Raw genomic sequence first — 57,671 nt, forward strand, 5'->3', positions numbered from 1 at the left:
CATATTTCATTATTATCGAAAATATTTTCTGTGGTAAAGCTCATGAATGAAAGTCAGTACACTTTAGATAGGATTGATCGCAAAATTTTATCGGCACTTCGAAAAGATGGACGTTTAACAGTCGCTCAGCTTTCTGATCTGGTTGGACTCTCCTCTTCACCATGTTGGACACGCGTTAAACGTCTAGAATCTTTAAATGTCATTGAAGGCTATACTGCAACCATTAATGCCAAAGCCATCGGGATTAATGAGCTATTTTTTATTGAGATCACTTTAGAACGTCATGACGACGAGATCTTAGAACAATTTAGTGATGCGCTTAGTCAAATGCCTGAAGTTATAGAAGCGCATTTGGTAACAGGTGATTATGATTATTTGGTCAAAGTTGCGGTGAAAAATGCTGAACATTATGAACGCTTTTTACGTAAAAACTTATATTCAATGAAAGGTATTCGTCATACCCGCTCTATTTTTGCTTTACGTCCTTTAAAGCTTGAAAATAAATCAGACCTAATGATGATTGAATGAGCAAAAAAACTGAGAAGAGTTTTCATATTTAGACTGAAAACTCTTGTTTTTAGCATATTTTTCAGCCAATTTAAAGATACAAAAAGCTTAACACCTACAAAAAATAGTACTTTAGTCTAAGACTTTTTTGAATATTTATTACACAAATATACTAATCAAATTTTAATCTGGTTGTTTTTCGTACACATCTTTACAAATTTAAAAACAAATTATTTCATATATTTAAATCATTTACGAAAAAAATCATTACACAAACTAAGATTTATGTAACTTTTCTACATTACAATATTATTAAAACTTGATGAAACAGGAAATATATGAAGAGATTTTTTAAATACCTACTGATTGTCATCGGGGTTATATTTGTTATTGGATTGATCTTTTTATTTAGACCAATTGCTTCTAAAAAAGTCAACACAACAGCAGATGAACCAGTTGTAGATGTGGTACTTGTTGGTGGCGGTATTATGAGTGCAACCTTGGGGACTTACCTCAATGAAGTTGAACCAGACTGGACTATCAATATGTATGAGCGTTTGGATCAAGTAGGTCAAGAAAGTTCTGCGGGATTCAACAACGCAGGAACGGGACACTCTGGCTTTATGGAAATGAACTATACCCCTGAGAAAGACGGTAAAGTTGATATTAAAAAAGCCATTGATACTGCTTCACAGTTTGAAGTAAGTAAACAATTCTGGGCTTATCAAGTCAAAAATGGCGTGCTGGGTCAACCAAACAGCTTTATTAATCCTGTACCACATATTGCCTTTGTTTGGGGCGATAGCGTGAACTACATGAAAAAACGTTATGAAGCGATGAGCCAAAGCCCAATGTTCGAAGGATTAAAATATACTGAAAATCCTGCTGAAATTAAGCAATGGGCGCCTTTAGTTATGCAGGGCCGTGATGCAAACCAAAAAGTTGCTGCAACACGTATGGACGTAGGTTCTGATGTAAATTATGGTTCAATTACGACTCAATTAATTGATCATTTGAAAAAACAGCCTAAATTCAAACTTGAAACTTCATCTGAAGTAACAGGTATTAGTCAAAATGCAGACAAAACTTGGACTGTATCGTTTAAAAATCTAAAAACCAACACAACCAGTCATGTTAAAACTCGCCATGTGTTTATTGGTGCGGGCGGTGCTGCAATTAGATTATTACAAATGACAGGTCTGGAAGAAACTAAGCAATATGCTGGCTTCCCGATCGGTGGTATTTTCTTGATGACAGACAATCCAGCTGTTACATCACAACATACTGCAAAAGTCTATGGTAAGCCTGAATTAGGTGCACCTCCGATGTCTGTACCACACATTGATACTCGTTACGTTGATGGTAAAAAGTATGTATTGTTTGGCCCATTCGCAACCTATTCAAACAAGTTCCTAAAAAATGGCTCTCAGTTTGATTTAATTGATGCGACCAACAAAAACAATGTGATTCCGATGGCAACCATTGGAATAGAAAATCTGGACTTGGTGAAATATTTAGTCAGCCAAGTGGCGATGTCTAAGCAAGATCAGTTCAATGAATTGAAAAAGTATTATCCAGATGCAAAAATTGAAGACTGGACTTTAAGCCAAGCTGGCCAACGTGTTCAAATCATCAAAAAAGCACCGGGTAAACCAGCAACACTTCAATTCGGTACTGAGATTTTCACCTCTAAAGATGGTTCAATCACGGGCCTTCTTGGTGCTTCACCAGGTGCATCAACCTCTCCATACATTATGTTGAGCTTGATGGAAAAAGCGTTCCCAGAGCAAGTGAAAGGTAAATGGAATCCAAAATTGCATGAGATTGTGAAGTCTTATCAACAGGATTTAAATACCAACCCTGCTCTGCTTGATCAAGTGCGTACATATACCAGCTCGACTTTAGGTTTAAACTATACACCTACTCGTAAAGCTGCAAATGATGCGACAGCCGCTGCTGCACCTGCTGTAGCAAATGCACATTAATTTTCTTGTGTAAAAAAGATGAGCTACAGCTCATCTTTTTTATGGCTGAATATCTCATTTTGTGTTTTAATAGACTCAGTATGAGATGAGCCTTATATAAGTATAGAGTGATCTATACGACTAGCCCCTGAATAAGGGGCTTTTTAATGCCTACTCAAAAACTTTCTGATTAAGCAAATGGTTATTAAAGAAAATTAAGCTTTACCCAATTGATTAATTTATAAAAAATGATCAAAAAATTTATTTATTTTCACTGAATCTAATTGATTTAAAACAGATCATTAAAATTTTAGAATAATAAAAATTTGAATGTAATAATTTACTTATAAAAATAGATTACGAGGATTTATTTTGAATCAAACTATATATCAGTTGTTTTAAGTTATCTTGAATATCTTTGGGTAATTGTATAAATAAAGCATCGATAGGCATCTTATCCCAATTTTCTGAGACATTCTCTTGCTCATCTAAACTCTCAGCCAATAAGAATAGCTGTGCGACAGAACAATTAAAAGCTTCCGCAAGGTATCGGAGTATTGCAGGACTGTACCCTTGATTACCATTCTCAAGATTGGAAATATTACTTTTTGAAATATTGGAAAAAATCGGCTAATTGCTGTTGAGTCCAGCCCTTCCGTTTTCTCAAATAACATATTGGATGACCTAGAGATCAACTCATTAACAAATGCATTATTTGATTTCGTGAACACTGATTTTGATCTATCGAGCATTAATCATTATGTCGTTATTTTAGATTTTAAAGATATGATGGCTGACATTTTAAAAATGTATAGTTAACAAATTATTATTTTTATCAAAAAATATCTGTACTAAATTCCTAAATGAAAAATATACAATTGCCGATTTGAATCAATGATTTGTTTAATACACTCTTTCATTTGGTCAAACTGATCCACCACTTTATATTTCTGAAATATTAATTTTTCTTGCTCTTCAACAAATTTATAAGTTTATCCTTTACTAAATTTTAGAAATTTCAGAAATAATTTTATAACATTTATAATACTGCTGATTATGTTATATGCAGCTAAAGCCCCTTTCGAATCAATAATCGTTTGAACATAGTAATTTAAACCAGTATGTCTAACCTTTTTAGATGGATTATAAGTTGGTATCTGTTGTAAGAAACCATAAAAAACATAATTTGATTATCATGTATAGATACATCATAAGGTACTTGATTAACCAGTTGCATATGATCTTCATATGCATATGTTTCTTTATCTAGGACAACAAAATCGTGTACTTGAGCCATTTCTCACCAGTTTATATAACATTGATGTAATTCCTTTACTCTATTGTATAAACCATTCGAATATCATTTTAACCATTATATTTAAGTAAATAGCACATATAAGCATTTTTATACATAAAACTAAGGGCTGAATAATCAGCCCTTAGTTTCAACTCAATTTAATATATTTTTCAATAGATTAGCTTAATTGAGCAGCAGCAATTTTCTTAGTATCGATACCTTTAGCAGCATCTGTATACTCGCCCATCTTGTCGAAGTTCAAGTATTGATAGATGTCAGCAGACATGCTGTCAATTTGAGCAGCATATTGTTGATACTCTTCAGGAGAAGGTAATTTGCCAAGTACCGCAGCAACAGATGCAAGCTCAGCAGAAGCTAGGTATACATTTGCGCCTTGACCTAAACGGTTCGGGAAGTTACGCGTAGAAGTCGATACACAAGTAGTGTTCGGAGCTACACGTGCTTGGTTACCCATACATAATGAACAACCTGGCATTTCAGTACGCGCGCCAGCTTTACCATAAATGTTATAGAAACCTTCTTCCATCAATTGATGCTCGTCCATACGTGTTGGTGGAGCCAACCATAATCGAGTAGACAATGAACCACCTGGTACTTTATCAAGTAATTTACCAGCTGCACGGAAGTGACCAATGTTCGTCATACAAGAACCAACGAATACTTCATCAATCTTAACGCCTTGAACATCAGAAAGAAGTTTAGCGTCATCTGGATCGTTCGGGCAGCAAAGAACTGGTTCTTTAATGTCAGCAAGATCAATTTCATACACTTTAGTGTATTCAGCATCAGCATCAGCTTTAAGAAGTGATGGATTCGCTAACCATTTTTCCATGTTCTCAACACGGCGAGCCATAGTACGTGCATCGCCATAACCTTGAGAAATCATCCACTTCAACATGGTGATGTTAGAGTTCAGGTATTCAGCAACTTTCGTTTCAGAAAGTGTGATTGAACAACCAGCAGCAGAACGTTCAGCAGAAGCATCAGAAAGTTCGAATGCTTGCTCTACAGTTAGGTCAGTTTCCATTTCTGTTAAGTCGATTTCTAAGATACGACCAGAGAAAATGTTTTTCTTACCTTTTTTCTCTACAGTTAAGTCACCCGCTTGAATCGCGTAGTAAGGAATTGCATGTACAAGGTCACGTAGCGTGATACCAGGTTGCATTTTACCTTTGAACTTAACAAGTACAGACTCAGGCATATCTAATGGCATAACACCAGTTGCAGCAGCAAACGCGACTAGACCAGAACCCGCTGGGAATGAAATACCGATTGGGAAACGTGTATGTGAGTCACCACCAGTACCAACTGTATCTGGAAGAAGCATACGGTTTAACCAAGAGTGAATAATACCGTCACCTGGACGTAATGAAACACCACCACGGTTCATGATGAAATCAGGAAGCGTATGTTGCATTTGAACGTCAACTGGTTTTGGATATGCAGCTGTGTGACAGAAAGATTGCATCACAAGATCAGCAGAGAAACCTAAGCAAGCTAAGTCTTTCAATTCATCACGTGTCATCGGACCAGTCGTATCTTGCGAACCAACAGTCGTCATTTTCGGTTCACAGTAAGTACCTGGACGAACGCCTTGACCTTCTGGAAGACCACAAGCACGGCCAACCATTTTTTGAGCTTGAGTAAAGCCTTTACCAGTGTTTTCAGGTTGAACTGGAACACGGAATAAAGTAGATGCTGGCAGACCTAAAGCTTCACGCGCTTTAGTTGTCAAACCACGACCAACGATTAAGTTGATACGACCACCCGCACGAACTTCGTCAAGAAGAACAGGCGTCTTCAACTCAGATTCAGCGATTTGCTCGCCTGCTTTAAATGCAGTTACTTTCGCTGCAGCATGATCAATTTTAAGAACGATTTCATCGCCCATGTTCATGTTAGCAACATCAATTTCAACAGGTAACGCACCAGCATCTTCCATTGTGTTGAAGAAAATTGGAGCGATTTTAGAACCTAAGCAGTAACCACCGTCTTTTTTGTTCGGGATGTGAGCAATGTCATCACCAAAGAACCAAAGCACTGAGTTAGTCGCTGATTTACGAGAAGAACCCGTACCAACAACGTCACCAACATAAGCAACTTGGTTGCCTTTTGCGATGAGTTCTTTGATTTGGTTTAATGGACCAACTTCACCAGGAACTTCTGGGTTGATACCATCACGTACGTTTTTAAGCATTGCGTTTGCATGCAATGGGATATCTGGACGGCTCCAAGCATCTTGTGCAGGAGACAAATCATCAGTATTTGTTTCGCCAGTTACTTTGAAAACAGTAAGTTTGATTTCTTCTGGAACGTCTTTACGGCTAGTAAACCATTCAGCATCAGCCCAAGATTGCATAACGGCTTGTGCATTTGCATTACCCGCTTTGGCTTTTTCAGCAACGTCATGGAACGCATCAAATACAAGAAGCGTTTTTTTCAATGCTTCAGCAGCTAAGCTTGAAAGTGCAGCATCATCAAGTAATTCAACCAAAGGTGCTACGTTATAACCACCAAGCATAGTACCTAATAAGTAAACCGCACGCTCTTTAGAAACCAATGGAGAAGTCGCTTCACCTTTAGCAACAGCAGTCAAGAAAGCAGCTTTTACATATGCAGCTTGGTCAACACCTGCTGGAACACGGTTTTCAAGCAAATCTACTAAAAATGCTTCTTCACCCGCTGGTGGATTTTTTAGTAATTCAACCAAGTCAGCAGTTTGAGCATCGTCAAGTGGCTTCGGTGGGACTCCGAGTGCGGCACGTTCTGCAACGTGTTGGCGGTAAGCTTCTAGCACGGTGTAATTCCTCTTTTTAAAAATTTACCTGTGAATTCCTGCTTATTAAAGCTTCACAGGCAATATGGACTGTCAAATTTTACTAAAAATCAAGCCAAAAGTTAATGCAATGAGCGTATTAATTCGTGATGACCATTATTTTATAAATAAATACTCATCACTTTTCGCTTCATTTAACTACAGATCTACACAGTACGCTTTCATCAGACGTTTATGTAAATTATTTCTCAAATTAAATCGAAAAATCCCTAAAAATACAGGGTCTGTTGACAATTCGTCTATGTTTTCGACTACGGGTGTTTTTTAGATGATACAAGGCATGAAATATGAAATTTAGTCATTCTAAATGAATAGTTCGTAACGATGTAGCAGCAAAAAACACTCTAGTCCCCCCGCTGCGCCTTGCGCTGCAAACAAAGCAGTACTTTGTTCTTGCTCAGGGTTGTGGCTAAAATTATCTCAGTCTGCGTTATGAAACTCAAAAATAATCTCGCTATTCTCTTCGTTTCATACCTTGCCTGCTCAATTTTAGCCTACAACTCAAACCATTTATGAAATGCCAGCAGACCCTTATCTTTGTAAAACATGAACTTCTCTTTAATCCGAAAGAAGTTATGCCTACATGGCTTTTAGACTGTTTTAGCCATAAAAAAAGGCAACATATGTTGCCTTTTTTTTAGAGCAAAGTACATTCCACCTTAGTGGACTGTTGTACTGTCTACATACTTTTGAAATTCTGTACGACAACCTTCAAATTTCATTTGCACTTCATCTTCATGAAACATTGAATGTTCAGTACACGCAAATGAAATTTTTACTTGGTATAACTTCGCTCGTTCGTCAATGACGTCTTGGAAAAAAACTTGATCACCTAAACTCAGCACATAATGACTTCCGCTAATCACAGCGACACCATTGCCATCTTCTAAGAGCAAATCTGCATTATGTAAATAAGCAACTACTTCCATTGTCTCACTCCTATGCTACTTTTTGTTTTCTATTTCTATATTGTATATATGCTTTTCAATTTATATGCTAATCATTTTTTGTGACGAGGCTTGTCGATTACTTAGAGATTCTCGATAACCCAACATAAAAAACACGACATGGTAATCTTTATGCAAAAAACACATATAAATGATTTAAAGGGATGGACACTCAAAAGTGTGAATGTATTGACCATTCACGATTCGCATTTCTAATTTACACAAATTCTATTCTTTCATTGTCTGCTAACCAAGCATATTGCCTATTTTGGTACTTTAAGCCATAAAAAAACCGCTCCTTAGAACGGTTTATAATCTGGCATTTTTTTCGGATCATGCGGTGTATTTAAACACTGTTCAAATGCTTCGTTCTTAAACTTTGCTTGAACTGCATCTTTATCCGCTTTTAGCTCTGCATCTGATAATGCATAGACTTTTTCTAAATACTCAAGTACAAAGCCTTTAGTCGTTGGATCAGTGACTTTATTTGCATACTCAATTGCTTCTTTCTTGGTAATCCCATTTTGACGATCTAGAGTAATAGAGCGTGCAGCATTACCAATACTGGTACAGTAACCTTTCCAAATTTCTTCAGGAGTTGCAGGCTTTTTCTCAGTACAACCCACCATCAATAAAACAGTGCTTATCGCACCTAAAATTACGAACTTCTGCATTAAAAAATCTCCAATTCCACACTATGATACTTAATTTTTTAGTAAATTGGAGAGTTTCTTGCTTTGAAATCTTACATTCCTCGCCAATCTATACGTGCATTGCGCTCCGTGGCATAAATTCTTTTCACGTATTGCCCTAAAGGCAGTTCTAACAAATGTTGGCTAAATTCGGTAAATTCTTGAGAAATATTTTCTGCATATTCCTTTTCCCACGGTGTCGCAGGTAATTCTAATAAAGGCGCAAGAATTGAACATACAGAGATATCTGCTAAACCAAGACGGTCACCCACAAAATAACGGCAACCGTTATCAATCAAAATCTTATTCAAACTGTCGATAGTCAGCTCTAAATTGTATTTAGATTCTTCGACTTTCTCTTTATCTAATTGATAACTTTTTGAAACCATGGTTTTTAGAATAGGCTTTGAAATTTTTTCAAATTGACGTAAATAGCCTTTTTCACCAATCATAATCTCTAGCGGTTCATCGCCTTCTGCTAAAGCATGTGCCAATCCCCAACGACGTACATGAATACCTAACTCATTGGCAATCAAATCAATTTCTAAGGTTTTTTCACGAAGCGTATGATCGGTACGAAGCAGTCGATGTTCAGGATAAACGTCATCTAGATACAATGCGATTTGAGTCGACCCCGCAATAAAACGTTCTCCATCTTTTAAAATAGGCAGCTTGTTTTGCCCTGTTTTAAGTTGTGCAAATGCACGATGGACACCTGGGATTAAATTCTGCGCAACAAAATCCAATTCTTTATGATCAAGCAACCAACGAGCTTTTTCACAGTAATGCGAGAGTGGGAATTGGTACAACGTACGCATGTAATCTCCAAATTATTTTTTTAATTAAAAGCTTAGATAAATCTAAAAGTTAAGATTAATCCTGAGTAATCTCCTGTACTTTAGACATTCATCGTCTGAATTACAATGTACTTTTTACTTCAATCGCTCGTCATATGACCCAATGCTTATTCTATGGTTATATCTGTTTCTTTATTCTTTATTCGTGATAGGAATAACAAAGCTAACTCCGACTAAGAGACAGACCTGATAAAACAAAAATAAATAATAAATTTCAATTATTTAGCTTATATTTAATATTAAAAAACTTTGCGATTTTTATCCTAACAATATTTTTAGATAAGTTAAGCACAATAGTTCGTTTAATTTTTACCACAATATTGCTTAGCGTTTTGGTATCTATTGAAAGGTGCCAATATGTCTAGTTTGAATTCTTCTACCTCAGCCTTTGTGATCCAAAACGATCAACAAGCAATAAATGCAGCTTACCAAGTTGCTGATTTTGCTTTGGTAGAACGAAATATACGTGATCAACAACGAATTTTACCTGTTGATGTCATTCAAGAATTAAGCCTCAAAGGATTAGGCGGAATTCGTATTGCCAAAAAATATGGTGGCGCTCAAGTTTCAAATAAAACCCTTGCGCATGTTTTTCGTATTTTATCCAAGGCAGATGCCAGTGTTGGTCAGATTCCTCAAAATCAATTTGGCTTGTTAAATGCCATTGAGCATATCGCCAATGAACAGCAAAAACAGTTTATTTATACTGAAATTTTAAATGGTAAACGTCTTTCTAATGGTGGCCCAGAACGCAATACTAAAGATACCCGCACTATTGAAACACGTTTAGAACAGATCAATGGTCAATATTTTTTAAATGGTGAGAAGTTTTATTCAACGGGTTCATATTTTGCCGATTGGTTGGCGATACGTGCAATTCATCCAGATGGACATATTGTTTTAACTGTTATTGATGCAAAAGCCGACGGTGTTGAAATTGTTGATGATTGGGATGGCTTTGGACAACGTACAACGGCAAGTGGCACAGTGCGTTTAAAGAATGTTGTGGTTCACCCAGATCTTATTATGGATGAAAAACCACTTGCCGATGCTTCAAAATATCGTGGTGCGTACTCACAACTGATTCAGGTTGCGATTGATGTGGGCATTGCAGAAGCTGCGTTTGCAGATACTTTATCTGCAATCCATAAAGCGCGTCCAATCATTGATGCCAATGTGGATAAAGCCAGTTTTGAAGCGTATACCCTACAAGAAGTCGGTAAGCTCAATATCTTACTCGATGCATCCATTTTATTACTGGATGAAGCCGCAGAATATTTAGATCAATTAGATTCACAAGATATCGTCAGTCCTGAACAAGCCAGTAAAGCCTCCATTATCGTTGCTGAGGCAAAAGTGTATGCCAATGATGCAGCACTACTTATTTCTGAAAAGCTACTTGAATTGGGCGGTAGTCGTTCAAGTCTAGCAACACATAATCTCGATCAACACTGGCGCAATGCTCGTGTACATACCTTACATGACCCTGTGCGTTGGAAACTTCATGCCATTGGAAACTATTACTTAAATGGTACGCAAAATCAGCGCCATGCGTGGATTTAAAGTTAAACGACTTTGTTACTCATCAGGGAAATATTATGACAACTTATCAAGATATCAATAAAACATTGGATGTACACAATCATCCCTTTGCACAAGCACATATTATTCAAAATGATCAAGAAGCTTTAGAAATCGCGCAACAGTTGAGTCAGCAATTTAAAGAGAATGCGGTACTCCGTGATGCTGAAAGAATTTTACCTTTTGATGAGGTTGAAGCTTTTAGTCAATCAGGGTTATGGGCGATCACTGTACCACGGCAATATGGTGGTGCAGAGGTCTCTAGTCATACTGTTGCTAAAATAATTGCATTATTCAGTGGCGTAGATGGCTCTATTGGTCAAATCCCACAAAACCATTTTTATGCACTAGAAGTATTACGTAATACAGGCACAGAACAGCAAAAGAAAAAACTTTATAGCGAAGTACTTCAAGGCGCACGTTTTGGCAATGCCCTCGCTGAATTTAAGACCAAGACTGCTGCACAAAAGCATACCCAAATTAATCAAACTGAACATGGTTATGTGGTCAATGGGGAAAAGTTCTATTGCACGGGCAGTCTATTTGCCCATCGTATTCCGACATTAGTCCGTGATGCTGAAGAACGTGAATATTTGGCTTTTATTTCTGCAGATGCACAAGGCTTACAACGTATCAATGATTGGTCAGGCTTTGGACAAAAAACCACAGGTAGTGGTACCGTAAAATTCAATCAAGTTTTTGTTGAATCTGAATATGTCATTCGTTTTGACACTGCATTTTCTGAACCCACCCTTGTTGGGCCATTTGCACAAATTATGCATGCTGCGATTGAAACAGGCATTGCGCGTGCAGCATTTGAAGAAACAATAGAACGGGTTAAACAAGCACGCGCATGGATTGATGCCAATGTAGAACGTGCAGACCAAGATCCACTGACCATTTATGAATTAGGTCGTGTTGCTGCTGATGTAAGAGCAAGTGAGGTTTTATTAAAACAAGCTGCTCAATCTATTGATGCAGCAAAACCACAACCTACAGTTGAAAATATTGCCAAAGCCTCACTAGATGTAGCTAAAGTCCGTGCACACAGTACAGAAACAGCATTAAAAGCGTCTTCAAAATTGATCGAGTTGGCTGGAAGTCGCGGTAGTCAACGTGCCGATGGCTTAGATCGACATTGGCGCAATGTACGGGTACATACACTGCATGATGCATCACGCTGGAAATATTATTTTATTGGAAACTATGTATTAAACAACATCCTTCCACCACGCAGAGGGACATTGTAATGACAAATACATCTCAACATACAGCACCTAAAAAACAAATTTTACTCAATGCTTTTGACATGAACAGTGTCGGCCATATCAATCACGGCTTATGGACCCATCCGCGTGATGAATCTCATCGTTTTAATGAGCTCAATTACTGGACTGATCTCGCTAAGACCTTGGAGCAAGGTTTATTTGATGGGTTGTTTATCGCAGACATTACCGGTGTTTATGATGTCTACCAGAATGGTATAGATTTAACCTTAAAAGAGTCCATCCAACTGCCGAGTCATGACCCATCTACCCTGATTTCCGCAATGGCAGCTGTAACCCAAAATCTAGGTTTTGGCGTGACCGTAAACTTAAGTTACGAAACTCCGTACCAATTCGCACGGCGCTTCGCGAGTTTAGATCATCTGACACAAGGTCGGATTGGCTGGAATATTGTGACGGGGTATTTGGACAGTGCTGAACGCTTAATTGGGCAAAAAGGTCTAAAAGATCATGACTTACGTTATGAACAAGCTGAAGAATTTTTAGAGCTTTGCTATAAGTTTTGGGAAGGTTCTTGGGAAAATGATGCCGTACAAAAAGATAAGCAAAAGCGTATTTTTACTGACCCGAAAAAAGTTCATCAAATTAACCATCAAGGGCGCTTTTATCAAAGCCAAGGGGTTTTCCAAGTCTCACCTTCACCACAGCGTACCCCTGTGCTCTTTCAAGCAGGTGCTTCACCACGCGGTTTAACATTCTCCACACGTCATGCGGAATGTGTCTTTATTGGGGGTGATCAACCTGCAAAAATCAAACAACAAGTGGACAAGATTCGAGAATTGACTGTGCAGCAAGGCCGTAATCCCGAAGATATTAAAATCTTTGTGGGAATCACAGTGGTTACAGCAGAAACAGATGAATTAGCTCAAGAGAAATTAGCTGAATATGCCCGCTATGCAAGTCCAAAAGCAGGTTTAGCACATTTCTCAAGTTCAGTCGGTATAGACCTATCCAATTATGCTGATGATGAGGCAATCCCATATCAACAAACCAACAGTATTGCTTCAGTCAATAATAAATTTAAGGAAAACCAAATCACGCCTAACGATCTTAAAGCACAGCATCAACTCGGTGGTCGTTATCCACTGATTGTTGGAAGTGGTGAAACAATTGCTGAAAAATTAATTCAGTTGATTGATGAAACAGGTATTGATGGCTTTAACTTAACTCGTACTGTTGCGCCTGAATCACATCATGACTTTATTCGTTTTGTTATTCCTAAACTTCAACAACGTGGCAGATTTAAAACCAAATATGAAAATGGTTCTTTACGCAACAAAATCTTTAACCAGGGTGATCATTTAACCCAACAACATCCTGCTGCTGATTTTCGATGTCAAAACTCAAATCATAACAACAGCATCGAAACGGCAGATCGGCAAAAGCAAACTGCCTAAATAACCTAATCAGCAAACATGATGAATTGAATAATTTCACTTTAAGGGGTGTCACATGACTCAAATAAACTCACCTACAAATGGTAATCCATCCAAAAAATCAGGCTCCAAGAATAAATTTATTCTGCTTGGTGTGATCATTATTGCCGTGATTGCAGGACTTTTTTATTGGAACCAACATAAAAAAGCCGGTTCAGAAGAAATCACCATTGGTATTAGCCCACCCTTTGCCAAGCCTTTACAAGTTGCAGCAGAGGAAGCCAAGAAACAAGGGATTCATATTAAACTGGTGGAGTTTTCAGATTGGAACACACCGAATATCACACTAAATCATGGTGATATTGATGCAAACTATTTCCAACACCAACCATTTTTAACCAATGCATTAAAAGAAACTGATTTTAAACTGAAACCGATTGCCACAGGTGTGGCAACTCATGTGGGCTTATATTCTAAAAAATATGATTCTTTAGCGGCTGTCCCTGAAAATGCACGTGTGGTGATTCCAAATGACCCAGTCAACCAAGGTCGCGCACTGTTACTTTTGCAACAGGCAAAACTCATCACCTTAAAAGATCCGAATAACCATTTATCGAACTTACAAGACATTATCTCAAATCCTAAAAACTTTAAATTTATTGAAGTTGAAGGACCTCAAACTGCACGTGCTGTAGATGATGCTGATTTAGTATTTAGCTACCCGCTTTATTTACGTCTTGCAAAAACCATTGATCCAAACAAAGCATTATTACTCGATGATAATACCAATACCCGTTATGCGATCTTGTTTGTCGTAAAAGATGACTATGAGCAAAAGCACCCAGAAAAAGCCAAACAGTTAAAAGAGTTTGTAAAAATTTACCAGACTTCGGACAAGGTCAAACAGGCTTTGAATGATGATATTGGTGAAAATTTATGGTTCCCTGGTTGGAAATAAGGAATAACTCATGTCCCAAGTTTCCAAACTCAAAAACAAGAACCTGCTGATTGGTCTTGCTGTTGTCATCGTATTATTGGGGCTGTTTACCTATCGTTATGTACAAAATCAACAAAAGGATAATGTACTCACGATTGGCATTAGTCCACCTTATGCAGAATTACTACAAACAGTTGCCAAAGAGGTAGAGAAAGATGGTATCCATGTCAAACTGGTCGAATTTTCAGATTGGCAAGCGCCCAATGTTGCGGTGCAAAACCGTGACATTGACGCCAACTTTTTCCAACAAAGTGTATTTTTAAAAAATGCCATTAAACAAACCAATTACGATTTGCATGCTTTTGGTACAGGTAGCGGCAGCCATGTCGGTTTATATTCAAAACAATATAAATCTTTAGCAGCTTTACCTCAAAATGCTCGTGTTGTCATCCCCAGTGACCCCGTTAACTCTGCGCGTGCTTTGATCTTGCTACACCGCGCTGGGTTAATTCAAATCAAAGACATCAACAATGAACTTTCAAAACTTCAAGATATTGTTGCAAACCCAAAACACTTGAAGTTTTTGGAAGTTGAAGGTCCACAAACAGCTTTAGCTTATGATGATGCAGATCTGATTTTTGGTTTTCCGCATTACTTAAATATGGCAAAAAAAGCCGATCCGCATAGTGCGCTGTTTTTAGATCCCGTTGATAAAAAGTACGCCATTCTTTTTGTGACACGTACCGATTATCAAGACAAAAATCAAAAGTTAGAGAAATTTATTCAAGCTTTCCAAAACTCACAGCAAGTTCGAGATATTTTAGATAAAGATTTCGGCAAAGATATGTGGTTTGCAGGCTGGAAATAAGGAGAATAGAAATGGTGAGTTTCGGTTCGCATGTTGATTTTTCAGTCCCTCATATCAAAATTCGTGATCTGAATAAATACTATGATGGGCAAGATCAACAGATCCATGCATTAAAAAATATCAACTTAGATATTCCTCAAGGCAAGATTTTCGGCATCATCGGTAAAAGTGGTGCAGGTAAATCTTCCTTAATCCGAACCTTAAATGGTTTAGAAGGTATTTCTGAAGGCAGTATTCATATTCATCAACAGAATTTGGCTGAACTCAGTCATGCTGAATTGATTCAAACACGGCAAAGAATCGGGATGATTTTTCAGCATTTTAATTTAATGTCTGCCAAAACCGTTTGGGACAATGTGGCATTGCCTTTAAAAATTGCCCATGTCGATAAAGCTGAAATTGAAACACGTGTCAACGATGTTTTAGATCTGGTCGGATTGGGAAATAAAGCACATAACTACCCTTCACAGCTGTCTGGTGGTCAAAAGCAACGTGTTGGTATTGCTCGTGCGCTGGTGCATCATCCAGAAATATTATTGTGTGATGAAGCAACGTCTGCACTTGATCCTGAAAGTACCTCAGTGGTTTTATCCTTGTTGAAAAAAATCAATCGAGAATTGGGGATTACCATTGTTTTAATTACCCATGAAATGCAAGTAATTCGTGAAATTTGCGATCAAGTGGTGGTGATTGAACATGGTGAAATTGTTGAGTCAGGACAAGTCTGGTCCGTGTTTTCACAGCCTCAGCAGAAAATCACACAAGAATTGTTAAACCTAGAACAGCTCGATTTGCCCTTTCCAGTGCATACAGAGCTGCAACAAGATTCCACCCATAGCATTTTAAAACTACGTTATGAAACCGATCCGAAAAACTCACCTGATTTAGTGGAACTTTTTAAAGTTTTTGAAAAATCGGTACATTTATATCAAAGTCACATCGACAATATCCAAAACCATTTGATTGGAACACTGATTGTCGGTACTGAACAAACCCATTTAGACCTGCATAATTTACAAGAAAGGTTAAAACATCAAATTGCGCAAATAGAGGTACTTGGCTATGCAAGAGCAACTCATTGATTTATTGCTGACCGGAACCATAGATACCTTACTGATGGTTGGTGTATCTGCCATTGTTGCCTTTTTGATCGGTTTACCTTTAGCCGTGATTTTGGTCAATACATCTGAGCAAGGGATTTATCCATCTAAAAAGATTAACCATGCATTAGGCACGGTGATTAATATTACCCGATCTGTTCCCTTTTTGATTTTAATGGTGGCACTGATTCCTTTAACCCGTTGGATTGTCGGAACCAGTTACGGAGTCTGGGCAGCTGTTGTTCCATTAACGTTAGCCGCGACACCTTTTTTTGCCCGTATTGCAGAAGTTAGCTTGCGTGAAGTTGATCAAGGTCTAATCGAAGCTGCACAAGCGATGGGCTGTAACCGTAAGCAAATTGTTTGGCATGTGCTTTTACCTGAAGCCCTTCCCGGTATTGTGGCAGGTTTTACAGTCACAATTGTCACCATGATTAACTCCTCTGCAATTGCGGGTGCAATTGGTGCTGGTGGCTTAGGTGATATTGCCTACCGTTATGGTTATCAACGCTTTGATATGCAAATGATGTTTGCTGTGATTGTAGTCTTGGTGGCTTTGGTCATGATCGTTCAGGCATTTGGTGACAGTTTGGCAAGCCAGTTGGATAAGCGGAAGATTTGAACGGATTGATCCTTTTTTAAAATACGAACCCTATGACGTTATTTAAAAGGAAGATTTAGTTCCTTTTAAATAACGATTATTCTAAAATTATAACATTTGCATTAATCGCAATTACATTTTTTAAATGCTGAAGCCGGTTGAGGTTCAGTCGCTATACCAGACAATATCAACTCTTGTTCAAATTGTTCAGCAAGAAGTGAAGGCTCATATAAACCAACATAGCAACTACTGGACTTGGCTGGTTTAATATACATTTTGTCAGTATGCACTTCGACAGTCACATCTTTACCACCATCTTCTGACATTAACGTACAAAAGAAATTAGCCTTGCAAGTATATGTTTTATTTTCGAGTTTAAATTGGATCCACCAATAATCTACACCGACTCTTAGAAAACCTGTCCAATATTCTGCGACACAAATCAAATAAGGTTTTTCTTTCTCTAAAATGTCCTTATCGCCATAATTATATACATCTGAATCATAACGATGTAAAAACTTGATTTCTGATATAGTCTTATTTGTCTTATTGACAAGGTTTACATTTGAATAATGTTTAGTCATTTTAAGTACTGCTATTCAATAAGGAAGTTAAAAAATAACCAATAAACATTGATCAACATATCCCTGAAATCAGGTAAATATTGTATAGATATAAGCATACTAGGGTTGGGAATATCCTAGTCAATAGAATTTATATGCCTTCACAATTTCTCTAACTGCACTATTATTTTTGCTCAATAAAACTCTATTTACACTCAAATATTTAGCACAGGATATAATATAGTCATGATCTGTTTAAAAACTTATAGGTCGCAGACCTGACTTTGTCATGGCTTTCATGTAAAATCATCCGCAATTTTTATATAACACTTTGTGAGTTATTTCATGGGTTTTAATTGCGGTATTGTCGGCTTGCCGAACGTTGGTAAATCTACACTTTTCAATGCATTGACTAAAGCTGCTATTGCTGCGGAAAACTTCCCATTCTGTACCATTGAACCAAATACAGGCATCGTACCTGTACCTGATCCACGTTTAGACAAATTAACAGCCATTGTTAAACCACAACGTGTTATTCCAACTACGATGGAATTTGTCGATATTGCAGGTTTAGTTGCAGGTGCATCTAAAGGCGAAGGTTTGGGTAACCAATTCCTTGCAAATATCCGTGAAACTGATGCAATTGCACACGTTGTACGCTGTTTTGAAGATGAAAACGTAATTCATGTAAATGGTAAAATTGATCCATTAGATGATATTGCAACGATTAATACTGAACTTGCACTTGCTGACTTAGAAACCGTAACGAAAGCAGTTACACGTTTGGCAAAATCAGCTAAAAGCGGTGATAAAGAAGCGCTTGCAACAAAATCTGTTTTAGAAAAAATTCTACCTTTACTTGATGAAGGCAAGCCTGCTCGTGCAGCTGATTTAGATGATGATGAACGTAAACTTGTGCGTGGTTTTGGTTTAATGACATTAAAACCAACCATGTATATTGCAAACGTTGCAGAAGATGGTTTTGAAAACAACCCACACCTTGAAGCTGTGAAAAAGTTAGCTGCTGAGGAAAATGCAATCGTTGTTCCGCTTTGCAACCAAATCGAAGCTGAAATTTCATTGTTGGATGATGAAGATCGTGCTGAATTCCTTGAAGCATTAGGTATGGAAGAACCAGGTCTAAATGTGGTGATTCGTGCAGGTTATAGCTTACTTGGCTTACAAACTTACTTTACAGCAGGTGTTCAAGAAGTACGTGCTTGGACTGTAAAAGTGGGTGCAACTGCACCTCAAGCTGCGGGTGTAATCCACACTGACTTTGAGAAAGGCTTTATTCGTGCAGAATGTATCGCTTATGATGATTTCATCCAATACAACGGTGAAAACGGCGCTAAAGAAGCAGGAAAATGGCGTTTAGAAGGTAAAACTTACATCGTTCAAGATGGTGATGTCTTGCACTTCCGTTTTAACGTATAAGCAGATCTCATTCTTTGATGAGACAGGTTGAAGACTTCTTCAACCTGTTTTTTTTCATCATAGAATCTTTCGCTGGTTTTAGTTTGGTTTATAAATGTCTGACGAATACTTAAAACTTGTTTTTTAAATCTAGATTCAACGATCTGTTGATTGATTTGCGGATCACTTTGACCATTCCCCTTATCGATCTAATTTTAACTCTGCTTTTTAATGAAACACGTATTCAGGTTTTTATAAAAAAATATCAACATTTAAAATTATAATATTCCAGTAAATATACGCGATATTTATTTACATCTTAAAACGCGCCAAGCGTCTATCGCTAAGCCCCTGCCTCAATTGATCATCTCTATTTTGAAATCAGCTACACAATAATAAAGTTAAGTTGGTTGCACTTTTGATGCTCATATATAATAATGATAATTATTAGCATTATCACTATACTTAACATAACAGGATTGATTCATGGCTTACTCGCTTCCACAACTGCCTTATGCATACGATGCACTTGAACCTAATATTGATACAAAAACAATGGAAATCCACCATACCAAGCACCATCAAACCTATATCAATAATATCAATGCTACAGTTGAAGGTACGCCATGGGAAAAGTTGTCGATTGAAGAACTGGTTTCAAAAGTGAATGAAGTTCCTGCTGATCTTAAAAATAGCGTGATTAATAATGGTGGTGGACATGCTAACCACTCTTTATTCTGGACAGTAATGAGTCCTCAAGGTGGTGGAGAGCCAATTAAACAAATCGCTGAAGCAATTGACAGAGATATTGGCGGTTTTGAAAACTTCAAAGAAGCTTTTACCAAAGCAGCACTGACACGATTTGGCAGTGGCTGGGCATGGTTGAGCGTTACCCCTGAAAAGAAAGTCATCGTAGAAAGCAGTGCCAATCAAGATTCACCACTGATGAATGGAAATATCCCGATTCTGGCTTTAGATGTCTGGGAACATGCTTATTATTTAAAATACCAAAATCGTCGTCCCGAATATATTGCGGCATTTTATAATGTTGTGAATTGGGAAGAAGTGAATCGCCGTTATTTAGAAGCAATCCAATGAAATACTATACAGACCATATGACGATGCCAATCTTCAATTCTTCACTGATTAAAAAAATAAAATTTTATATTGGTTGCGCCATTTTTTTCTTTGGTTTAGTGATTTTTATCAAAGAATTCTTATTCTAAGACAAACAAAAATATAGAAGTCGATACCCTTTAAGTCAGTTTAAATTACTGACTTAAAGGGTTTTATCATGAACTAGATTCTTTATCTTTCTAATTATTTCGCGTGTAAAGCGTCTAATGATTTTTCATCCATGGCAGTTCGTTGCTTTCTCGCTTCTGTTAGCATTTTTTCTTGTAGATCTTTACGAAAACCCAGCAAGAATACAAATTCAGCTAAAACAAATAATGGACCAATTGCTAAACCGACTAAATCGTCAACAAATGCGGGTTTTTTCTTTTCATAAAAATGCCCTACAAATTGGAATACCCATCCTACAACAAAAGTACCAATACTAATACTTAACCAAGTTCCCATGCCCAATTGCGCAATTTTATAGGCAAATGGATAGGTTACTGCATAAATAACCAACATTAAAAAGCCCAATGATTTATCCAGACTCAAATAATAAATCACACTTAAAACCAATAGAATCAATGCCAAAGTGATTTCAAAACTTGAAAGCATCACCCCTGCTCTAGCCGTTAAACACATGATTGAAAATACGATCATCGGAATACCAATAAAATGCGTAAATACATTTTTATGGTCTAAATGATAAGCTGCGTATTGGCTAAGAAGTTGCTCTAATCTATTCATTTTCAGCGTCCTTGTTAATCTCTTCATTTCACTATATAAAAGCGCTAAGATAAAAGTTGTCGTCTACCTGACAACTTGAATTGATTTTTCATTTAAATTTTCAAAGAAGTAGATAACAACAGCTTTCACAATAAACTTATTGATACATTATGGCCTGTGATTGTGTCATATTTCCGCTAAATTATTGCTCTTGAAGGAGGATTGTAAATGGTTCTACTCAGCGCTTATCGTTACTGATTTTATCTAAGGTAATTTCTACCCTACTAACTGCTGTTAGATATATTTTAAAATCAAAGCAAAGATTAACCATGATATATAAAAGGACATATTGTGCTGAATTCAACGGATCTTGAATTATTATCAAAGAATTTATGGTATTCACAACTGCCTACTCCTTTTCAACAATTGATTCAACAACGAGCCCATTATCAAAAATTTGAGCGTGATCAAGCGATTTTCAGATCAGGCGATCTATTTAATGGCATCTATGCCGTCTTAGATGGTCGGGTACGCTTAGGCTATATTGATATTGAAGGAAATGAATCCGTTGCTGCTATTGCAGAACCAATTATGTGGTTTGGAGAAATTTCTTTGGTGGATCAGCAACCACGTTCTCATGATGCAATTGCTGTTGGAAAATGTTTAATTTTACATCTCCCCAGCCAAGCGATTCAGAAAATTTTAAATGACTATCCGCAATATTGGTTCCATATCGCCCAATTGACCAGTCAAAAACTTCGCTATGCTTTTTTAGAACTCATTTCAATTCAAACCCAACATATACGACAACGATTAGCTCAGCGTTTGATGTTTATCTTAAACGGCTATGGCAATCATATCCGTATTGAAAATAACATCATTCATTTATCACAAGAACAATTGGCATTGCTGCTCAAATGCTCACGTCAGACCATTAACCAAGAATTACATTTACTCGAACAACAAGGCGTTTTAAAAATTGCCTTTAAAAAAATAGAAATTTTAGATATCAAGCAATTACATTCTATTGCTCACTCACTAGGCCAACTCTAATTTAACACATCACTTTTCTACTTTTAGATAAATATTAAATTCACCTTAAACGGCTGGAATATATAATCATTTCATAAATAAAATATACAAATAATCTATTCTACTTTGTGAAAAATACAATTATATTTTAGCGAGGCGCTAATGCCATCTCAATAAAAGTTGAAATAAATGAAAAAAATCACAACATTGCTCACAGCGGGATTATTCACTTTACTTAGCGCTTCTGCTTTTGCTTGTCCTAAAGGTACAACATTGGTTGGTGGTACAGGCCCAAACCATAAAGGTGGCAAATGCGTCGCTGCAAATCCTGCAGCTCAAGCGACTCAAAAAGCGACCACTGCAAGCACAAAAGCCAAAGCAGATGTGACTCAAGCCAAAGACAAAAGCATAGCTGCAACCAAAGCTGTTGAAGCGAAACCGAAAGAAGCAGCGACAAAGCTAAAAACAGAGACTGCCGCAAGCAAAGCAAAAGCGGAAGCAACAACCAAAGCTGTAAAAAATGACGCCGCTACAAAGTCAACTGCTGCTAAAGACAAGGCCGTGAAAACAGCATCGACCAATCCGTTAAAACCTTAAGCAACGAAAAGCTTACTTAACGAACGTTCATATGAATTAAAAAAATGGCGCATATTTGCGCCATTTTTTCTAAGACCATTTAAAAAATATTATTATTTGCTTTGGTATTGCCTAAACTTGGATTTTCAATTGCATCTTTACATTGTGCTTTATCACGTTCATATTGCGATTGATTTTTTTGCATCTCACCATCTTTTTCCAATGTCGATCTTGCCCAAGTATCTAAACTGGTCATGGCTTTACGACACAAAGCGTATTTACCTTCTGTCACTGAATCGGTCATTTTGACGTTGATACGCCAGTCTGTACTTAACTTTCTTAAAGGTTTACGTACATTATCTTCAATCAAATTTAATTGCTTACGGTAGACAAAGGGTTCAACCTGATTAATCAATTTCCATGCTTCGTTGGCATAGGTTGTCGCATCATTGGTTAGTTTTGGCGCAGCTTTAATTTCAACTTTTTCTTTAGGTTCAGAAGATGAATTACCACATGCTTGTAAACCTAAAACACCTAACATCAAGGTCATACTCAATAATAATTTCGACTGATTTGCGAACATAAAGTTACGCCTAAATAAACATTTCGCTACTATGCTAGTAAATTCGGGTAGAATACACAATCTTGATTTTACCTTTTGTTTTACTCTCGTTTTAGGTGTCCTGTGTCAGAGCACAATCCCTCAGTCCAAACTGCTGGCTTTTGGCAAGGCGCTAAAGACAGTCAAGCCATCATCTTTACTTATCTACCTGTATCTTTTGCCTTTGGTGTATCAGCGACCCAATTTGGTTTTAGTGCATGGGAAGCCTTATTTCTATCTTGCTCTATGTACGCTGGGGCTAGCCAATTTCTTGTGGTTGCATTATTGGGCAGTGGTACATCTATTTGGATGACAGCACTTACAGTCATTGCACTGGATATTCGCCACGTACTTTACGGGCCAGCCTTACAAAACCTGATTCAGGACCGTTTAAACCTAAAAAAGACTGCAGTATGGGCATGGGGTTTAACCGACGAAGTTTTTGCGGCTGGAATGATTAAACTTTCCCAACGTCGTCAAGAATGGTCAGAGTCTTGGATGCTAGGACTCAGCTTGTTTAGCTGGATGTCATGGGCCTTAGGTTCATTTTTAGGCGGTTTATTTGCAGATCAAGTCAGCGACTTACCGCAATTTTTACAAGCCGCTTTAGACTTCTTGTTACCTGCATTGTTCTTAAGCTTCTTACTGGCAGCCTTTGAGAAAAAACATACTTTTGTGGTTGCCGTATCTTTAGTGGTTTCCGCATTGGCCTGTTATTTTATCAACATGTCTGCAGCAATTTTTATTGGGATTGCCTCTGGAATTTTAGCGGGATTATTTAAACATTATGTTTTAAAGCAAACTGATGAAGTGAGTATTTAAAGTGGATTTACAGATTATTTTGGTGGGGATATTGGTCGGTATTGCAAACTTTGCTTCACGCTTTGGTCCATTCTATCTGCTGCAAAAAAGCCAACAACACACACAATCTCGTGGCGCAACATGGTTAAAAATTGCATTAGGCAGTATCGGCATTGCAGCAATCAGTTCAATGTTAATTGTTGCCACTCTTCCGCCATTGATCGAAACCCCAAATAAAAGTTTTGCGATGTTGGTGGGCTTTATTGTACTCACAGGATTGTATTTTAAATTTAAAAGAATTGTCTTGGCGACTCTCACAGCAGCATTAGCCTATGGTTTGGTCTATACCTATTTGTAGTTTTGTTGATTGTAGTTCATTTTAATGCATCAGCAAATCAGCGTTTAAAATTAAAGTCTCTAGGATTTAAAATGCTTCCATCTAATCAATTTACAATAAAAAACCATGTGAATTAATTGGTTGTGTATGATTTCTTTCCAATATAATATTTAAAATACGCAACTTGATATGTTTATCGCACACTTACCTTCTGGCTATATACTTGCTAAACTTTTACTCCAGAAATTTAAACAGACAAAAATCACCAATAAAGCTTTTTTTACGCTGATTATGCTTGGTGCAGTTTTTCCTGATATTGATTTATTCTATTTCTATTTATTCGATCATAGATCGGTACACCACCATAAGTATTTTTTACATTGGTTTTCATTTTGGATTCCAATCTTTCTAATTGCTTTATTTTATTTCATCCATTCAAAATATACGGCTAAACCTGCCCTAATGATCAGTCTTTTTTCGGGTGCTGCCCTGCTACATATCGGGTTGGATACTTTTGTAGGTAATGTTTGGCTTTTTGCACCGTTTATTGATCAACCCTATGTGTTTTTTGAAGTAAGCTCACGTTATCAGCCGTGGTGGTTAAACTTTATTCTGCATTGGTCGTTTTTTATAGAACTACTGATCTGCCTTATTGCATTGATTATGTTGGTTGGTAAAAAGAATTGATCAAAAAATTATTGATCAACTTTCTTGCGAAAATTCAAAGCTACTTCATTTGCAGTGACAAACAATCTAGAAGCTAAAGACTTTATAAAAAAATCTGTTAGACAATATCATTATTTTATGTCAATCAGCCCTTAACACACGCCTGAGTTCTGCTATGCTAACAGTCCATAAGACAAGCATGGAAGAATAGCATGAGCGTTACTATTGGTACTCCACTTCAATCATCTGCCTTTAAAGTTTTACTGTTAGGTTCAGGAGAGCTTGGTAAAGAAGTGGTGATTTCATTACAACGACTTGGTGTTGAAGTTCACGCGGCAGATCGCTACGAAAATGCACCTGCCATGCAAGTTGCTCATTTCTCTTATAGCTTAAACATGGCGGACGCAACAGAATTAAAAGCTTTAATTGAAAAAGTAAAACCTAATCTTATTGTCCCAGAAATTGAAGCGATTGCTACTCAAGTATTAGTCGAAATCGAACAACAAAATATTGCAACAGTGATCCCTTCAGCAAAGGCAGTGAATTTAACGATGAACCGTGAAGGGATTCGTCGATTAGCGGCGGAAGAACTTGGTCTACCCACTTCCGCTTATCGTTTTGCCAATACCTTAGAAAGCTTCCGTTCTGCATGTGATGACATTGGTTATCCGAACTTTGTTAAACCTGTAATGTCTTCCTCTGGTAAGGGGCAATCTCGTGTCAAAGAATATGCTGAAGTAGATGCGGCTTGGGAATATGCTCAAACTGGTGGTCGGGTAAATCAAGGTACAGTCATCGTTGAGTCACAAATTGACTTTGATTTTGAAATCACCTTACTCACTGTACGTTCGAAAAATCCAGAAACAGGTGGAATTGAAACCGCTTATTGTGATCCGATTGGACACCGTCAAGACTCAGGCGACTATGTAGAAAGTTGGCAGCCCCAAGCAATGACAGAAGCAGCTTTAAATGAAGCCAAACGCATTGCCAATAAAGTCACTGTAGCACTTGGTGGATGTGGGATTTTTGGGGTAGAACTGTTTGTAAAAGGTGATAAAGTATGGTTTAGTGAAGTATCACCGCGTCCACACGATACAGGCTTAGTCACACTTGCATCACAATTCCAAAGCGAATTTGAATTACATGCACGTGCGATTTTGGGTTTACCTGTCAATACTGAACGACATAGTATTGCTGCAAGTGCTGTAATCTATGCAGGTATGGATGCAAAGAATCTTTCATACTCTGGCTTAAATCTTGCTTTGCAAAATCCTGCGACAGACTTACGCCTGTTCGGTAAACCTGAAGGATTTAAACGTCGCCGTATGGGCGTGGCAACAGCACGTGCTGAAACAACAGACCAAGCACGTGAACTTGCACAAGAAACGGCTTCAAAAGTCACAGTTCATTTAAACAACTAGCCAATATATTTGCGGACAAGACATCCATGATCAACACCTCTCCTCTGTTGGAATATGTAACTGATATACATGACATTAAAGCGATTAATCAATGGCGTAGCGATGTCGAACAACAGTTAAATGAGGCTTATGATCATGGTACAACAATACGCGAAATTGTCCGTACCCGCTCAAATGTGGTAGATGAAGCCCTTATGTTTCTATGGAAACATTCCGGGCTGGATCAAACAGATCTCGGTTTATTTGCTGTTGGCGGCTATGGACGGCGCGAAATGTTGCCCTATTCCGATGTCGACATCATGATTCTTTCAGAAGAAGATCTTTCTCCTGAACAAGAACAAACGGTGACGCAATTTATTTCTACACTTTGGGATGTGGGGAATTTTAAACCCGGTATCAGTGTACGTACTATCCGAAGTTGTTTTGAACAAGCCACCAATGATCTCACTGTTGCAACCTCACTGATTGAAGCACGATTGATTATTGGTAATCAACATCTGGCAAGATGGCCTCGTCGTGTCGTTTCACAAACTTGGACAGATAAGACTTTCTTTGATGCCAAGATGGATGAACAAGCGCAACGTTATGCGCAACATAACAATACTGAAAGTAATTTAGAACCCGACATTAAAAATGCACCCGGCGGTATTCGGGACATTAACCAAATTGGCTGGATTGCCAAACGGCATTTTCGAGTCAATCGTATTTACGACTTGGTTCATTTGGGTTTTATTTCTGAATTTGAATTGGGCGTTCTAGAGGAAGCTGAAAACTTTCTTTGGGAAATCCGACATCATTTACATCGTTTAACTAAACGTGATGAAAATCGTCTATTGTTTGATTATCAACGTGATATTGCTGCTAAATTTGGCTATACGCGAGAAGATGATCATCATCCAAATTATCCAATTGAACAGTTCATGAAGCGTTATTATCGTACCGCGCAGCAGGTTTCGACCTTAAATGAAATGTTATTGGCTTATTTCAATGAGTCGGTGATTACTCCACGTTTACCCGACTATGAACGTAAAATCGAAAATATTAACGAACATTTTAAACTGGTTGATGGCAAGCTCGCAGTTCAACAACATAAAATTTTTTCCGAAAATCCAAGTGCGATTTTAGAAATTTTCTATATCTTAGCGAATCGCCCTGAAATTGAGGGTATTCGTGCACGTACACTGCGTCTTTTGACCTTAGCTGCAAAAAGAATTGATCAAGCATTTCGTGATAATCCAACCCATCAAGCACTATTCATGGCGATCATTCGCTCTCCATATCGTTTATACGAAACCATGGTGGCAATGAAGCGTTATGGTGTATTAGGAAATTATATTCCTGCTTTTGGGCAAATCATGGGACTGATGCAATATGACTTGTTCCATATTTATACCGTCGATGCACATACCTTACTGTTAATTCGTAATTTAAATCGTTTTAAAGAACCCGGCTTTGCCAAAGACTATCCTGTTGTCAGTTCTGTATTTCAACGCTTAGTCCGCCGTGACATCGTATTCCTTGCTGCATTATTCCATGATATTGCCAAAGGCCGTGGTGGAGATCACAGTGAACTTGGCGCTGAAGATGCAATTGAATTCTGTCTTGCGCATGGGTTTACTGAGCGCGAATGTAATCTGGTTGCTTGGCTCATCCAAAACCATTTACTGATGTCGATGACCGCACAGAAAAAAGATATTTCTGATCCAGATGTGGTGAAAGAGTTTGCTGAAAAGCTTGGTGATATGGAGCATTTAGATTATCTCTATACACTGACAGTTGCCGATATCAATGCCACCAATCCAAAACTTTGGAATACATGGCGCTCTTCTTTGATGCGTCAACTCTATACCCATGCGCGTGATGTAATTCGTTCTGGTTTGGGTCGACCTGTTGATTATCAAATGCTGATTGAAGATACCAAATTCTCTGCAAGCGAAGTCTTGGTGGATGAGTTTCCACTTGATCAAGTTGAAAAGGTTTGGCAAGAGCTTGGGGACGAATACTTCCTTAAAGAATCCGCAGATGAAATTGCATGGCATACTCGCGCCATTTTGCAACACGGCGACAACCCTGCACCATTGGTGCTCATGCGTGCGCACCGTAAAGCCGCACAAGATGCTGTACAGATCTTTATTTATACTCAAGACCAACCCAATCTGTTTGCTACCACAGTGGCAATTTTGGATCGTATGAATTTAGATGTCCAAGATGCACGGATTATCACTGCAACCAAAGCCTTTAGTTTAGATACTTATGTGGTCTTGGATCGTTTCGGTACCTTATTAACCGATCCTGAACGTGAAGAAACAGTCAAACAGGCGTTAATTAAAGCCTTAAGCGAATCAGATAAATATCCGGGTTTGATGCAACGTCGTATTCCACGTCAACTTCGCCACTTCGATATTGAAAATACCGTGGATGTAACACTGAACGAAGCTTTGCAGCAAAATATGGTAGAAATCTCTACTCTCGACCAACCGGGCTTACTCGCACGCGTTGGTGGTTTATTTATGATGCAAGGTTTAGACATACATTCTGCTAGAATCGCCACGCTGGGTGAAAAAGCAGAAGATATTTTCTTTGTCACCAAAAAAGATGGCACCCCCCTCACTGAAGCTGAGGCTGAAGTCTTTACCGCAAAATTAAAAGCGGCATTAGACGAAGCATCAAATCAAATCTGTGGGCAACATTAATCTTACTTTCTATCGTGGTAATTGTTTCATGAACTCTAGTTTGTCTTTATTACATCCTTATCCATTTGAAAAGTTAAGCCAGCTTTTTCAGGATGTAAAACCTGCAGATTTACCTTTGATCCCACTTTCAATTGGAGAACCAAAGCATCCTGCTCCTGAGTTTGTGAAGCAAGCGATCATTGATAATTTTCAGCACCTTTCAACTTATCCAAACAGTAAAGGTTTACCCGAACTTCGTGAAAGTATTGCTCAGTGGCTAACCCGTCGTTTTAAGCTGAATGCGATCAGTGCGGAAGATCATGTTCTTCCGGTAACAGGTACACGTGAGGGAATTTTCTCTTTTGTACAAGCCTTGATTAATCGTGATGACGCACCTTATGTGGTAATGCCTAATCCGTTCTATCAAATTTATGAAGGTGCGACTCTTTTAGCTGGTGCCAAGCCATACTTTGTCAACTGTACCGACGACAACAATTACCTTGGTGATTTTGATGCTGTACCTGCTGAAGTTTGGGAAAAAACCGCACTTTTGTTTGTTTGTACGCCGGGAAATCCTACTGGTGCGGTACTTTCAAAAGCACAATTTAAAAAGCTAATAGCACTTTCTGACCAATATGATTTTGTGATTGCGTCTGATGAATGTTACTCAGAATTATGGTTTGATGAAGCACCTATCGGCTTATTGGAAGTCTGTGCTGAATTAGGTCGTGACGATTATAAAAATTGTATCGTGTTCCATTCTCTGTCTAAGCGTTCAAACTTACCGGGTATGCGCTCAGGTTTTGTTGCTGGTGCTGCAAACTTACTTAAACCTTATTTAAAATTCCGTACTTATCACGGCGCTGCAATGCCAGTCCAGCATCAATTGGCTTCAATTGTTGCTTGGAACGATGAAACACATGTTGAAGAAAATCGTAGACTGTATCGTGCTAAGTTTGATTTGTTCCAAAATGAACTCGGTCATCTTTTACCATTACAAAAGCCTGATGCAGGTTTCTATTATTGGTTAAAAGTCGATCATGATGAAAACTTTGCCAAAATGTTAATGGAAAAAGCCAACATTAAAGTTTTACCGGGGCGTTATTTGTCTCGTGATACTGAACAAGGCAATCCTGGTGAAGGTCATGTTCGTATGGCATTGGTCGCAGATATTGCTCAATGTGAGCAAGTGATTCAGCGTCTGAAAACCATTTTATAAAAAATGTTGTTATAAAAAATGCCCCAAATTTGGGGCATTTTTTGTGGTGTTTAAAAATCAAAGGTTGCACTTAATTTAAAGGTACGGGGATCACCTAAAGACAAATAGGTATAGTCATTTACAGATGCTGAAGCCCAATAATCCTTGTCTAAAACATTGGTCACTGAGAAATTGAATGTTGTCGGAACTTTATTAATTTTGGTCTTATAATTTGCACCAACATCTAATCTAGTCCAATCGTTAATTTTCAACGTATTGGCATTATCGGCATATGTTGAACCCGTATACACAACACGACCATTTACACTAATATCCTCTTCAACTGGTAATTTCCAATCTGCTTCTAGATTCGCTTGAAACTTTGGAACGCCAATAACTTCATTATTATTGTATAAACCTTGATAAGTATCCTTCTGTTTGGTATCAATCCACGTCGCACCACCCAAAATCTTAACGAAGTCAGTTAATTGACCATAGGCATTAAATTCAAGACCTTGATGGATATTGGTTGCCTGACTTAATTGTGGGGTTCCAGAAGTATTCACAGAAGCTTTTCGACGGTCTGTATAGAAGTAACTTAATGCACCACCGAGGTGATCATTTTCGAACTTTAATCCAACTTCTTTCTGCTTAGATACAAAAGGATCAGCAATATAGTTATTACCAACACTATCCTGTATCGCATCCCCTTGTACCAAAGCTTCTATATAATTAGCGTAAATTGCCATTTCAGGGGTTAATTTATAGCTCATACCTAATGCTGGCGTAACTTTGTTTTTATTAATATCGTACTTATAAGTGCCGTATGAATAAACATCTTGTTTAATTTCTTGATAGCGTGCACCAAGCATTACTGTCAAACGATCATCTAAAGCAGAAATATTATCGCCTAAAGCTACACTTTTTAAAGTATTCACTCCTGCTTTAGGATATGTACCAGCGGCACCTAACCATTTATTAATATTTGAGCCATCTGTATAAATAGGATTATAAAAATTATCGTCTAAACTTGTTGCATAACCATAACTATATCGTTTATCTGCTCGATAGATCGACCCAGAAAAAACCACATTATGCTTTAAAGTACCTGTATCAAATTTAGTTTTTACTCCAATTTCTGCACTGTTATTGGTATCTTTACGTGGAATGGTCGATGCCGATAATTTGGCAGCTCCTGTTTGAGTATTACTTAATTGCTGACTTGAATAGACACCATCTTCTTCTGTTTTACGGAATCCATAAGCGGCATATGCAGTTGTTGCATCATTTAAATCATATTCCGCACGGAAGCTACCAAAAATATCTTCTTCATTTGAATATGTCCATGACTGACCATGATAATTCGCATACTGTGATGCACTTGGTAATGCAGTTACGCTATTGGTTAAACGCAAACTTGGGCGATTTTCACTTAAACGGTTGTTGGTATATCCCAAATCACCAGAGAGGCGTAATTGTTCACCTTTATAATCCATCGCAATTGAAGCGACACCTAGTGAATTATCTTCTTTGTCAATTTCTGTATTGCCACCATGATATGCCGTATTTACACGCACACCAAATTTCTCATCTTCACCAAAACGTCTCGATACATCTGATGAAATATAGCCACCATTAAAATCTGTACCTACATTGATACGATTTAATGGCTCATTTCCCGCTCTTTTAGGCAACAAATTAATAGAACCACCAATCCCAGTTCCTCCGGGAATCGCTCCATTTAAAAATGCTGAGGCACCTTTAAATACTTCGACACGTTCAAATAACTCCGTTGGAATATATTGACGAGGAAGTATTCCATATAAACCGTTATAAGCCGTATCATCAGAAGCTAGCACAAAACCACGAATAAAATATGCTTCCTGAAAATTCCCAAAGCCCTTTGCTGTACGCACAGCTGAATCTGCCTGAAGTACATCTCCCACACTCTCAGCTTGACGCTCTTGAATATATTGATTGGTATAGCTGGTTAGATTAAACGGTGTATCTATATTTTTCTGATTGCCAAATATCCCAACTTTACCACCAGAAGCCACCTGTCCTCCAGCAAATGCTGGCATTAAACCCTCTGCTGATGCATCTGCACTTGCGACTACTGTAATCGTACTCAGTTGTTTTGCATTGCCATTGCTCGACTGAGACAATGAAGCATCTTGTTGTTCAGCATGCGCAATCGCAGCACTTGTCGCCACTGCCATCATCACAATTAAGGGTTTAATTTTTCGCATAGGAGGCTCTAAAACAGTCATCTAAATTAAGCCGCCATATTAAATGATAATCACTCTTGCTTAAACTTACTTTCTCATTTTATAAGCGTGATTTTTTAAATAAAAAAGCAATATATCATGGTATTTATTTATTAAAAAAAATTACAAATTGAGAATAGCCTTGTAGTTTTTATAAAAAATTATACTAATCACTAAAGTTTTCATATTAAAAACATATAAATAATTTTATCCGCTCAACCTATCTAATAATCAATGCATTAAAACAACAAATGTCGCTAACTTGAATGCCCCCTCTATAGCAAAATTTAACTACTTAACTTTCAAAAAATCACATTAAGCGCTGTATTGCAACTTGACCAAACATAGAGCCTTTAGAGATACTCAACTTATCTCTACTCATTTAAAAAACTAAAATGAAATCGCATGACCCAATGAAAAAAAAGCGCATAAACTCAAAACTCGGGATCATTATTGCAATTATTTTTATTGTGCTAATCGTCGCTTTTATTGGATGGAAATCTTCAAATAAAAAACAGACTTCTTCAGAAAATGCAGCAACATCCGCGTCTAACGCAAAACCAGCACTAACTGTAACGGTGATACAGCCCGAGGTACAAAACTGGAAGCAAAACTTTACAGCCAATGGCAATATTGCTGCATGGCAAGAAGTGGTGATTGGCAGTGAACTTTCGGGGCAACGAATTACCAAAGTCAATGTCAACGTTGGAGATAGCGTACAACGTGGGCAAGTTTTGGCTGAAATTAACAGCGAAAGTATTCGTGCAGAATTGGCGACAGCAAAAGCCAATTATGCAGAAGCGAAAGCTGTGCTAGCTGATGCCAGTATCAATAATCAACGTATTCAACAACTCAAAAATACCGGTGCAATTTCACAACAAGAAGCGACAAAATACCTGACTTCTCAAAGTACAGCACAAGCCCGTTTAGATGCTGCCAAAGCCCAAATTGACAGTAATCAGCTTCGTTTAACACAAACCCATGTGATTGCACCCGATCATGGAGTTATTTCAGCACGTACAGCAACAGTTGGCTCATTGGCACAAACGGGACAAGAACTGTTCCGCTTGATCCGTGATAACCGTTTGGAATGGCGTGCCGAAGTAACCTCGACAGACTTATATAAACTTAAAAAAGGCATGACAGCGCATATCACCTCACCTGATCCTAGCCGTTCTGCCGTTTCAGGTAGCGTTCGGATGATTGCACCAGTCATTGACCCGCAAACACGTTATGGCTTGGTCTATGTGGATATACCTACCACTGATGCTGTTCGTATGGGTATGTTTGTCAAAGGTGAGTTTGATCTAGGCCAAAAGCCAGCACTAACAGTGCCTCAAACCGCAGTACTTTTACGTGATGGTTTCTCTTATGTGTTTATTGTCAATAAAGATAATCGAGTAACTCAACAGAAAGTCACACTTGGTCGACGTTTAAATGATCGTGTTGAAATTGTTGATTTAGCAGCAAACACTCAACTGGTTGCCTCTGGAACAGGATTCTTGTCAGATGGTGATTTAATCAAACGTGGGCAAGCCATTCCAGATACACCATTGACCAAACAACTCGTTAGCACGCAGGAGAAATAACATGAATTTCTCCGCTTGGTCGATTAAGAATCCGATTCCCGGTATTTTGCTTTTTATCATGCTTGGTTTAGCGGGTTTGATGTGTTTTCATTGGATGAAAATACAACAATTTCCCGATATTGAATTACCAATGGTCACGGTCACAGCGGCTTTACCAGGTGCAGCACCTCCCCAACTGGAAACTGAAGTTGCACGTAAAATTGAGAACTCGATTGCAACCTTACAGGGGCTTAAAAATCAATATACCAATATCCAAGATGGTGTAGTCACCGTAACCGCAGAGTTTCAACTGGAAAAACCACTACAAGAAGCTGTTGATGATGTACGTAACGCCGTTTCACAAGTACGTTCAGATTTACCCGCGGATCTTCGTGATCCAATTGTCAGTAAAATTAACCTTTCAGGTTCACCAATTCTCACCTATACCATCCAATCCCCCCGTATGGATGAGGAAGCATTGTCTTGGTTTGTGGATTATGACGTTGCGCGTGCTATGTTAAAAGTCAAAGGGGTTGGTGCGGTTTCTCGTGTAGGCGGTATCACTCGCCAAGTTGAAGTTGAGGTTGACCCTGAAAAACTCTTGGCATTAAATGCCACAGCAACAGACATCACCCGACAATTACGCCTTGTTCAACAAGATGCTTCTGGCGGACAAACCAAAATAGGTGGCAGTGAACAGTCTATTCGTACTATTGCCACAGTAAAAACTGCTGCTGAAATTGCAGCAATGGATATTTCCTTGAGTGATGGTCGCCATATTCGGCTGGATCAAGTTGCCAGTATTCGCGATAGCATTGCTGAACGACGCTCTGCTGCACTGTTAAATGGTCACCCTGTGATTGGCTTTGAAATTACTCGCAGTAAAGGTGCGAGTGAGGTTGATGTTGAAATCGGTGTAAAAGAGGCGCTTGAAACATTAAAAGCATCTCATCCCGATATTAAAATCACAGAAGCATTTAACTTCGTAAACCCCGTGGTTGATAACTATAAAGGTTCGATGTCTTTACTCTATGAAGGTGCGCTTCTTGCAATCTTGGTGGTTTGGCTATTTCTACGTGATTGGCGTGCCACGATCATTGCTGCAACTGCTCTACCTTTGTCAATTTTACCTGCCTTAATTGGGATGTATTACTTAGGTTTTACTTTAAATATTGTCACACTATTAGCCATGTCTCTGGTTGTTGGGATACTGGTTGATGATGCCATTGTAGAAATTGAAAATATCATCAGGCATCTTCGAATGGGGAAAACACCTTATGAAGCTGCGATGGAGGCAGCCGATGAAATTGGTTTAGCCGTGATTGCCACAACCTTTACCTTGATCGCAGTGTTCTTGCCCACTGCCTTTATGAGTGGAATTGCGGGTAAATTCTTTGTGCAATTTGGCTGGACAGCGGCTTTGGCTATTTTTGCCTCGCTCTTGGTGGCACGCTTACTGACGCCTATGATGTCAGCCTATATTCTTAAACCATGGGTTGGTAAAGTTGAAAGTCATCATGATAATCAAGTATTAGATGATCAAAGCCAAACAATCAAAGATCATGGTGATCTTGAACTTCAACATGACCGTGCCAAAGATGGTCGGATGATGCGCGCATATATGCGGATGGTTACGTGGTGTTTAAATCATCGTTGGATTACCTTAAGCAGTGCGATCATATTCTTTATTGCTTCACTGATGCTCATCCCATTACTCCCTACAGGCTTTGTTCCACCACCTGACACTGGGCAAACCCAAGTGCGTGTAGAGCTTCCACCAGGTTCACAATTTCCAGATACCTTAAAAGCAGCAGAATACGCCCGTAGTTTAATAAAGGATCATCCTGAGATTAAAAGTATCTATACCACCATTGGAGGTGGTTCAGCAGGTACAGATCCATTTGCGGGGGGTGCATCGAGTGAACCAAGAAAAGCAACATTAACCATTCAAATCACAGCACGTTCTGACCGCGCTGCGAGTCTACAAAAAATTGAAAATGACTTGCGACAACGTTTAGCCCCACTGCCTGGCGCACGGATTCAAGTCGGTATTGCAGGCAATAACAGCCAGTATCAAATTGCGCTGTCAGGAGATGACCCAGATGTATTAATCACGACAGCACGTCAAGTAGAACGAGAAATTCGTACTATTCCAAATATTGGCAGTATTACCTCAAGCGCAGCATTGATTCGCCCTGAATTGGTGATTCGCCCTGACTTTGCAAAAGCTGCGGATTTAGGCATTACCACGCAAAATATCGCTGAAACTGTGCGTATTGCCACGGCGGGAGATTTTGATCAGAACTTGGCAAAATTAAATCTTTCGCAACGACAAATTCCGATTGTCATCAAACTGCCATTGTCTGCACGTCAAGACCAAGATCTAATTAAACGCTTGATGATTACAGGTAGTAAAGGTCCAGTGATGTTAGGCACCATTGCACAAGTCAATATTGAAAGTGGTCCTTCACAAATTGACCGTTTTAACCGTTTACGTAACATCAACTTTAATATTGAGCTCAATGATCAGCCTTTAGGCGATGTTGCGGCTGCTGTAGATAAACTTCCAACCATCAAAAACTTACCACCGACAGTAAAACGTACCAATCTGGGTGATGCCGATGTGATGGAACAGCTCTTTGCAAGCTTTGGTTTAGCTATGCTGACAGGCGTATTGTGTATCTATGTCGTCTTAGTGCTACTGTTTAAAGATTTCCTACAACCGATCACCATTTTAGTGGCATTACCTTTGGCGCTGGGTGGTGCGTTTGTGCTACTGCTTTTAGCAAAAAGTAGTTTTTCGATGCCAAGTTTGATTGGCTTAATCATGCTGATGGGAATTGCCAGTAAAAACTCTATTCTTTTGGTCGATTATGCAATTATAGCCCGCAATCAACGGCAGTATTCACGTATGAATGCCCTATTAGATGCCTGCCATAAGCGTGCACGCCCCATTATTATGACCACTTTAGCGATGGGTGCGGGGATGTTTCCGATTGCCTTAGGAATAGGTACAGATCCAAGTTTTAGAGCACCGATGGCAATTTCTGTAATTGGTGGACTGATTACCAGTACCTTTTTATCATTATTAGTTATTCCTGTTGTGTATACTTTTATTGATGATATTCACAACATGTTATTTAAACGTAATAAAGCCAATAAATCGAACGAAGCAAGCGTATCTCATTCTTGATTTTTTAAATTGAATCAGATGCTCAACCAGAACTAATTGTTAGACCCAATGGATAAGATGACAACATAATGTAAAAGAAAATGCCTATCTAGATCTTTATTAGATAGGCATTTTTATTGGGTCTAATTTTATTTAGGTTAATTCAGCAATAAAGCCACAGCAAATAAGCCAAAGCATAAAGATGAAAGATAATAAATATATTTGATTTTGGATTTAAACCAATGCATAGCTTGGTTATGAGCCATTAATCGCACCAAAAACAAGTTCCAGATCAATACCACACTCACCATCCACAGACAGATTAAAGTCAGTTGAACAACATTATAGCGTTGATAAATTGCCATAATAATACTGCTATAAAACAGAATGTTTTTAGGATTTAATAAGCTCGACTGTATCCCCAACAAGAGATATTTCATCCATGCAAAGGTTGATTTATTTTGGTGCTCCAGATGGTAATCCACTGTTAGCTTAGCTTGTTGCGCAAATATGAAACACCGATAAGACAAATAACTTAAATAGGTAATACAGCCCCATTTTACCAACTTTAAAATTTCATCATCAAATTTGCCAAGAAAAAATAATGAGCTCAAAACAAGACCAATCACGGCAACATTTCCCAAGACGATTCCTAAGCAAACAGCTCTCGCCGCGCGTGGTCCATTTCGAAACAATGAGGTTAAAATAAGAAAAAAATCAGGGCCGGGTGAAAGTAAAGCAATGAAATGGGTGACCATCACAATAATGAACAGTTGCATTACTCGATCCAAAAAATATTTAGATGAGCTTAAATATTTTTAGAACGTGTTATCTTGTAGATAATTGCGCAGTTAGAGCATGACAAACTGAGCTTGAAACTGCTTCGGTGTGATTCCAGTATGCGATTTAAACACATGATGAAAATGACTTTGGTCTGTAAACCCTAAATCATGAGCAACTTGAATAATTGCTTCTCCATATTTCAAACGCTTTCTGGCTATATTTATTTTTTGATTTAATTGATATGCATGTGGTGTTAAACCAAAATTATTTTTAAACAAGCGGATAATTGCATAACGACTAATCCCGAGGCTTTGACTGAGATCTTCTAAAGAAAGCATCTGTTTATTGTGATCCATATCATCAATTATTGCACCCAAATGCTTTTGAAAGTAATCAGACTGCTTTAATAACGTAAATTCAAAATTCGGCAATAAAATTTCACTCAGAACTTCAATTAATTGTTGTTGTTTGAATAAAATCGAAATGGCAGGATCAAATAACAACTGATTTAATTGCGTAAATGCTTGGTATATATGTGGGTTTGTTAAAATTTGTGGTTTTAGCAGTGGAATATGATGAGGATAAAGCTGCTCGATATCTTTGACTAATTCTGAAACGAGTTGAGCAATCCAATGTGCATCTAGATGCATCATCTGATAGCTCCATGCTTGATTTTCTAATGGATTACATGCGTGTTCTACCTCCGCAGGAATGATTACTACGCTTCCTGTTTGAATGTGCTCCTCTCTGGCAAAATAGCTACTAAAACGGCTTATTCCACAATCCACAGCACCAATCGAGAATGTCGGGTGGCTATGTGGTTTATAGCAAATACGGCTTTGACATGCCCTACGTGTTTCGACATAGGGCATTTGCGGATCAGTCCAAAATTCAACTGTAGTGTCTAATTGCATCATATCCTCAGTCTTATTTTGGTCTTTACAACAGGTTATTCTGCTAAAGCTTTTTCAATATCCTGTTCTATATCCTCAGGCTTCGTGGTTGGTGCATAGCGGTTAATCACTTCGCCTTTCTTATTAATTAAGAATTTGGTGAAGTTCCATTTAATACCATTGCCAAGTATGCCTTTGCTGTTATTGGTTAAATAACGGAATATCACATGTGCTTCAGGCCCTTTTACATTCACTTTAGCGAACATGGGAAAAGAAACGCCATAATTGCGTTGGCAATAAGTGCCGATTTGCTCATTTGTACCAGGGTCTTGTCCACCGAACTGGTTACAAGGAAATCCTAAAACTTCAAGACCTTGGTCTTTATATTTCTCGTAAACCTTTTCTAATCCTGCAAATTGTGGAGTAAAGCCACATTTACTTGCAGTATTTACAATCAATAAAACTTTTCCTTCATAATCAGAAAAAGATTTATTTTCACCCTCTAACAGCTCAGCCTCAAACTGATAAATGTTGGTCATGGATACGTTTCCTCGTCGCCTTTTTCTTGTGATTTTAATTCTAAAGAAGCGGAATTTACGCAGTAGCGTAAGCCCGTTGGTTGTGGTCCATCTTCAAATACATGCCCCAAATGAGCGTCGCAATGATGGCATATAATTTCTACACGTTCCATACCATGTGAATGATCATCTTGTTCTTCTATAACAGTATTACTGATTGGTTTAAAAAAGCTTGGCCAACCACAACCACTGTCATATTTGGTTTCTGAAGAGAATAATTCTTCCCCACAACATCGACATACATAGGTTCCATGCTGCTTGGAATTCCAATACTTTCCAGTAAAGGCAGGTTCAGTGCCCTTTTGTCGAGTGATTTTAAATTCCTCTGGTGATAACTCTCTTTGCCATTCTCGGTCTGTTTTATTGAGTTTTCCCATCATTAAACTCCTTTAAATCTTTGACATTCAATGTCATGCTTCAGTACTTCCATATTTACGCTAGAGCTTGGAAAATTTCTAGCTAAATTTCAACATAGATTGTGATATTTCAGTAATCTATTTTTTTAACTCAAAATAATTGGATAAAATTATGTCCGTTTTAGGTAACACAACCCCACGTGAAATCAAGAAATCGTCAAAGCTAGAGCATGTTTGCTACGACATTCGTGGACCAGTGTTACGAGCGGCCAATGAGATGGAAGAAGCCGGTCATAAAATTATTAAATTAAATATCGGTAACCCCGCCCCGTTCGGCTTTGAAGCCCCGCAAGAAATTATCAATGATGTGGCTTTAAATTTGCCTAATGCTGTGGGTTATACAGATTCAAAAGGGATCTTTCCTGCACGTAAAGCCATTTGTCAATATTATCAGCAAAAAGGTATCTTAGATTTACATGTTAAAGATGTGTATATCGGCAATGGGGTATCTGAACTGATCGTTATGGCGATGCAAGGTTTATTGGATGATGGCGATGAAATGCTGGTTCCAATGCCGGATTACCCATTATGGACGGCAGCCGTAAATCTATCAGGTGGTACAGCGATTCACTATAAATGTGATGACCAAAACTACTGGTATCCTGATATGGCGGATATGGAAAGTAAAATCACCCCGAATACACGTGGTATTGTGGTGATTAACCCAAACAATCCAACGGGTTCAGTCTATCCGCGCCATGTTTTAGAACAGATTGTCGCGTTGGCAAAAAAACATGATCTGATTTTATTTGCAGATGAAATTTACGACAAAATTGTTTATGACGGTATCGAACATGTCTCTATTGCAGCATTAGCTGGAAACCATTTATGTGTTTCTTTTAATGGTTTATCTAAAGCCTATCGTATTGCTGGCTACCGTTCTGGTTGGATGGCGATTACGGGTGATAAGTCACGTGCAATGGATTACATTGAAGGCTTGGACATGCTTGCCTCTATGCGTTTATGTGCCAACCATCAAGCTCAATATGCGATTCAAACCGCTTTAGGAGGCTATCAATCAATTAATGATTTGATCCGCCCAGGTGGTCGTTTATATGAACAGCGCAATATTGCTTGGGAAATGCTTAACGATATTCCTGGTGTATCGTGTGTAAAACCAGAAGGTGCAATGTATTGTTTCCCTAGACTGGATCCTGAAATCTATCCAATTGAAGATGATGAAAAATTCATGTTAGATTTCCTCAAAGCTGAAAAAGTTTTACTGGTTCAAGGAACAGGTTTTAACTGGCCTACACCTGATCATTTCCGTGTGGTATTTCTCCCCGCAGAAAATGAATTACGTGAAGCAATGAACCGTTTAAGTCGTTTCTTGGCAAAAATGCGTTAATCTTTATAAAGTAAACATAAGCTATAAAAGGCATTCAAAATTGAATGCCTTTTTTATTGCTCAAGCATCTGTACAACTAAAAACTTATTCATTGACGTTATATTGTGCAACATCTTTATTGAATGCTGAAAAAACACACTGGCAAACACTTTATCCAGTTTTAATAGTATGTAACTATAAATTTGAGTGATTATTTGAAAAATTACATTTTTAAATAAGTATGGGCAACAGCTCAGTATTTATATAGATTTAAAAACTGGTACAAAAAATGCTTATGACCAGAACAATGATTGAAAAGGATAGTTTATGAAAAAGACGGTTACTGCACTTACACTTGCAATTGGCATGCTTTTACCCTTTACGAGTTATGCAAAAAATAATGTCGTTGTCGTCGCAACTGGCGGTACGATCGCAGGTGCTGGAGCAAGTTCTACAAATAGCGCAACATACACTGCTGCGAAAGTTCCTGTAGATGATTTGTTGAATGCAGTTCCGCAAATTCAAAATCTTGCCAATGTTACAGGGGTACAGGCTTTACAGGTTGCTTCAGAAAGCATCACTGACAAAGAGCTTTTAACCATTGCACGCAAAGTGAATGAGTTGGTTAAAAAGCCTGATGTAAATGGCGTGGTGATAACCCATGGTACAGATACTTTAGAAGAAACTGCTTATTTTCTAAGCCTTACGGTTCATACAGATAAACCAATTGTCGTTGTTGGTTCTATGCGTCCACCTTCAGCGCTTTCAGCTGATGGCCCTTTGAACCTTTATAGTGCTGTTGCGCTTGCTGCCGCAGACAGTGCCAAAGGCAAAGGCGTTTTTGTGTTAATGAATGATGATATTTTTGCAGCACGTGATGTGTCAAAGACCATCAATATTCATACCGATGCTTTTGTCAGCCAATGGGGCGCTTTAGGTACACTGGTTGAAGGTAAGCCTTATTGGTTTAGAAACGTTGCAAAACGTTTTAACAATAGCTCCGAGTTTAATATTGAAAATATTCAAGGTGATGCGTTACCAATCGTTCAAATCGTTTATGGTTCAGGCAATATGCTTCCCGATGCCTATGTGGCCTATGCAAAAGCGGGTGCTAAAGCCATTATCCATGCAGGTACAGGTAATGGTTCCGTTGCGAACTATATTGTTCCGACATTAAACCAACTTCAGCAACAAGGTGTACAAATCATTCGTTCTTCACGTGTTCCACAAGGTTTTGTGTTACGTAATGCTGAACAGCCTGATGATAAATATGGTTGGGTTGTTGCTCACGATTTAAATCCGCAAAAAGCAAAACTCTTAGCGGCTTTGGCACTCACTAAAACCAAAGATGCAAAAGAAATTCAACGGATGTTCTGGGAATACTAAGCTTAATATTTAAATTAAGCTTAAGACCAGCACAAAGTTAATTGTAAAAGAATGCATTAAACCGTCAAATTAATTCGGCGGTTTGATTTTAGATTGAATGGATAATGAGTTAGGGTCTGTTGACGATTCCTCTACGTTTGCGACTATGTGTGTGTTTTAATCGATATTAGACGCGAGTTACGATATTTAGTTACTCTAAATGATGAAAAATATCGTTTCGCAAGGTAACGCGTAGCGGCAAAAAACACGCTAATCTGCTGTTAAATCCAATTGATCAAGGATATAGAGTGTATTGCCATCAATGATATTTTTATCGTGATCCAAATACTTTTGTTCCAATACCCCATCCGTTTCAGAAAAAGCATAATCATCATCATTGAGAACCCCTAAATGCTGTTCATCAATCACCCATAGACCTTCAATTTTATCGTGCGGATACTGTAAACGCGCAACCAAATCCACCACTAAAGTTTTTTCTACTGGGTAGATACCCTGTTGAGCCAGACCAGTCCAGCCTGCTGTTAACACATATTGTTCTAAGGTTTTTTCAGCTATTAACAACCCGAGTTGTTCATCTTGCCGAATCGCTGAAGTTGGCTTTAGCTTTTCCAAATCAGTGGCATGTTGCAGATTTATTTTATAAATCCGTTTAAATGCTTGAGGATTATCTTTATAGAAATCATCATCACGCTCTGCGACTAGAAATTGTGAGGAACTCAATGCGGTAATAGCCGTATTTGAATAAGCCTTAGGACCTCCTTCTTGTTGATACAGATACTGAGAAACGACTTTGCTTTCTAAATCAATCATCACAATACGTACAAGATCTGATTTACTTACCGAAGCATCGGGATTGCTCATAGTGGATTGCATGATGCCCACCAGCTTTTTTTGATCAGGTGTAATAGTTAAACCTTCCATTCCTCGATTCTGGCGTCTATTGGCATATTCTTGAGGCAATAAATAACCCGATGTTCTTCGCTCATCTAATACATAGGCATTGATACGATCAATTTCTAGCCCATCAGCATTAAAATGCACAATATGAGGACCATATTCATCGCTGACCCAAAAAGTACCATCTTTGAGTGCAACCAAACCTTCAGCATCCAATCCAAATTCATCTGTCCCTATGGCTAATTTCTTTCCATCTTGGTCATAGGCGATTTCTTTACTTGCACCAAAATGCTGATTAGGCAAACCAGTAATATTTCTGCCTGTTGGATCTTTTAATAAAATTTCTTTTATTTTCTGAATAGTTCCATCATTTTTTAGCTCAAATAATCCAATTTTAGGGGTATAGTCAGGAGCTAAAAAGATTTTCCCATGATCCTGATTGACGTTATACGTGGTATTCGGTCCACGATCTGTAAGTGCATAAAATTGATGCTTTTCTATAGGGTGTGCTGAAATTTCTGAACCAAACCCACCACAACGAACTTCAATAAAATGACCAGGTTTTGCACCGTCAGATATATTATGAATGTTTAAAACCTCATAAGGTAAACGCACACCTTGACTAAATTTTTTATAAAGCTGAAGATCTTTGTCAATATTGCTTAGGTTGATATGCTGTTCAGAAGACAATAAGTCCATATGCCAATCTCATTTTTTAATATTCTGTTTATTTTCTATCATGAAATCAGATAAACCACAGTAAAAGAAATGCGATAAACTGTATATATACACATTCAAATTCAGTATAAATGAAAAGATTTTTTGCCCTATCGCTGATTGTTTGTTCTACATCCCTACAATTGGCAAATGCTGGGACGACGTTTAAAAAAGTTTCTGAGTGTCAGAGTGATTATTTTAATGGCGATTATTGTTCTAAAGCCAACCTTGCCAAATACAAAAATGCGCTTAAATCAATGCCGCCCAATTTTGATAAAAAATATATTTTACTCAATACGGGAAATTCAGACTCTTTAGAAATGGTTGCTTTAGATACCCAAACGGGTATTGCCTATCCACTCAATTATCAGTTCACGGGTTGGGAGGATAATGAAGGCAATGTAAAAAAGAAGCCTGCTTATTCATTTTCATTGAATGACTCCAAATTATGCTTGATGGGCTCACAATTCGATGGTGATCATCCTGGAACACATGAAACCTATAGCAATATCAAAAATTGTTTTAGCATCAGTCATCAATATGGCCATACAAACTTTGAATCAAATTACGCTGACCAAGTTCAATATGAATATGACAATAAAAGCAAAACGTGGAAGCCTTATCCGCGTTAAATTTTAGATCCACAAAAAAGAGGCTTTCGCCTCTTTGCTGAATTTAACAATCCTTTAAATATGAGACTTAAACTGATTCAGGTTTAGTCAATTCAGTCATTGGCCAACGTGGTGTTGTTGTCACCGATAAACCATCTTTTTGTCCAGCTTTTAAACGCTGATAGCCTGCAAACGCAATCATTGCGCCATTATCTGTACATAAAGCAGGTTCTGCATAATAAACCGTTGCTTTAATTTTGGCTAAGTCTACTTCCAAACGCTCTCTTAACCGTTTATTGGCACTGACACCGCCCGCAATTACCAAACGCCTTAAACCCGACTGTTTTAAGGCTTTAATCGACTTTTTAACCAAAGTATCCACTAAAGCTTCTTGGAATGAAGCCGCAATATCTGCATCACGTTGTTCTTCACCTAATTTTTTTAACTGCACTGAAACAGCAGTTTTTAGACCACTAAATGAAAAATCTAACCCTTGATGCAACATTGGACGGGGAAATTCAAAAGCATTTTTGTCACCTTGTTCCGCCAATTTTGAAATATTTGGACCACCTGGATAAGGTAATTTCAACATTTTTGCGACTTTATCAAAAGCTTCACCAGCGGCATCGTCAATCGACTCACCTAGAATTTCGTACTCACCAATTGCGTGTGCTGCCATCAATTGCGTGTGTCCACCTGACACTAATAATGCGACAAACGGAAATTCAGGTGGATTTTCGGATAATAATGGAGCAAGCATATGACCCTCCATATGATGCACACCAATTGCGGGTTTATTCAGCGCAAAAGCCAAGGTGCGACCAAATAATGCCCCTGTCATAAGTGCACCCATTAAGCCAGGGCCGCGCGTATACGCCACTGCATCGATCTCTGATTTTTTTACATCGCTTTGCTCAAGCAACTGATTAATCAATGGAATTAACTTCCGAACATGATCTCGAGAGGCCAACTCAGGGACCACACCACCATACTCTGCATGCAATTTAATTTGACTATATAACACCTGTCCTCTTAAGCCGACTTCATTGTCATAGAGCGCTAATCCTGTTTCATCACATGAAGTTTCTAAGCCCAGAACGATCATTAAATTGCCTTTTACCCATTTCAAAATATTGCTAAAGCTATTATAGACTTGTGGTATGAGATGTAAATGAGTAAAATACTGACCTTCACTTGTGATCTAGGGTAATTCGACCCTGATCTTATCCATAACTTAATGAGGATTCTTCATGCCACAAGTTAAATTGAAAGAAGGCGAACCAGTAGACGTAGCTATCCGTCGTTTCAAACGTTCATGCGAAAAAGCTGGTGTTTTAGCTGATGTTCGTAAACGTGAATTCTACGAGAAACCTACTCAAGAACGTAAACGTAAAAAAGCTGCTGCTGTTAAACGCTACCAAAAGAAATTGGCGCGTGAATCAGTACGTACTACTCGCCTTTACTAAGATTAATTTGTGATTGATTGACTCACCTGGACAGATAAATGACTACTTTAAAAAACCAAATAACTGATGTTTTAAAAGCAACAATGCGTGCTAAAGAAATGGGTAAGTTAACGGTAATTCGTGGTCTACAGGCAGCAATCAAACAAATCGAAGTCGATGAGCGCATAGAGCTTGACGATACTCAGGTTCTTGCGGTCATTGAAAAGCAAATCAAACAACGTAAAGAATCGGTCAAAGCCTTTGAAGGTGCAGGCCGTGAAGATTTAGCTAGTAAAGAACAAGCCGAAATTGAGGTGTTATCTCAGTTTCTACCTGAAGCTATGTCAGAGGACGAGCTTGATTCTCTCATTGCGCAAACTATTACTGCGCAAGGTGCAACTAGCATGAAAGATATGGGTAAGGTGATGAATTCTCTACGTCCGATCATAGCCGGACGTGCCGATCCAGCACAAGTTTCTGCAAAAATTAAAGCAAAACTTGGCTAAACCCAACGTTCTTAAATCTGAATTTCTGTTTGATTTGGTCTATTTAACAACTTAAATAAAAATTATTTTGCAATGAAATAGTTTCTTGTTAAATAGCCCAAAATCTTCAATCTACAATATCACTTAATTTATTTTCTATCTGATAATGGCAAATATCTCTAAAGCCACCATCGACTGGATTCCATACAGATTGATATTGAATATTTTTAAGTAAAAACCCTGCTTTTTCACATAATTTTCGTGCCAATATATTTTCTGCATCGACATAAGCATTTAAACCGACAAAATTCCATTTCGAAAATAAATTACTTACAAATAGTATTAGTGCTTGTGACATGTAGCCTTTTTGCTTAAATTTTGAGTTTCCCCAAAACCCAATAGATGCAGTATTTTCCAACCAATTAATTTCATGGATATCGACAACCCCTAAAAAATCATCAATTTCTTTTAAACGGATAATAAATACAAAGTTCTCTTTATTTAACAACGCCACCAAACGAGATTGGCAAAATGCCATTGAAGCATGCAAATTAGGTTCTTCCAATGCCCATAATAAACTTGCAGGAAACTTTCTAAGCTCAGTTAAGCTATTTTTTATTGCGCTATATAAATCTTCAGCATCAGATACTTGAATGATGTTGAGAACAATTTGCTCATTCTCAATTTGAAATTGGCTAAAATCCATAAATAATCTGGCTCAGATGTAAGATGTTAAAGATAACCCTATTTCAAATCACACTGAATATTATATTTTTTAAGTAGCTGCATTTCAGGTGACAACATCACTTTATCAATCACATTTTGTTTGGTCATAGATTGCGCTGATGGTGGGAGGGATTGACGATTTTCATCTGTCGTTTTATACATATCATCGACATATTTTTTAACAATGCCACAAAATTGTGACTCTTGTTGTGGGTTAAACTGGCTCAATTTCGGATCTAAGCTACGTAAAAAAAATTTCATATCTGCACTGTATTGCGCCGAAATACGCTCAACTTCTCGAACATAGCTTTCTGGTACTGCTGCAAATGTTGAGTGAGCATAGAAAAAAATACTGAATGCGATTAAAATTTTCTTCATGTGAATCAAATACTTTATTATAACTTTAAGTGATTTTAGCTTAACCTGTTCAAGCAAGAATAGAAAGTAAATTTTCTTTAATGGCTCATTTAAAATCACTCATTATTTTTAGTTTTTTAATCTAAGCTTTTAGAGTTTTAATCAGGCTTTTAAATTTTTAGCTTCCGTTCATCTTGCATCACTTTTAAACGTGTATCGATACGGGCACTCATCGCATTATTTTCTTTAGCCAAACGCTTGGCATGTAAAAGTGATTTAATTGCATTTTCTTCATCACCAGACCAATATTGAACTTCCGCCCGATTTCTTAGCACATTGACTGTACGCATTGGATTCTTTTTATCTAAATTTGCCGCTTGTTGTAACAATTGCCAGCCAATAATGTCCTTATTATTTTTATTCACAAAGCGATTAACCAGTTGCTCAGCTTCTTTGGACTTTTGTTGTCGAATATAAACTTCAGCTAATTTATAACTTAATGCACGATTTTCTGGGGTTATGATTTGCTTACTGATGATAGTTTGATAGGCATCGTCTAGCTTATTTCGCCCTAAATAAATATCAGTTTGAATCAATGTAACCAACGTATGCTCAGCGTTAACCTTCTTAGCTAAATTCAGCTGGGTTTGCGCATTGTCATAATCACCCTGCAGTAAATAAAATTCACTTAAAGCCAATAAACCCGCTAAATTATTGGATTGTGCTAAAGCCAGCAACTGACGATCAGTCGCTTGTCCCGAAATCACTGCGGTATACCATTTAATAATATTAAAATCAGATTGTTGAGCACGAAAAGGAACTTTTGGAAATTGATTTGCTCTTAATCTTGCTTCACTCATACGCTCAGTTGTTAAAGGATGAGTTAACCAAAAATCAGGTAAAAAACTCAAACGACTGGTAGACCGATGCATGGTTTCAAAGAAATCAGCCATACTTTCTGGGTCATATCCTGCACCATACATAAACTGCATGCCAATCCGATCAGCTTCACGTTCTTGATTTCGGCTATAACTGAGCTGCTTGTCCATTAATGCAGCTTGTGTACCCATCATCACCGCCCCACCAATATCACCATCCGCTTTGGACGCCAATGCAGCACCGACAATAATTCCAGCAAGTGCCAACAAACCTTGCCCTTTAAATGCTTCTTGTGAACGGCTGTAATGACGTTGTGTGACATGGGCAATTTCATGTCCCATCACACTGGCAACTTCATCCATATTACTTGAAGCTGTAATCATTCCACTATTTAGGGCAAACATACCGCCAGGTACTGCAAATGCATTGATCTGAGCATCTTTGATCACCACCAAGCCTACTGGCTGTGAAAGCTGGGTCTGACTGAGAATTTTTGAAAAAACCAGCATAAACTGGTCTTCCAGCCAAGGATCTTGAAGAACTGGCATTTGATGTTGAACTTGACGATAAACTTTTTCACCAATGGTTTTTTCTTTTTGTTGATCAATAAACCCTACTCCACTGCCAATCTCAGGTACTTCAAATTGAGTACTATTCTGAGTTGGCAAAAAATCATCAGCTGAGCTCATTGAAGTGCTTAAGCAGAGACAAAGGCTGAGGAAGGTCTTGTTCAATTGATCATCCCAATTATTTTAATATTCTAAATATAACATTGAATTTAGTACAAATTCGCAATGAAGTGTTAGGGGGCTGTAAACATTTCATATGTAATTTGCATTGTCAGCAAACTTTCAATATCAACTAAAAGTTTTCATTGACTAAATATCTTGGTGTGCGTTGTTCCAAAGCATCGACTAAATTTTGAAAAGCCAGTTCCGCCATTTTCTTACGCGTCTCGGCGGTCGCTGAACCGATATGCGGTAAAGTCACGACATTGTCCAACTCAAACAATGGCGATTGTTGCAACGGTTCTTTTTGGTATACATCTAGACCCGCAGCAAAAATTTGACGGTTCCGTAAAGCCTCTGTTAATGCATATTCATCCACTACTGAACCACGAGCAATATTGACAAAAACAGCATGCTTTTGCATCAAAGCAAATTCTTGAGTCCCAATTAAGGCTTTAGATTGGCTATTTAAATCTACCGCGACCACAACAAAATCGGCTTGTTTTAGCAGTGCTTCAAGACTTTTGTATTGTGCATTAAACTGTTGTGCCACTTCGATTTTTTCACGACGATTATGATACAAAATATTCATATTAAAGCCATAAAATCCACGTCGTGCAATAGCTGCACCGATATGACCTAAACCGATTATTCCTAAAGTTTTACCGAAAATTTCTTGACCAAATTGTGTCGCATTGACTGTACGCTGCCACTCACCTTGTTTGGTCCAGTGATCTAGACTTGGCACTTTACGTGCAGCACTCATTAACAAAGTAAAGGCTAAATCCGCGGTCGTTTCTGTTAATACATGTGGTGTATTCGACAGCCAGATTTTCTTTTGATTTAAATAATCAACATCGTAATTATCATAGCCCACACTAACAGAGGAAATAATTTTTAATTTTTCTGCAGTTGCGATATTGCTTTCATTAAGCAAACGACCCGCACCAATCATTGCATCCGCATCAACAACTGCTTGACGAATTTGTACATTGATATCTCCTTGCTTAGGATTCAATACAACCAACTGATATTTTTCTGCTAATTTTGCTTGAACGTCTGAGTCGATTTGACTAAATACAACCACTTTTTTATTCATATCCAAGAAAACCTCTCAGTACAGATTTTTAAAGCTAATTCACTTTATTTTGCATAAATTGCCATAGACGGCGTTTTAATAAAGGTTGCTCAATCATCTCTTGTAAACTTGCCAATTCGAACATTTCAGTATTATTTAAATAAGGCAATTGACCAAGACTGATGACTTTGCGCTCTTGTCTTAAGGCATCAACAAACCCTTGAATATATATCGCAGCCCCTCTTCCATCTTGAAGCTGCACCATTGGAAAAGGCCATTTCAAATCATAAAAGTGCCCTACAAAGGCTTGCTGTATATTGCTCCATAGCGTGAATTGGTCAGTGCTGACTTGAGTACAATCAACAAAGATGACACAGCTTTCAATGCAATAGGCTTGGATTTCAAATGGCGCAATTTGTAATGCAGGCTCAACAGTAAAGTTTGTCTGTTGCTGAATTTGCTCAGGTGCTGAAACTTCTTCAGTTTGCTTTGTTTCAGGATTTCGTTTTAATAGAGAAACTTCAGGCTGATGTGCTTTTTCAATCTGTGACGGATGTACATTTTGATTTTCTAGTTTTGCATTAGATTGAGTTGAATGAATGTTCAACTCAGGCACAACAGCAATATTCTGTTCAACTTGAGCAATATCACGGTATAGCGCATTTTCATAATGACGTGTTTGAACATCAACCTTGGGGATCCAAAGCTCTATTCCCATCGTAGCCAAAATGCTACGCTGATGTTCTGATACATTCATATTCATTATGGATTCAATACACACTATTCAAGCTATATTTTAGCTGTGTTTTGACTTTTTTGTCGCACTAATCAAAGTAAAAAAACACGATAAATTAAATTTAAGCGCAAGAAGATGTTACATGCTGATTTTAGCGACAATCATTGAGCACCAACTCACTATAAAGATGTGATTAAAATTCCGTACTTTGCCGTAAGATACATCCCCTGACGAATGATATCTGTACCATTGGCATGATCAACTTTGAGTTCTTGAGTCAACACATCAAATTGAAAAGCATCATAACAATCTTGATGTTGGCATAACCAATTTAAAGTATCAGCAAGATGTTCATCGACAATATAATTTTCAGCTAAAAAATCTTTAGACATTATGATTCAAAGACAATAAAAGAAGAATAGCGTTATTCTAACGCAAATTTAGCAACACCTTAAAAAAAACAGGCTTAAGCATTAAACATATACAAGACATAAGCAATCAACCGAGTACGCCGATGAACATAAGGATGAATAGATAATCTTACAAACTAGATTTTTATTATTTTCATTTAGAGAGGTAACGCTTTCTAAATATCACCATATTTTCTCGTATGATCATAATATAGTGATATTTTGCAATCGCTTCTAGAAAATTAATGATGAGCACCACACTTACGACACTCTTTCACCACACTATTATGTCCAATTTCATATTCAAAACTGTGGATACACAATAATTTTCTGATTTTTTGAAACATTTTAAAACTCCTTTTAATATCTTACACCAATATAGTTTCATCCTAAAACATCAATGCCTTAACAAGACATGTGATATGTTTAGCATATCTACATATATCTGAGTAATACTTTTTCCTAGTTCTTTAGTCTGATACCGCAAATTTCATCATCAAATTTTCAAATCGTGATAATCCAACTAAGTTATTGTTTTTTCTTGGTTAAAACTATAAAAATATTGCAAAAATATATTGTTTTTAAGCTTGATTTAATCTGACTTTTATATAGGATGAAATGATAGCTTTTTTTATTTAACAATTTTTTTCACTTAGAGAGCTTCAGAGAAAAAAACAATTTAAGCCTATCAACAAGATTATAAAGGAATTTTATATGCAAGGACGTATGATGCAGCAACCATTATTAATCAGTAGCCTCATTGAGCATGCTACTCGTTATCATGGTGATACTGCGATTATTTCAAAAAATACTGATGGTACGATTACAAAAACAGATTGGACACATGTAAGTGAAAACGCGAAACGCTTTGCCAATGCGCTTGCTGGACTGGGTTTAGGTTTAGGCGACCGAGTTGCAACGATTGCATGGAATAATCATCGTCATCTTGAATCTTGGTATGCAATTTCCGGAAGTGGTTTGGTCTGCCATACCATTAACCCTAGACTCTTTCCTGAACAATTAATCTTTATTATCAATGATGCTCAAGATAAAGTAGTTTTATTTGATAAAACATTTTTACCACTAATCAAAGCTGTGAAAGCCCTTACCCCTAATGTAGAGCATTTCGTCTATCTGGGTGCTTTTGACCAAGATATTGCTGATGCCCTCCCAGAGGTTAAATTCTATGATGTGCTGATTGCAGAACATTCAGTACAGTACCAGTGGCCAGATTTTGAGGAAAATACCGCAAGCTCACTATGCTATACCTCAGGGACAACAGGTAACCCCAAAGGCGCATTATATAGTCATCGCTCAACCATTTTACATACCTATGCGATCGCACTACCCGACTCTCTAAATTTATCTGCAAAAGATATTATGTTACCTGTTGTTCCAATGTTCCATGTCAATGCTTGGGGTACACCTTATGCCGCAGCTATGGTTGGTTGTACATTGATACTCCCGGGGCCAGGTTTAGATGGCGGCAGCTTAGTACAAATGATTGATGAATATAAAGTCAGCATTGCGCTTGGTGTACCAACCATTTGGCAAGGCTTGCTTGCAGCAGCAAAACAATCTGGTAGTACTCTTGAAAGCCTTAAACGCAATGTCGTTGGCGGTTCAGCCTGCCCACCTGCGATGATGAAAGCATTTAAAGACATTTATCATTGCGAAACTATTCATGCATGGGGCATGACTGAAATGAGCCCATTGGGCACAGGTAACCAACTCAAAGCCAAACACCTAAATTTAAGTGAAGAAGAACAATTCAAAGTTCGCTTATCGCAAGGTCGCCCACCTTTTGGCGTAGATTTACGTATTACCGATGAAGAAAATGGCACACATGAAGTTGCTCGTGATGGACATAGCACTGGGAATTTGCAAGTAAAAGGTCATTGGATTATTGAATCTTATTATGGAAAATCTGAAAAAGCGTTAAGTGCTGATGGTTGGTTTGATACTGGTGATATCGCTACGATTAATGAGGATGGCTATCTACTGCTAAGCGATCGTGCCAAAGATTTAATTAAATCAGGTGGCGAGTGGATTTCGTCTGTTGAGCTTGAAAACATTGCTATGAATCATCCTGAAATTGCTATGGCTGCTGTAATTGCAGCAAACCACCCGAAATGGGATGAACGCCCTGTGGTAATTGCGATTAAACAACAAGGTACTCACATTACTGAACAAGATTTACTGGATTACTATGCAGATAAAATTGCAAAATGGCAAATCCCAGACAAAGTCATTTTTGTAGATTCCATTCCTTTAACAGGTACTGGCAAGATGTTAAAGCGTGATTTACGTGAACAATATAGTGATGTGTTATTAACGGAATAAATCCTTTGAATAAGCTTTAAAGAATTACTAACGAATCATATCGAATTGAAAAGCCCAATGTGCCATTGGGCTTTTTCTATTTCACAAAAAAAACTAGATATTTAAACCAATGATTCACTTTGAACAACTAGCTTAAATAAGCAAAATAAATACAAGATAAATACTCCTAACATATACATTTTTTTGGCTTTTCAATCGTATGTACAATATTTTGCGCTACGCACATTCAAACCATTTAACGATCTGCGCGGTTTACCTCAATGACTCATCTCATTTTATATAAGCATAAAAAACTCGGATCGAAATCCGAGTTTTTCAATATTGTTCAACTACATTTCAATGCCAATCGCATCTAAAATGTTTTATCAATGTCTAGAACCGCCAATGATAGAACACATCAATGGCTTTTTCTAAGGACTGACTTGCTTCCAAATACAAACGTTTATTCATTTGATAACGTAAAGTCAGTTTATTCACTGGTGTAAATACCCCCACACCATAACGAATATACAAGTCTGGCGTAATATATCCAGTCAAACTGACCTGAGTATCATCACCTGTACCCTGCGCATCAAAAGATAAACCACTTAAACCAAAAGTACGTCCAATTTGATTGGTAAATGCTCGCGTTCCACCTAGACCCAGACTAATCCCTGCTGCCGCAATAGTATTGTTTACATCCGATTTAAAGCCTTCAGCATTACTTAAACCACTCGAACCTTCATTAATACGTCCTGTGATTAAAGCATTCATTGCTTCCTGATCTGACAGTCCAGCATCGTTATAAACTTGGATATTTGGACTTGAAGCAGTACCTGTAATACGAAGTCCTACTGTGCTTCCAGAAATACTCTTATTGGTATCGACATCTAATGTAGGATTGGACAATGGTCCATTAAAACGAGCAATCGCACGATTCAAATCCAAGCGTTGACCATAAGCCTCAACGGTTACTTTCTGACTAACACCAATTGCGCCATTGGCACGCATCGCAGTTTCTAAACCGCGTTGAGACAGGTATAGACGTCCAACCAATGGAATACGACTGTTAAACCCTTGGAAAATCACCTTATCACCTAAGTTTACCGAGACATCTGCACGTATAGACCACGGTTGTGCTGCTTTAAGCACAGCCAACTGATTTTGACCTTCTTTCACAATACGAACATCAGGTGATACATTGACTACTGTTGCACTTGATTCAGGCATTGAAATTAATGCACTAGGAACATCAACCTTACCTTTCACTGTAATTTTTTTACTTAAAGGTAATGCATCCAATTCGATATCTGTATCAACAATTGCAGTAATGAGCGGTGCTTGACGAATCAGCAATTTATCGCCATTTAAACGTAATTGTACATGAGGGTCATTTTTCCAATCGATACTACCGCTAATTTTACCTACACCACGACCACTATTAAAAGCACCATTAATTGTTGCAACATCTTGACGAATTGAAGTGTAAATCTGAACATTATTTAAGTTCACAGGCAGTGAAATCATACTAATTTCACCATTTTTCAATCGCATTTCGCCATCAAACAATGGCTGTGTCAGTGTCCCGTTAATTTTGCCTGCAAGTGATAACGTTCCATCGAGTTTACGAACATCGGCTATAAACGGTTTTAATATTTTCAACTGAACTTCGTTAAATGCTACCTCCCCACGCATCGGCTTAGACGCCACATATGGGTTCACAATAACGCTGGCATATCCCGTCCCCACATTAGGAGCTTTCAAATCAACACGTAATAACAATCCATCTTTTATGCTTTTCGCAATTACACTGGCTTCGTCATAGTTCATTGAAGTCGAAGGGTCATTAGGATCTTCAGCAGCAATACCAATTTGCCCATTACGGGTAACAAGTTTAGCATCCAGTTTAGGTTGTGCACCTTTAGCCCATGATGCTTTTGCATAACCATTTAATTTGCCAGTTAATGCTAAACCTTCTGGCATAAATGCTGCAAAATCATTCAGATCCAGATTCTTGGTGAGGAACGAAACATTACCATTTTGCTGACTTGCACGTATGGGTTGATCAAAACACAATTGGCTTTGCTGGCTTGACCAACAATGTTGACCTACATATAGCTCCGATTTTGAGGCATTAAAAATGACCGGTGCATTTTGCTGTTGCAATAAATGCGCTCTTACAGAGTCAAATTCGCCTTTCTGAATCTGACCTAACCAATCGTTTTGGGCATTAAATCCGCCTGCAAGTTGCACATAGAACTTAGAATAATAATTCCACGCCTGAATCTGCAATAAATGTGCTTTACGAGTTCCTGAAAGTGTAATCCCTGCATGCTGGATTTCACGATTCCCACTACGCAAAGTATCCATTTGCGCAACCATTTTAGAAGCTATAGTTTCTGAGGTTGGCAGTTCACCTTTCAAGCTTAATTTTTTAATGCTTAAACTGTCATTAAAACTAAAATTATCGACAGTGAGGTTGGCAGTTGCACTCAAACGCGGCTGGGCTTGTAAATTTAAATAACCATAAGCTGTACCACGTAATCCTGGATAAAGCTCATATAATGCAGGTGCATTGACTTTTAATCTTAGATTCTGTGCATTTCCTGTAGCCTGTACTTGATTGTTAGCATAAGACAAAAATAAATTATTTGCCTCAAATTGCTGTGGCATGAGACCCTTTAAATCAGAATTCAAAACGACTGCAAGGTTACCACGCCCTCTCAATGGCTTATTATTGATCATGCCTGCAATATTCAATTGTTGAATATTGATTTTCTTCAGACGATCTGACCAATTCCCCTGAGTCTTCACATTACCAGAGATTTCACCACGTACAGAAGAGACAAAATACTGCGGTTTAAAACGCACCAAAGATGCATTGATGTCCCAACCGATACCATTACTGATATGAACCAAACCATTGGCTAAAATTTTTCCTGCAATACCATCATGTTGTAGCTCAGATATTTTGATTAGCTCAGGTGTACCCGAAACTCTAATCTTCAACAAACCACTACCTTGTTTCATCTGTGATGCATTTAATGCACCATCATAATTCACTGCAAAGCCTTTAAAAGCACCACCGGCATTGGCGTCATTGAAAATAACTGCTGCAGTACTTTTACCAGTCAATTGGATTGTTTCAGGATTGGCTTGATTTGCGAGTCTACCTGTTAAATTAATCGCATCAAAGTTAATCAGTTGTTGATTTGGTTTTGCAAATCCATTGGCTTTTATTTGTCCATTGATTAAATCTACTGGTGCAGTTGCAATGATACTTTGTGGATTGAAATCTTTTGCATTTAACAAAGCATTCCATTTTAACTGACGTTTTTCAGTTGGTAATTCCACAACTGCATTCCCAGATAAACTGCCTTTAGCAGCCACATATTCAAATGCAGGGACATGTAAATCATTACCTTTTAAGTCCAGCTGAGCTGTGTATTTACCCTCAGGCAAACTGCCTTTTTCATGCTGACGCACAACGGTTGCCACATGAATGTTTTGCTGATCATCAACCAGTGCAACTTCAACCTGACCTTGTTCACTACTCAACCAACCAACATAAGGCACTGCTCGGTCAATATTTTTCCAGTTCACACCCAATAACATAGGTTCAGGCTTTTTACCCTTTTGTTCAGCTTGATCTAATTTAACGTTCCAAGCTTCATATTTGTCAAAATCCACATTGGCGGTTAAATGCATACCTTGTTTAAGTGCACCTACTGATCCAATTTTGGCATCAAGTGAAACAGGTAAAAAGTCTTGAATCACTTGTGGAATAATTTTATCTTTTGGATTAATTCGATCTAAACGACCTTGCACATCCCAATGTACATGATCTTGCCAACTCACCAAGCCAGCAAGATTTAAAGCACCACCCATCAATTGA

The 57,671-nt window shown here is 38.0% G+C and carries 48 protein-coding genes (1 of these 48 only partly in view); 27 read left to right on the top strand and 21 right to left on the bottom strand.

Features of this window, described 5'->3' with window-relative positions; translation table 11 throughout:
- The first annotated feature begins 42 nt into the window (after nucleotides 1-42).
- Entirely contained in the window at nucleotides 43-528 is a 486-nt protein-coding gene (locus tag AC2G3J_RS10930) for an Lrp/AsnC family transcriptional regulator (RefSeq protein WP_419327434.1), read from the top strand.
- 317 nt (nucleotides 529-845) lie between these two features.
- Complete coding sequence (mqo, locus tag AC2G3J_RS10935; protein WP_419820488.1) at nucleotides 846-2,492, top strand: malate dehydrogenase (quinone); 1,647 nt, start codon at nucleotides 846-848, stop codon at nucleotides 2,490-2,492.
- Nucleotides 2,493-3,946: 1,454 nt separating this feature from the next.
- On the opposite strand, the gene AC2G3J_RS10940 is transcribed toward mqo, so the two are convergent.
- The 4 genes from AC2G3J_RS10940 to AC2G3J_RS10955 all read right to left on the bottom strand — a co-directional run bounded on the left by AC2G3J_RS10940 (nucleotide 3,947) and on the right by AC2G3J_RS10955 (nucleotide 9,082).
- Nucleotides 3,947-6,586, bottom strand: coding sequence for a bifunctional aconitate hydratase 2/2-methylisocitrate dehydratase (locus tag AC2G3J_RS10940; protein ID WP_336953001.1), 2,640 nt, complete (start codon nucleotides 6,584-6,586; stop codon nucleotides 3,947-3,949).
- A 698-nt stretch (nucleotides 6,587-7,284) separates the two neighbouring features.
- Entirely contained in the window at nucleotides 7,285-7,554 is a 270-nt protein-coding gene (locus AC2G3J_RS10945) for a hypothetical protein (protein ID WP_483769968.1), read from the bottom strand.
- 317 nt (nucleotides 7,555-7,871) lie between these two features.
- Nucleotides 7,872-8,246: a hypothetical protein gene (locus AC2G3J_RS10950; RefSeq protein ID WP_336953003.1), complete on the bottom strand. Its 375-nt coding sequence runs from the start codon at nucleotides 8,244-8,246 to the stop codon at nucleotides 7,872-7,874.
- Between the two features lie 71 nt (nucleotides 8,247-8,317).
- A complete protein-coding gene (locus AC2G3J_RS10955; RefSeq protein WP_483769969.1) occupies nucleotides 8,318-9,082 on the bottom strand; it encodes a glutathione S-transferase family protein in 765 nt (254 codons plus the stop codon).
- 396 nt (nucleotides 9,083-9,478) lie between these two features.
- Between AC2G3J_RS10955 and AC2G3J_RS10960 the strand changes: the two genes are divergently transcribed.
- The 7 genes from AC2G3J_RS10960 to AC2G3J_RS10990 are packed head-to-tail and all read left to right on the top strand — an operon-like array spanning nucleotide 9,479 to nucleotide 16,891.
- Complete coding sequence (locus AC2G3J_RS10960) at nucleotides 9,479-10,684, top strand: SfnB family sulfur acquisition oxidoreductase (RefSeq protein WP_483769970.1); 1,206 nt, start codon at nucleotides 9,479-9,481, stop codon at nucleotides 10,682-10,684.
- Between the two features lie 35 nt (nucleotides 10,685-10,719).
- Nucleotides 10,720-11,952 (top strand): SfnB family sulfur acquisition oxidoreductase, encoded by a 1,233-nt coding sequence (locus AC2G3J_RS10965; protein WP_483769971.1) that lies wholly within the window; start codon nucleotides 10,720-10,722, stop codon nucleotides 11,950-11,952.
- Nucleotides 11,952-13,385, top strand: coding sequence for an LLM class flavin-dependent oxidoreductase (locus AC2G3J_RS10970; protein ID WP_483769972.1), 1,434 nt, complete (start codon nucleotides 11,952-11,954; stop codon nucleotides 13,383-13,385). The genes AC2G3J_RS10965 and AC2G3J_RS10970 overlap by 1 nt, the downstream gene beginning before the upstream one ends.
- Before the next feature lie 55 nt (nucleotides 13,386-13,440).
- Nucleotides 13,441-14,322: a MetQ/NlpA family ABC transporter substrate-binding protein gene (locus tag AC2G3J_RS10975; protein ID WP_419327428.1), complete on the top strand. Its 882-nt coding sequence runs from the start codon at nucleotides 13,441-13,443 to the stop codon at nucleotides 14,320-14,322.
- A gap of 10 nt (nucleotides 14,323-14,332) precedes the next feature.
- Nucleotides 14,333-15,169: a MetQ/NlpA family ABC transporter substrate-binding protein gene (locus AC2G3J_RS10980; RefSeq protein WP_483769973.1), complete on the top strand. Its 837-nt coding sequence runs from the start codon at nucleotides 14,333-14,335 to the stop codon at nucleotides 15,167-15,169.
- 11 nt (nucleotides 15,170-15,180) lie between these two features.
- A complete protein-coding gene (locus AC2G3J_RS10985) occupies nucleotides 15,181-16,251 on the top strand; it encodes a methionine ABC transporter ATP-binding protein (RefSeq protein ID WP_336953010.1) in 1,071 nt (356 codons plus the stop codon).
- On the top strand, nucleotides 16,232-16,891 hold the full coding sequence (locus AC2G3J_RS10990; RefSeq protein WP_336953011.1) for a methionine ABC transporter permease: 660 nt from the start codon (nucleotides 16,232-16,234) through the stop codon (nucleotides 16,889-16,891). The genes AC2G3J_RS10985 and AC2G3J_RS10990 overlap by 20 nt, the downstream gene beginning before the upstream one ends.
- A 101-nt stretch (nucleotides 16,892-16,992) precedes the next feature.
- Here AC2G3J_RS10990 and AC2G3J_RS10995 read toward each other — a convergent pair whose 3' ends face one another.
- Entirely contained in the window at nucleotides 16,993-17,454 is a 462-nt protein-coding gene (locus tag AC2G3J_RS10995; protein ID WP_336953012.1) for a hypothetical protein, read from the bottom strand.
- A gap of 324 nt (nucleotides 17,455-17,778) precedes the next feature.
- On the opposite strand from AC2G3J_RS10995, the gene ychF reads away from it, so the two are divergent.
- Both ychF and AC2G3J_RS11005 read left to right on the top strand, forming a co-directional pair.
- Complete coding sequence (ychF, locus tag AC2G3J_RS11000; RefSeq protein WP_336953014.1) at nucleotides 17,779-18,870, top strand: redox-regulated ATPase YchF; 1,092 nt, start codon at nucleotides 17,779-17,781, stop codon at nucleotides 18,868-18,870.
- Nucleotides 18,871-19,335: 465 nt separating this feature from the next.
- Nucleotides 19,336-19,947, top strand: coding sequence for a superoxide dismutase (locus AC2G3J_RS11005; RefSeq protein ID WP_419327426.1), 612 nt, complete (start codon nucleotides 19,336-19,338; stop codon nucleotides 19,945-19,947).
- Between the two features lie 222 nt (nucleotides 19,948-20,169).
- Here the strand turns inward: AC2G3J_RS11005 and AC2G3J_RS11010 are convergent, their stop codons facing one another.
- Complete coding sequence (locus AC2G3J_RS11010; RefSeq protein WP_483769974.1) at nucleotides 20,170-20,712, bottom strand: Mpo1 family 2-hydroxy fatty acid dioxygenase; 543 nt, start codon at nucleotides 20,710-20,712, stop codon at nucleotides 20,170-20,172.
- A 330-nt stretch (nucleotides 20,713-21,042) separates the two neighbouring features.
- Here AC2G3J_RS11010 and AC2G3J_RS11015 point away from each other — a divergent pair, with 330 nt between their 5' ends.
- Both AC2G3J_RS11015 and AC2G3J_RS11020 read left to right on the top strand, forming a co-directional pair.
- A complete protein-coding gene (locus tag AC2G3J_RS11015) occupies nucleotides 21,043-21,744 on the top strand; it encodes a Crp/Fnr family transcriptional regulator (protein ID WP_483769975.1) in 702 nt (233 codons plus the stop codon).
- 168 nt (nucleotides 21,745-21,912) lie between these two features.
- The gene (locus AC2G3J_RS11020; RefSeq protein WP_483769976.1) at nucleotides 21,913-22,320 is read left to right on the top strand and encodes a hypothetical protein; all 408 of its coding nucleotides are present in this window, start codon (nucleotides 21,913-21,915) and stop codon (nucleotides 22,318-22,320) included.
- A 79-nt stretch (nucleotides 22,321-22,399) separates the two neighbouring features.
- On the opposite strand, the gene AC2G3J_RS11025 is transcribed toward AC2G3J_RS11020, so the two are convergent.
- Nucleotides 22,400-22,882: a hypothetical protein gene (locus tag AC2G3J_RS11025; protein WP_419327423.1), complete on the bottom strand. Its 483-nt coding sequence runs from the start codon at nucleotides 22,880-22,882 to the stop codon at nucleotides 22,400-22,402.
- 102 nt (nucleotides 22,883-22,984) lie between these two features.
- Here AC2G3J_RS11025 and AC2G3J_RS11030 point away from each other — a divergent pair, with 102 nt between their 5' ends.
- The 6 genes from AC2G3J_RS11030 to dapC all read left to right on the top strand — a co-directional run bounded on the left by AC2G3J_RS11030 (nucleotide 22,985) and on the right by dapC (nucleotide 30,016).
- The gene (locus tag AC2G3J_RS11030; protein ID WP_004720941.1) at nucleotides 22,985-23,722 is read left to right on the top strand and encodes an AzlC family ABC transporter permease; all 738 of its coding nucleotides are present in this window, start codon (nucleotides 22,985-22,987) and stop codon (nucleotides 23,720-23,722) included.
- A gap of 1 nt (nucleotide 23,723) precedes the next feature.
- Complete coding sequence (ygaH, locus tag AC2G3J_RS11035) at nucleotides 23,724-24,059, top strand: L-valine transporter subunit YgaH (protein WP_004821146.1); 336 nt, start codon at nucleotides 23,724-23,726, stop codon at nucleotides 24,057-24,059.
- Nucleotides 24,060-24,227: 168 nt separating this feature from the next.
- Complete coding sequence (locus tag AC2G3J_RS11040) at nucleotides 24,228-24,725, top strand: metal-dependent hydrolase (protein ID WP_483769977.1); 498 nt, start codon at nucleotides 24,228-24,230, stop codon at nucleotides 24,723-24,725.
- A 191-nt stretch (nucleotides 24,726-24,916) separates the two neighbouring features.
- The gene (purT, locus tag AC2G3J_RS11045) at nucleotides 24,917-26,125 is read left to right on the top strand and encodes a formate-dependent phosphoribosylglycinamide formyltransferase (protein WP_483769978.1); all 1,209 of its coding nucleotides are present in this window, start codon (nucleotides 24,917-24,919) and stop codon (nucleotides 26,123-26,125) included.
- 26 nt (nucleotides 26,126-26,151) lie between these two features.
- On the top strand, nucleotides 26,152-28,818 hold the full coding sequence (glnD, locus tag AC2G3J_RS11050) for a [protein-PII] uridylyltransferase (protein ID WP_336953023.1): 2,667 nt from the start codon (nucleotides 26,152-26,154) through the stop codon (nucleotides 28,816-28,818).
- Nucleotides 28,819-28,846: 28 nt separating this feature from the next.
- Nucleotides 28,847-30,016: a succinyldiaminopimelate transaminase gene (dapC, locus tag AC2G3J_RS11055; protein WP_483769979.1), complete on the top strand. Its 1,170-nt coding sequence runs from the start codon at nucleotides 28,847-28,849 to the stop codon at nucleotides 30,014-30,016.
- Between the two features lie 50 nt (nucleotides 30,017-30,066).
- On the opposite strand, the gene AC2G3J_RS11060 is transcribed toward dapC, so the two are convergent.
- Nucleotides 30,067-32,244, bottom strand: coding sequence for a TonB-dependent receptor (locus tag AC2G3J_RS11060; protein ID WP_483769980.1), 2,178 nt, complete (start codon nucleotides 32,242-32,244; stop codon nucleotides 30,067-30,069).
- 431 nt (nucleotides 32,245-32,675) lie between these two features.
- Here AC2G3J_RS11060 and AC2G3J_RS11065 point away from each other — a divergent pair, with 431 nt between their 5' ends.
- A complete protein-coding gene (locus tag AC2G3J_RS11065) occupies nucleotides 32,676-33,851 on the top strand; it encodes an efflux RND transporter periplasmic adaptor subunit (RefSeq protein WP_483769981.1) in 1,176 nt (391 codons plus the stop codon).
- A gap of 1 nt (nucleotide 33,852) precedes the next feature.
- Nucleotides 33,853-37,023, top strand: a complete 3,171-nt coding sequence (locus AC2G3J_RS11070; RefSeq protein WP_483769982.1) for an efflux RND transporter permease subunit — start codon at nucleotides 33,853-33,855, stop codon at nucleotides 37,021-37,023.
- 137 nt (nucleotides 37,024-37,160) lie between these two features.
- Here AC2G3J_RS11070 and AC2G3J_RS11075 read toward each other — a convergent pair whose 3' ends face one another.
- From AC2G3J_RS11075 to msrB, 4 genes are all read right to left on the bottom strand, one after another.
- Nucleotides 37,161-37,781 (bottom strand): LysE family translocator, encoded by a 621-nt coding sequence (locus AC2G3J_RS11075; protein WP_336953030.1) that lies wholly within the window; start codon nucleotides 37,779-37,781, stop codon nucleotides 37,161-37,163.
- A 72-nt stretch (nucleotides 37,782-37,853) separates the two neighbouring features.
- Nucleotides 37,854-38,699, bottom strand: coding sequence for an AraC family transcriptional regulator (locus tag AC2G3J_RS11080; protein ID WP_336953263.1), 846 nt, complete (start codon nucleotides 38,697-38,699; stop codon nucleotides 37,854-37,856).
- A 35-nt stretch (nucleotides 38,700-38,734) separates the two neighbouring features.
- Nucleotides 38,735-39,217: a glutathione peroxidase gene (locus AC2G3J_RS11085; protein WP_336953031.1), complete on the bottom strand. Its 483-nt coding sequence runs from the start codon at nucleotides 39,215-39,217 to the stop codon at nucleotides 38,735-38,737.
- Complete coding sequence (gene msrB, locus AC2G3J_RS11090) at nucleotides 39,214-39,633, bottom strand: peptide-methionine (R)-S-oxide reductase MsrB (protein ID WP_483769983.1); 420 nt, start codon at nucleotides 39,631-39,633, stop codon at nucleotides 39,214-39,216. Before msrB ends, AC2G3J_RS11085 begins: the two co-directional genes overlap by 4 nt.
- A gap of 151 nt (nucleotides 39,634-39,784) precedes the next feature.
- Between msrB and AC2G3J_RS11095 the strand changes: the two genes are divergently transcribed.
- Together AC2G3J_RS11095 and AC2G3J_RS11100 are read left to right on the top strand one after the other, a co-directional pair.
- Nucleotides 39,785-41,020 (top strand): pyridoxal phosphate-dependent aminotransferase, encoded by a 1,236-nt coding sequence (locus AC2G3J_RS11095; protein WP_336953032.1) that lies wholly within the window; start codon nucleotides 39,785-39,787, stop codon nucleotides 41,018-41,020.
- A 306-nt stretch (nucleotides 41,021-41,326) separates the two neighbouring features.
- Entirely contained in the window at nucleotides 41,327-42,385 is a 1,059-nt protein-coding gene (locus tag AC2G3J_RS11100) for a type II asparaginase (RefSeq protein ID WP_004720964.1), read from the top strand.
- A 249-nt stretch (nucleotides 42,386-42,634) separates the two neighbouring features.
- On the opposite strand, the gene AC2G3J_RS11105 is transcribed toward AC2G3J_RS11100, so the two are convergent.
- On the bottom strand, nucleotides 42,635-43,981 hold the full coding sequence (locus tag AC2G3J_RS11105) for an esterase-like activity of phytase family protein (protein ID WP_419359265.1): 1,347 nt from the start codon (nucleotides 43,979-43,981) through the stop codon (nucleotides 42,635-42,637).
- Nucleotides 43,982-44,091: 110 nt separating this feature from the next.
- Between AC2G3J_RS11105 and AC2G3J_RS11110 the strand changes: the two genes are divergently transcribed.
- Nucleotides 44,092-44,631 (top strand): hypothetical protein, encoded by a 540-nt coding sequence (locus tag AC2G3J_RS11110; protein WP_419359267.1) that lies wholly within the window; start codon nucleotides 44,092-44,094, stop codon nucleotides 44,629-44,631.
- A gap of 67 nt (nucleotides 44,632-44,698) precedes the next feature.
- Here the strand turns inward: AC2G3J_RS11110 and tsaD are convergent, their stop codons facing one another.
- Nucleotides 44,699-45,715 carry a tRNA (adenosine(37)-N6)-threonylcarbamoyltransferase complex transferase subunit TsaD gene (gene tsaD, locus AC2G3J_RS11115; RefSeq protein ID WP_336953035.1) on the bottom strand — a complete coding sequence of 339 codons (1,017 nt, stop codon included), beginning with the start codon at nucleotides 45,713-45,715 and terminating at the stop codon, nucleotides 44,699-44,701.
- Nucleotides 45,716-45,860: 145 nt separating this feature from the next.
- Between tsaD and rpsU the strand changes: the two genes are divergently transcribed.
- Both rpsU and AC2G3J_RS11125 read left to right on the top strand, forming a co-directional pair.
- Nucleotides 45,861-46,076 (top strand): 30S ribosomal protein S21, encoded by a 216-nt coding sequence (gene rpsU / locus AC2G3J_RS11120; RefSeq protein ID WP_001136722.1) that lies wholly within the window; start codon nucleotides 45,861-45,863, stop codon nucleotides 46,074-46,076.
- A gap of 38 nt (nucleotides 46,077-46,114) precedes the next feature.
- A complete protein-coding gene (locus AC2G3J_RS11125) occupies nucleotides 46,115-46,561 on the top strand; it encodes a GatB/YqeY domain-containing protein (RefSeq protein ID WP_004720970.1) in 447 nt (148 codons plus the stop codon).
- Nucleotides 46,562-46,667: 106 nt separating this feature from the next.
- Here AC2G3J_RS11125 and AC2G3J_RS11130 read toward each other — a convergent pair whose 3' ends face one another.
- The 6 genes from AC2G3J_RS11130 to AC2G3J_RS11155 all read right to left on the bottom strand — a co-directional run bounded on the left by AC2G3J_RS11130 (nucleotide 46,668) and on the right by AC2G3J_RS11155 (nucleotide 51,436).
- Nucleotides 46,668-47,246, bottom strand: coding sequence for a GNAT family N-acetyltransferase (locus tag AC2G3J_RS11130; RefSeq protein ID WP_419327419.1), 579 nt, complete (start codon nucleotides 47,244-47,246; stop codon nucleotides 46,668-46,670).
- A 38-nt stretch (nucleotides 47,247-47,284) separates the two neighbouring features.
- Nucleotides 47,285-47,644 carry a hypothetical protein gene (locus tag AC2G3J_RS11135; RefSeq protein ID WP_419327418.1) on the bottom strand — a complete coding sequence of 120 codons (360 nt, stop codon included), beginning with the start codon at nucleotides 47,642-47,644 and terminating at the stop codon, nucleotides 47,285-47,287.
- A 149-nt stretch (nucleotides 47,645-47,793) separates the two neighbouring features.
- Entirely contained in the window at nucleotides 47,794-49,191 is a 1,398-nt protein-coding gene (locus AC2G3J_RS11140) for a M48 family metalloprotease (RefSeq protein ID WP_419330590.1), read from the bottom strand.
- Nucleotides 49,192-49,363: 172 nt separating this feature from the next.
- Nucleotides 49,364-50,329 (bottom strand): 2-hydroxyacid dehydrogenase, encoded by a 966-nt coding sequence (locus AC2G3J_RS11145; protein WP_483769984.1) that lies wholly within the window; start codon nucleotides 50,327-50,329, stop codon nucleotides 49,364-49,366.
- 34 nt (nucleotides 50,330-50,363) lie between these two features.
- On the bottom strand, nucleotides 50,364-51,071 hold the full coding sequence (locus AC2G3J_RS11150; RefSeq protein WP_483769985.1) for a hypothetical protein: 708 nt from the start codon (nucleotides 51,069-51,071) through the stop codon (nucleotides 50,364-50,366).
- A 152-nt stretch (nucleotides 51,072-51,223) separates the two neighbouring features.
- A complete protein-coding gene (locus tag AC2G3J_RS11155; RefSeq protein WP_419327414.1) occupies nucleotides 51,224-51,436 on the bottom strand; it encodes a hypothetical protein in 213 nt (70 codons plus the stop codon).
- 732 nt (nucleotides 51,437-52,168) lie between these two features.
- Here AC2G3J_RS11155 and AC2G3J_RS11160 point away from each other — a divergent pair.
- Nucleotides 52,169-53,797: a long-chain-fatty-acid--CoA ligase gene (locus AC2G3J_RS11160; protein ID WP_419359270.1), complete on the top strand. Its 1,629-nt coding sequence runs from the start codon at nucleotides 52,169-52,171 to the stop codon at nucleotides 53,795-53,797.
- Between the two features lie 372 nt (nucleotides 53,798-54,169).
- Here the strand turns inward: AC2G3J_RS11160 and AC2G3J_RS11165 are convergent, their stop codons facing one another.
- A protein-coding gene (locus AC2G3J_RS11165) for a translocation/assembly module TamB domain-containing protein (protein ID WP_483769986.1) crosses the window boundary here: on the bottom strand, nucleotides 54,170-57,671 show its 3' portion. The gene runs 1,040 nt beyond the window's last position; 3,502 of the gene's 4,542 nt are visible here — the last part of the coding sequence; its start codon lies off the right edge, out of view; its stop codon occupies nucleotides 54,170-54,172.

The organism is Acinetobacter legionensis, from assembly GCF_057165765.1.

What these genes read in the sequence shown, in the direction of transcription:
- AC2G3J_RS10930 (WP_419327434.1), top strand. Translation starts at nt 43, where the DNA reads ATGAATGAAAGTCAGTACACTTTAGATAGGATTGATCGCAAAATTTTA.
- mqo (WP_419820488.1), top strand. Translation starts at nt 846, where the DNA reads ATGAAGAGATTTTTTAAATACCTACTGATTGTCATCGGGGTTATATTT.
- AC2G3J_RS10945 (WP_483769968.1), bottom strand. Translation starts at nt 7,554, where the DNA reads ATGGAAGTAGTTGCTTATTTACATAATGCAGATTTGCTCTTAGAAGAT.
- AC2G3J_RS10950 (WP_336953003.1), bottom strand. Translation starts at nt 8,246, where the DNA reads ATGCAGAAGTTCGTAATTTTAGGTGCGATAAGCACTGTTTTATTGATG.
- AC2G3J_RS10955 (WP_483769969.1), bottom strand. Translation starts at nt 9,082, where the DNA reads ATGCGTACGTTGTACCAATTCCCACTCTCGCATTACTGTGAAAAAGCT.
- AC2G3J_RS10960 (WP_483769970.1), top strand. Translation starts at nt 9,479, where the DNA reads ATGTCTAGTTTGAATTCTTCTACCTCAGCCTTTGTGATCCAAAACGAT.
- AC2G3J_RS10965 (WP_483769971.1), top strand. Translation starts at nt 10,720, where the DNA reads ATGACAACTTATCAAGATATCAATAAAACATTGGATGTACACAATCAT.
- AC2G3J_RS10970 (WP_483769972.1), top strand. Translation starts at nt 11,952, where the DNA reads ATGACAAATACATCTCAACATACAGCACCTAAAAAACAAATTTTACTC.
- AC2G3J_RS10975 (WP_419327428.1), top strand. Translation starts at nt 13,441, where the DNA reads ATGACTCAAATAAACTCACCTACAAATGGTAATCCATCCAAAAAATCA.
- AC2G3J_RS10980 (WP_483769973.1), top strand. Translation starts at nt 14,333, where the DNA reads ATGTCCCAAGTTTCCAAACTCAAAAACAAGAACCTGCTGATTGGTCTT.
- AC2G3J_RS10985 (WP_336953010.1), top strand. Translation starts at nt 15,181, where the DNA reads ATGGTGAGTTTCGGTTCGCATGTTGATTTTTCAGTCCCTCATATCAAA.
- AC2G3J_RS10990 (WP_336953011.1), top strand. Translation starts at nt 16,232, where the DNA reads ATGCAAGAGCAACTCATTGATTTATTGCTGACCGGAACCATAGATACC.
- AC2G3J_RS10995 (WP_336953012.1), bottom strand. Translation starts at nt 17,454, where the DNA reads ATGACTAAACATTATTCAAATGTAAACCTTGTCAATAAGACAAATAAG.
- ychF (WP_336953014.1), top strand. Translation starts at nt 17,779, where the DNA reads ATGGGTTTTAATTGCGGTATTGTCGGCTTGCCGAACGTTGGTAAATCT.
- AC2G3J_RS11005 (WP_419327426.1), top strand. Translation starts at nt 19,336, where the DNA reads ATGGCTTACTCGCTTCCACAACTGCCTTATGCATACGATGCACTTGAA.
- AC2G3J_RS11010 (WP_483769974.1), bottom strand. Translation starts at nt 20,712, where the DNA reads ATGAATAGATTAGAGCAACTTCTTAGCCAATACGCAGCTTATCATTTA.
- AC2G3J_RS11020 (WP_483769976.1), top strand. Translation starts at nt 21,913, where the DNA reads ATGAAAAAAATCACAACATTGCTCACAGCGGGATTATTCACTTTACTT.
- AC2G3J_RS11025 (WP_419327423.1), bottom strand. Translation starts at nt 22,882, where the DNA reads ATGTTCGCAAATCAGTCGAAATTATTATTGAGTATGACCTTGATGTTA.
- AC2G3J_RS11040 (WP_483769977.1), top strand. Translation starts at nt 24,228, where the DNA reads ATGTTTATCGCACACTTACCTTCTGGCTATATACTTGCTAAACTTTTA.
- purT (WP_483769978.1), top strand. Translation starts at nt 24,917, where the DNA reads ATGAGCGTTACTATTGGTACTCCACTTCAATCATCTGCCTTTAAAGTT.
- glnD (WP_336953023.1), top strand. Translation starts at nt 26,152, where the DNA reads ATGATCAACACCTCTCCTCTGTTGGAATATGTAACTGATATACATGAC.
- dapC (WP_483769979.1), top strand. Translation starts at nt 28,847, where the DNA reads ATGAACTCTAGTTTGTCTTTATTACATCCTTATCCATTTGAAAAGTTA.
- AC2G3J_RS11060 (WP_483769980.1), bottom strand. Translation starts at nt 32,244, where the DNA reads ATGCGAAAAATTAAACCCTTAATTGTGATGATGGCAGTGGCGACAAGT.
- AC2G3J_RS11065 (WP_483769981.1), top strand. Translation starts at nt 32,676, where the DNA reads ATGAAAAAAAAGCGCATAAACTCAAAACTCGGGATCATTATTGCAATT.
- AC2G3J_RS11070 (WP_483769982.1), top strand. Translation starts at nt 33,853, where the DNA reads ATGAATTTCTCCGCTTGGTCGATTAAGAATCCGATTCCCGGTATTTTG.
- AC2G3J_RS11075 (WP_336953030.1), bottom strand. Translation starts at nt 37,781, where the DNA reads ATGCAACTGTTCATTATTGTGATGGTCACCCATTTCATTGCTTTACTT.
- AC2G3J_RS11080 (WP_336953263.1), bottom strand. Translation starts at nt 38,699, where the DNA reads ATGCAATTAGACACTACAGTTGAATTTTGGACTGATCCGCAAATGCCC.
- AC2G3J_RS11085 (WP_336953031.1), bottom strand. Translation starts at nt 39,217, where the DNA reads ATGACCAACATTTATCAGTTTGAGGCTGAGCTGTTAGAGGGTGAAAAT.
- msrB (WP_483769983.1), bottom strand. Translation starts at nt 39,633, where the DNA reads ATGGGAAAACTCAATAAAACAGACCGAGAATGGCAAAGAGAGTTATCA.
- AC2G3J_RS11095 (WP_336953032.1), top strand. Translation starts at nt 39,785, where the DNA reads ATGTCCGTTTTAGGTAACACAACCCCACGTGAAATCAAGAAATCGTCA.
- AC2G3J_RS11100 (WP_004720964.1), top strand. Translation starts at nt 41,327, where the DNA reads ATGAAAAAGACGGTTACTGCACTTACACTTGCAATTGGCATGCTTTTA.
- AC2G3J_RS11105 (WP_419359265.1), bottom strand. Translation starts at nt 43,981, where the DNA reads ATGGACTTATTGTCTTCTGAACAGCATATCAACCTAAGCAATATTGAC.
- AC2G3J_RS11110 (WP_419359267.1), top strand. Translation starts at nt 44,092, where the DNA reads ATGAAAAGATTTTTTGCCCTATCGCTGATTGTTTGTTCTACATCCCTA.
- tsaD (WP_336953035.1), bottom strand. Translation starts at nt 45,715, where the DNA reads ATGATCGTTCTGGGCTTAGAAACTTCATGTGATGAAACAGGATTAGCG.
- rpsU (WP_001136722.1), top strand. Translation starts at nt 45,861, where the DNA reads ATGCCACAAGTTAAATTGAAAGAAGGCGAACCAGTAGACGTAGCTATC.
- AC2G3J_RS11125 (WP_004720970.1), top strand. Translation starts at nt 46,115, where the DNA reads ATGACTACTTTAAAAAACCAAATAACTGATGTTTTAAAAGCAACAATG.
- AC2G3J_RS11130 (WP_419327419.1), bottom strand. Translation starts at nt 47,246, where the DNA reads ATGGATTTTAGCCAATTTCAAATTGAGAATGAGCAAATTGTTCTCAAC.
- AC2G3J_RS11135 (WP_419327418.1), bottom strand. Translation starts at nt 47,644, where the DNA reads ATGAAGAAAATTTTAATCGCATTCAGTATTTTTTTCTATGCTCACTCA.
- AC2G3J_RS11140 (WP_419330590.1), bottom strand. Translation starts at nt 49,191, where the DNA reads ATGAGCTCAGCTGATGATTTTTTGCCAACTCAGAATAGTACTCAATTT.
- AC2G3J_RS11145 (WP_483769984.1), bottom strand. Translation starts at nt 50,329, where the DNA reads ATGAATAAAAAAGTGGTTGTATTTAGTCAAATCGACTCAGACGTTCAA.
- AC2G3J_RS11150 (WP_483769985.1), bottom strand. Translation starts at nt 51,071, where the DNA reads ATGAATATGAATGTATCAGAACATCAGCGTAGCATTTTGGCTACGATG.
- AC2G3J_RS11155 (WP_419327414.1), bottom strand. Translation starts at nt 51,436, where the DNA reads ATGTCTAAAGATTTTTTAGCTGAAAATTATATTGTCGATGAACATCTT.
- AC2G3J_RS11160 (WP_419359270.1), top strand. Translation starts at nt 52,169, where the DNA reads ATGCAAGGACGTATGATGCAGCAACCATTATTAATCAGTAGCCTCATT.